Origin of the sequence: Burkholderia sp. ABCPW 111, from assembly GCF_000773065.1 — a bacterium.
In the GTDB taxonomy this organism is placed as follows: Bacteria; Pseudomonadota; Gammaproteobacteria; order Burkholderiales; family Burkholderiaceae; genus Burkholderia; species Burkholderia savannae.
The window spans coordinates 112,133-168,999 of sequence record NZ_JPWT01000121.1; the positions used below are offsets into that span (position 1 = coordinate 112,133).

Here is a 56,867-nt window from a genome sequence, read left to right on the forward strand (position 1 = left end):
AAGCGCCGGATCGCCGCGGGCGCGGGCGTGCCGGTGCAGGAAGTCAACCGGATGCTCAATCAGTACGACCAGATGCGCACGATGATGAAGAAGTTGAAGGGCGGCAACCTGCAGAAGATGATGCGCGGCATAAAGGGCATGATGCCCGGCCTGCGCTGATTCGCCGCGGCGCCGCGCGCGGGTATATGCTGTAGCACGTGGCGCCGCATTGTTTCATTCTTATTGGTACCCCAGACGAGACCGCTCGCCAGACCTCATGAATCGAGAAGAAGCCCTCCACATTTTCCAACACTCCGAAGAGATCGTCTCCGCCGACGAAGTCAACGCGTCGATCGGCAGGATGGCCGCGGAGATCCGCGGCCAGATCGGCGAGGAGTTTCCGCTCGTGCTGTCGGTGATGGGCGGTGCGGCGGTGTTCACCGGCATGCTGCTGCCGCACCTCGATTTCCCGCTCGAGTTCGACTACATCCACCTGACCCGCTACCGCAACACGACAAAGGGCAGCCCCGAGATGCATTGGCGTGTCGCGCCGCGCGAATCGGTGAAGGACCGCATCGTGCTCGTGCTCGACGACATCCTCGACGAAGGCGAAACGATGGCCGCGATCCGCGACCGCATCCTCGAGATGGGCGCGACGCGCTTCCTCTCCGCGGTGCTGTGCGAGAAGACGCTCACGAAGGCGAAGCCGCTGCATCCGGACTACTGCGGGTTCGCGGTGCCGGACCGCTACGTGTTCGGCTGCGGGATGGACGCGAAGGGCTACTGGCGCAACCTGCCGACGATCCGCGCGCTGACGGCGGACGTCTGACGCACGCGCGGCGGCGTCGAGCGCCGCCCCATCGGAAACAAAAAAGCGGCTCGCGCATCGTGCGCGAGCCGCTTTTCTTTATTAGGCGATCGATGGCGGCGCAAAGCGTCGGCCGATCGTCACGCCGGTTCGTCACAACTGGTGAACGAAGGTGCGGATGCCCGCCATCATCATCTCGACCGAAATCGCGACCAGCACGAGCCCCATCAGCCGCTCGAACGCAACCACCGTGCGCTCGCCGAGCCACTGCTGAATCCGCTCGGCGAGCACGAGCGTAACCGCGCAGACGAGCATCGTCACTGTCAGCGCGCCCGCCCATTCGAGCATCTTGCCCGGCGCCTGCGACGTGAGCAGCATCACCGTCGCGAGTGCCGACGGCCCGGCGAGCGCCGGAATCGCGAGCGGCACGATGAACGGCTCGCCGCCCGTGCGCGGATCGTTGCCGAGCGCGCCGTCCGGATGCGGGAAGATCATCCTGAGCGCGATCAGGAACAGCACGATCCCGCCGCCGATCCGCAGCGACAGGTCGGTCAGGCTCATCATCCGCAGGAAGCGGTCGCCGACGACCATGAAGAACAGCAGGATCACGAACGCGATCGCCACTTCGCGCAGGATGACCTTCACGCGCCGCTCGCGCGGCACGTCCCGCAGCGCGGCGATGACGAGCGGGATGTTGCCGAGCGGATCGGTGATGAGGACGAGAAGCACCGTCGCCGACAGGAAATTCGACTCCAACGCGCCTCCCTCTTCTCTTCGCTTCGTCGACGATCAGCGGCCAAGCGCCGCGCGGACCTTCTCGACGACCGTCGCCGCGGCCGAATCGGCGGGCAGCAGCGTCGCTTCGGCGTCGCGGCGGCCCTGGTACTCGATCTTGCCGTCCTTCAGGCCGCGCTCGCCGATCACGAGGCGGTGCGGCACACCGATCAGCTCCCAGTCGGCGAACATCACGCCCGGGCGCTCGCCGCGATCGTCGAGGATCACGTCGACGCCCGCCGCGGCCAGATCCGCGTAGAGCTTGTCGGCCGCTTCGCGCACCGCGTCGCTGCGATCATAGCCCATCGGGCAGAGCACGATCTCGAACGGCGCGATCGCCTCCGGCCAGATGATCCCCTTGTCGTCGAAATTCTGCTCGATCGCCGCGCCGAGAATCCGCGTGACGCCGATCCCGTAGCAGCCCATCACCATCGGCTGCGCCTTGCCCGATTCGTCGATGAACGTCGCGCCCATCGCATCCGAATACTTCGTGCCGAGCTGGAACACGTGGCCGACTTCGATGCCGCGGCAGATGTCGAGCGCGCCCTTGCCGTCCGGCGACGGATCGCCCGCCTTCACGTTGCGGATGTCGGCGATCACGGGCTCCGGCAGGTCGCGGCCCCAGTTCACGCCGGCGATGTGGTAATCGACCTCGTTCGCGCCGACGACGAAGTCGCTCATGTTCGCGACCGTGCGATCGGCGACCACGCGCACCGGCTTCTTCGTGCCGATCGGGCCGAGATAGCCGGGCGGCGTGCCGAACCACTCGACGATCTCCGCCTCGGTCGCGAAGCGATGGCCGGCCAAGCCCGGCAGCTTCGCCGCCTTGATCTCGTTCAGATCGTGGTCGCCGCGCAGCATCAGCAACCAGATCGTCGGCTCGGCACCGTCGTTGTCGGTCGCGAGCACGATCGACTTGATCGTGCGCTCGAGCGGAATGCCCATCAGCTCGGCGACCGCCTCGCACTTCGCCTTGCCGGGCGTCGCGACCTTCTGCATCGCCTCGGCGGGCGCCGCACGGCTAGCGAGCAGCGGCAGCGCCTCGGCCGCCTCGACGTTCGCCGCGAAGTCGGACGTCGGGCAGTAGGCGATCGCGTCCTCGCCGGTATCGGCGATCACGTGGAATTCGTGCGAGCCGCTGCCGCCGATCGAGCCGTTGTCGGCTGCGACCGGGCGGAACTCGAGGCCGATCCGCGTGAAGATCCGCACGTACGCGTCGTACATCTTCTTGTACGATTCCTTGAGGCCTTCGTGGTCCTTGTCGAACGAGTACGCATCCTTCATGATGAATTCGCGCCCGCGCATCACGCCGAAGCGCGGACGGATCTCGTCGCGGAACTTCGCCTGGATCTGGTAGAAGTTCACCGGCATCTGCCGGTAGCTCTTGATCTGGTTGCGCGCGATGTCGGTGATCACCTCTTCGTGCGTCGGCCCGATCACGAATTCGTTCTGCTTGCGATCCTTGAAGCGCAGCAGCTCCGGGCCATACTGCTCCCAGCGCCCCGACTCCTGCCACAGCTCGGCCGGCTGCACGGCGGGCATCAGCAGTTCGATCGCGCCCGCACGGTTCATCTCCTCGCGCACGATCGCCTCGACCTTGCGAATCGAGCGCAGGCCGACCGGCAGATAGTTGTAGATGCCACCGGCGACGCGGCGGATCATGCCTGCGCGCACCATCAGCTTGTGACTGACGATCTCGGCGTCGGCGGGTGCTTCCTTCAGGGTGCCGATAAAGAAACGGGAGGCTTTCATGCGAACGGTTCCATTAGCAGCGGCCAACGCGGGCCGCCCGAAAAAAGTCTAAGGGTGAATAAACGACTGCGCCTGACAGTGTGCGGCGCAGCTGACATAGCAGACAAATCGGGGACAGTGTAGTTGACGCGCCCCGCCCGGATTCGCTCCGTTCCGGTGCGCAACGCCCGTTATCTGTTTATAATCAAAGCAATTTTAAAGGATTCGAAGGTGGTTGTATGCTGGATCGTGAAGGCTTTCGCCCGAACGTCGGCATCATCCTCTTGAACGCGCGCAACGAAGTGTTTTGGGGCAAGCGGCTCCGCGAGCATTCCTGGCAGTTTCCGCAAGGGGGCATCAAGTACGGCGAGACCCCGATGCAGGCGATGTACCGGGAACTGCACGAGGAAACCGGGCTGCTGCCGGAACACGTCAAGATCATCGGCCGCACTCGCGACTGGTTGCGTTATGAGGTGCCAGACAAGTTCATCAAGCGCGAAGTGCGCGGTCATTATCGCGGCCAGAAGCAGATCTGGTTCCTGCTGCGAATGGTCGGGCGCGATTGCGACATCTGCCTGCGCGCGACGGATCATCCGGAGTTCGATGCGTGGCGCTGGAACGAATACTGGGTGCCACTCGACGCGGTGATCGAGTTCAAGCGGGATGTATATCAGTTGGCGTTGACCGAACTGTCGCGTTTCCTGCGCCGCCCGGCGCAGCGCCCCGACAAGTCGCGCGGTCCGCGCGCGACGCGCTATCCGCGCGTCGCGAACGGGCACGCGGCCGCGGAAACACCGGCAGCGATCGACGCGTCGGCAGTCTGTTCGGAAATCGAGCCGGGCGCGAGCACGCTCGACGAAAATCCTCCCCGCCTGATCTTGCGCGACTGACGCGCGGGCTCGTCCGGCGGGAATGAAAAACGCATGACCGGGCGCGGCATTGAAGGATGCCGCGCTTTTTTTACGAGGTATGCATATTGAAAGCGATTGCCCTTGCCGCCGCGTCGATTGCCGCGGCCGCCGCGCTGGCCGGCTGCGCCCACTCGAACACCCCGTCCAACAAGGACGACAGTGCGTTCACCTACTTGCTCGACCGTCAGCCGCAATGGGCTGAAAACAAGGTCGAGAAGCTGCCGCCGCTGCCGCAGACGAGCGATCTGCTGCCGTTCAACGTGTCGCAGAACACGCCGCTCAAGTTCCTCGTCGATTCGAAGTCGCTCGACGTCGGCACCGACGGCGTCGTCCGCTATGTCGTCGTCGTGACAAGCCCTGCCGGCGCGCGCAACGTCAACTACGAAGGCATTCGCTGCGATACGTATGAATGGCGCCAGTATGCGGGCCTGAACGCGGACCACGACGGCTGGGACCGCACGGTCGAAACCGATTGGCAGCGCATCGAGAACGGCGAGCTGAATGCGTACCATGCGGCGCTTTATCAGGACTTCTTCTGCGCGAACAAGATGCCGGCGGGCAAGCGCCAATCGATCGTCGAGAACATTCGCTACAACCGGACGACGCTCAATCAGATCCGTTGATCCTGTGATCCGCTAATTGGGTGCTGCCGGACACGCGACCGCCTGCTGGCGCCCCGGCAGGCGGGACGCGCGAATGCGCCGAAGATCGGCCGCGAAGCAGCGCCGCGACAGCGCGACAAACGCAAAAAAAGCCCGCACGTGCGGGCTTTTTCGTTTTGTTCGCTTTGTTCGTTCGGCTTCGCTCGACGCGCGGCGTCGTCAGACGACGACGAGGTTGTCCCGATGAATCAGCTCGGGCTCGAGCATGTAGCCGAGCACCGCTTCGATCTCGCCGCTCGGCTTGCGCTGGATCAGCTTCGTCTCGGCGCTGCTGTAATTCGTGATCCCGCGCGCAACTTCGCGCCCCGCATCGTCGACGCACGCGATCACTTCGCCGCGCGCGAACACGCCCTGCACCGCGACGACGCCGATCGGCAGCAGGCTCTTGCCGCCCGCCGTCAGCTTGTCGACGGCGCCCGCATCGATGACGACGTGGCCGCGCATCTGCAGGTGATCGGCCATCCATTGCTTGCGCGCCGCCATCCGCGCGGTGCGTGCGATCAGTTGCGTGCCGATCGCTTCGCCCGACGCGAGCCGCACGAGCACATCGCGCTCGCGGCCGCTCGCGATCACCGTGTTCGCTCCGCTATGCGCGGCGCGCTTCGCCGCGAGGATTTTCGTCAGCATGCCGCCACGGCCGATGCTCGAGCCCGCGCCGCCCGCCATCGCCTCCAGCTCGTGCGCGCCGGCGCTCGCCTCGGCGACGAGCGTCGCGCTCGGGTCCTTGCGCGGATCGGCGGTGAAGAGGCCCTGCTGGTCGGTCAGGATGATGAGCGCGTCGCCTTCGATCAGGTTCGCAACGAGCGCACCGAGCGTGTCGTTGTCGCCGAACTTGATCTCGTCGGTGACGACGGTGTCGTTCTCGTTGATGATCGGCACGACGCCGAGCCGCAGCAGCGTGAGGAGCGTCGAACGCGCGTTCAGATAGCGCTCGCGATCGGCAAGATCCGCGTGCGTGAGGAGAATCTGCGCTGTACGGATACCGTGCTCGGCAAAGCGGCTCTCGTACACCTGCGCGAGCCCCATCTGCCCGACGGCCGCGGCCGCCTGCAGTTCGTCGATTTCACGCGGCCGCTTGTTCCAGCCGAGGCGCTGCATCCCTTCCGCGATCGCACCTGAGCTCACGAGCACCACCTCCTTGCCCGCGCCGCGCAACGCGGCGATCTGGGCGGCCCATCGGCCGATGGCGTCGTGGTCGAGCCCGCGACCGTCGTTGGTGACGAGGCTCGAGCCGACCTTCACTACCAGGCGCTTCGAATCGGCGATGATCGAACGCATCGTGCGCTGTCTCCTGTGAATCCTGTGAATGATGCGCGATTGAATCTCTCACGCACCGAGCGAACCGCTCGGCGCGTTGCGGCGGCGAATATGCTTAGGGCGCGTCGGCTTCACGCTCGCGCGGCTCGCCCGCCGCGGGCGGTACGTCGCGAAAGCGCACGTCCGACGCCAGATCCTCGGCGAGCTCGGCGCGATGCGCATCCGAATGTTCGGCAAGATAGTCATAGATCGCGTAGACGAGGGCTTCGCAGCCTTGGCCGGTCAGCGCGGAGATCTCGAATACGGGGCCCGTCCAGCCGAAGCGCTCGACGAAATCGGCGACGCGCGCGCCGCGCTCGTCCTCCTGCACCATGTCGAGCTTGTTCAGGACGAGCCAGCGCGGTTTCTCGTACAGCGATTCGTCGTACTTGCGCAACTCGCCGACGATCGCCTTCGCCTCCGCAACGGGATCGACGTTTTCGTCGAACGGCGCGAGATCGACGAGATGCAACAGGAGACCCGTGCGCTGCAGATGCCGCAGGAACTGGTGACCGAGGCCCGCGCCCTCCGCCGCGCCTTCGATCAGGCCCGGAATGTCGGCAATCACGAAGCTCTTGCCCGGCCCGACGCGCACGACGCCGAGATTCGGCGCGAGCGTCGTGAACGGATAGTCGGCGATCTTCGGCTTTGCGTTCGACACCGACGAAATGAACGTCGACTTGCCGGCGTTGGGCATCCCGAGGAGGCCCACGTCCGCAAGCACCTTCAGCTCGAGCTTCAGCATGCGCCGCTCGCCCGGCTTGCCGTCCGTCTTCTGGCGCGGCGCGCGGTTCGTGCTCGACTTGAAATGCAGATTGCCGAGGCCGCCCGCGCCGCCCTTCGCAACGAGCACCTTCTGATCGTGCTCGGTCAGATCGGCGATCAGCTCGCCCGTATCCATGTCGTTGATCACGGTGCCGACGGGCATGCGCAGCGTGATGTCGTCGCCGCCCTTGCCGTAGCAATCCGAGCCGCGACCGTTCTCGCCGTTGCGCGCCAGGTGCTTCTTCGCGTACCGATAGTCGATCAGCGTATTGATGTTGCGATCCGCGATCACGTAGACACTGCCGCCGCGGCCGCCGTCGCCGCCGTCCGGCCCGCCGAACGGGACGAATTTCTCGCGGCGCATCGACGCGCTGCCATCGCCCCCGTCTCCGGCGATGACTTCGATTCGCGCTTCGTCAATGAACTTCATCCGTCACTCCGTTCAGTATGTGCTGCCATTCCCGCTATTGTGCCGCGCGGCGCAGCGCTTGACCAATCGGCCGAACGGCCGACGCGCGCGCCGGGTGCCCGCGCGCAAGACGCGCGCAAAATAAAAAAGGCCCCGCTGCTACCGCGGGGCCTTTTCTTGGCTACGAAGCCCGTCGCGCCTGAACTCAGGCAGCGGCCGGAACGACGACGACCGTATGCTTCTTGTCGGCGCCCTTCGTCGTGAACTTCACGTGGCCGTCGACCAGCGCGAAGAGCGTGTGGTCCTTGCCCATGCCGACGTTTTCGCCTGCGTGCATGCGCGTGCCGCGTTGACGCACGATGATGCCGCCCGCGTTGATCGCCTGGCCGCCATACACCTTGACGCCGAGACGCTTCGACTCGGAGTCGCGGCCGTTCCGGGACGAGCCGCCTGCTTTTTTGTGTGCCATCTGATTGCTCCTTTACCGAGGGAGGCGCTTACGCGTTGATCGCGTCGATGCGCAGCTCGGTGTAGTTCTGGCGGTGGCCGCCGTGCTTTTGGTAGTGCTTCCGGCGACGCATCTTGAAGATGGTGACCTTGGCATGACGACCGTGAGATACGACGGTAGCCTTGACGGAAGCCCCACTGACCAGCGGCGTACCGAACTTAATCGATTCGCCTTCGCCCACTGCGAGAACCTGGTCGAGCGTGATTTCTGCGTCAATGTCTGCCGGTATCTGTTCTACTTTCAGTTTTTCGCCAACGGCAACCTTGTACTGCTTGCCGCCGGTTTTTATGACCGCGTACATTGAGAACCTCACTCTGGATCCATTTTTCCGCACACCGTGCGCGGAAAACGCGTGATTATACATAGAGTTAGCGCTTCGGTCAAAGCCCATCCACGTCTTGCGCGCCTGATCGTGGCGCGGACATCGGCCGGACGGCCGAAAAACGCGCGATGAAGTCGCACGACGGCTCGGCTCAACGGCGATTCGCCTTATAATCCGCGGCACTACCCATTTCCATGATCATGTCGTCGACTGCCACCCCCTCCCTCAGCGCCGCCCACCTGCTCGCCCCGATCGCAAGCGATATGGAGCAGGTGAATCGCGTCATCCGGCAAAGCCTCGCGTCCGACGTGCTGCTGATCAACCAGATCGCCGAGTACATCATCGGCGCGGGCGGCAAGCGGCTGCGGCCGGCGCTTCTTCTTCTCGTCGCCGGCGCGCTCGGCGAAAACACGAGCCAGAAGCACGTGCTCGCGGCCGTCGTCGAATTCATCCACACGGCGACGCTGCTGCACGACGACGTCGTCGACGAATCCGAGCTGCGGCGCGGCCGCAAGACCGCGAACGCACTGTTCGGCAATGCGGCGAGCGTGCTCGTGGGCGACTACCTGTACTCGCGCTCGTTCGAGATGATGGTGGGCGTGGGCAAGATGCGCGTGATGGAGATCCTGTCGGAGGCGACGACGATCATCTCCGAAGGCGAAGTGCTGCAACTGCTGAACATGCACGACGCCGACGTCGACGAAACCCGCTACATGCAGGTGATCCGCTACAAGACGGCGAAGCTGTTCGAGGCCGCCGCGCGGCTCGGCGCGGTGCTCGCGGGCGCCGACGCGCCGACGGAAGCCGCCGCCGCCGAATACGGCCGCCGCATCGGCACCGCGTTCCAGATCATGGACGACTGGCTCGACTACGCGGGCACTGCCGAGTCGATGGGCAAGAACGCCGGCGACGACCTGCGCGAAGGCAAGCCGACGCTGCCGCTCATCTATCTGATCGAGCGCGGCACGCCCGAGCAGTCGGCGCTCGCGCGCGAGGCGATCGAGCAGGGCGGCACCGACCGCTTCGACACGATCTTCGACGCAATCACGCGGTCGGGCGCGCTCGACCATACGCTCGAATGCGCTCGCCAGGAGGCCCACGCAGCAGCCGCAGCGATTTCTTCATTTCCCTCTTCCATTTTCAAAGAGAGCCTGCTAGAATTATGCTCTTACTCGACGTCACGTCAGTCTTGATCTAGACCGAAGCGACGAAGCAGTACGAATCGAGTCCAAATCGGGGTGTAGCTTAGCCTGGTAGAGCGCTACGTTCGGGACGTAGAGGCCGGAGGTTCGAATCCTCTCACCCCGACCAGATTTAGGGCCTTGATTTATAATGGAATCCCCATAGATCAAGGCCCGTCACTTCCCACATGTCACACGTGAGTGCTACACAAGCCAAGGAGCAAGGCATGTGTACACATCTGTTCAAGCGCGGTAGTCGTTACTACATCCGCCGCCGTATTCCCACCGATCTGGTGGGGCACTACAAGCGCAATGAGATTCAGCAGGCCCTAGGCACGAGCGACCCGGCAGAAGCCCGCGTCCGTTGCCGCCGCATCGGCGCGCAGCTTGACGAGGAATTCGCCCGCGTCCGCGCCGAGTCGGCAGATACTCCGCCGCCGCAGCGCATGACCGCCGCCGAGGTCGAGGCGTGGGAACGGTGGCAACAGCATAACGATGAAGCGGCGGCGCACTTCGCCTATAACGCGGAATGCGAGGCCGAAGAATTCGAGATGCTAAAGCGGGCTATCCGTGCCGTGCTGTCCGAGACAGGGGCGTTACCATATGCCGCTACCAGCGCCGCCCATGCTGGCGGGCCTGCTCCTGCTGCCGACGCTCCGCAAGGCGGGATGCCATTATCGCGACTCACTGAGAAATGGGCCGACGAGCGCAAGCCGGATGTACGCACGGTCAAGATAATGGAGCGCGTTACAGGCCGCTTCGAGGCGCTTGTCGGTAAGGTGCCGGTCCATCGCATCACACGCCGCCATGTCGTGAAGTTCAAGGACGAATTGCTGGCGTCGGGCCAATCCCCGGTCAACACGGACAAGCAGCTAGTCAACTTCGGGACACTGCTCAATTACGCAGTGAGCAACCTGCTGCTCGATCACAACCCCGCCAAGGGGGTGCGCGTTGGGGAACGCAAGAACGCCAAGGCTGCACGGCTCCCATTCGACCTAAAGGCCCTTCACGCAATCTTCGGCAGTCCCGTGTACTCAAGAGGGGCTCGGCCCGATGGCGGGGCGGGGGAGGCCGCTTACTGGCTCCCGCTGCTCGCCCTGTTCACAGGTGCGCGTCTTGAGGAACTGGCGCAGCTACGTCCAGAGGATGTGTATCGGGAAACATACCGGGACGAGCACGACGCAGAGGCCGAATGCTGGGTACTCCGCATCACGAACGAGGGCGAATCACAGGGCGTCAAAAACGCTGGGAGTGTACGTCGATTCCCGGTACACCCGGAGATACTGGCGCGGGGCTTTATCGAGTTCATACAGGTACAGCGGGGCAAAACCCGCGTATTCCCGCTACAGCCCGACGCCTTCGGCGCGGAGGCCGGGAATTGGGGGAAGTGGTTCGGGAAGTACCTGCGGCGCGTCTGCAAGGTCACGGACAAGCGGATGGTGTTCCACTCGTTCCGCCACCTGTTCAAGGATTTGTGCCGCGAGGCCGGGATAACGGACGAGGTGTCAGACGCGCTGTCCGGCCATAGCAGCAGCAAGGTTTCCAGACGGTACGGAGGTCTGACGTACCCGCTGCGCCCGCTTGTGGACGCTGTGCGGCGCTACCGGGTGCCCGGTCTAGTACTGCCCGCGCATCCGCGTATGACCGACGCGCCACTGGCGCATCACACGATGCAGCCCGAGCGCTTGGCAGACAGGTAACCTTGCGACACAATGCACGACGGGCAGGGAACGTTCCCTGCCCCTTTCGGACCCGCCCCACCGCGCCGCGCTAGTACAAGAGCGAGCATCCATTGACATCGGGAACAAGGATTCCCGTGGGCTTACTCCCGTCATTGTGGAGACCCCATCCGTGTCTACAATCATTGAGCGCGCCGGTCGCGCTGGCAAGATCACCTACCAAGCTAAGATTCGCAAGGTAGGCTACCCACTTATGTCCCGGACCTTTCGAACCCGCGCCGAGGCCGTCGAATGGGCCAAGTCAGTCGAAGACGAAATCGACCGGCGCGAACGACGGCGCAACGCCGACGAGTCGATCCGGCGACTTTTCCTCGACGTGCCGCCTGATAAGCTGACGCTAGGAGACTTGCTCTGCCAATATCGGGACCGAATCACTCCGCATAAACGAAGTGCAGAGGCGGAGCGTTGGCGCATCGGCGGGCTGCTCAAGCACCCCTTGTCGTACTGCTCAGTTAGCAATCTCTCGACCGTGCAGGTAGCGGAGTGGCGCGACGACCGTCTGAAAGAAGTATCAGGCTCGACGGTCAACCGGGACATGAATCTCTTGGGCCACGTCATCGAAATAGCGCGCAGTGAATGGGGTGTCAAACTCGATGACAACCCCTTTCAACGCACACGCCGCCCGAAGCACAATCCGCCGCGTGAGCGACGGCTATCCAAGGGCGAGGAGGCGCGGCTACTGAACGCATGCCCTGTCGAGAATCCGTACCTGCGGCCCGCTATTACCCTCGCCGTTGAGACCGGCATGCGCCTCGGTGAGATAACCGGGCTGGAATGGTCTCGAATCAACTTGACAGGCCGAGCGATCCATCTAACTAAGACAAAGACCGGCGTATCGCGAGGCGTTGCGCTGTCGATGCGGGCTGTCGAAACTCTGGCGCGCATCCGCGAACAGCAGGCGCGGGAGGGAAGCGGCGATCAGCGCGAAATTCAGCCTCGGGTATTTCCCGGCGTCACCCCCGAAGCATTGAAGCGTTCATTCATCCGCGCAGTCGCTCGGGCCAAGATTGTCGATCTGCACTTCCACGATCTGCGGCACGAAGCAGTCAGCCGCATGTTCGAAAAGGGGTTGCCTGCGATGGAGGTCGCAACGGTATCCGGGCACCAAACGCTACAGCTTCTCAGACGGTACACCCACCTGCAACTTGGCGACCTTGCCCGCAAGCTGGACAAACCTCGGCCCGACGACGGAGCGATGGTATGACTGACAGACCGGACTGGCTCCGCCGCGCTACCGAGCGCGCAGTGCAAAAGCGCGATTTCACAAAGACAGCTACCGGGCCATACGATGACGACTTACCGTTTGATGTATGGCTAGGAGAGCCGCAACGGCTGCCGGGCGACGCATGGCCTTCACGACGCCCGGACAACCAGCAGGAGTAACGGAGGCTCACGCGAGCGCGTGACGGCCCGTGGCGGCATCCAGCACCGCGCCGAGCGCAGTCCGCTCGCGCTCGTGCGCAGCGTCGATTTCAGAATAGGGGACGCTCAGTTCCTGAAACACTCGGACGAGCCGAGGAATCCAGTAGGTGCGGTCCCTCGTCGGTGTCGTGCAAACCAGCCGCAGCGTGCGCTCAGTGCCGAGCGCGTGTTCAAGTTCGAGCACATCGCCCGAGACATATCGGAACCCGCGCTCGACCAGCGCAGCAATCACATACAGCGCGCCGTTATCGGGCTTGCCGTCAAAGCGAGACAGGGGAATGGTGAGGGAGACTTGCTGCGAGGGCTGATGCGACATGGTGCGGTCCTTACGTGAGTGGTGGACCCGCGCCCATCGCCAAATGGGTGAGCGGGCACGTAGCGGGGTTGGCGAACCGGTCACGTAAGCACCCGGCAGACCTCACGGTCTCCCCACCACGGCCCGCCCGTTGAAACGGCGCGCAATGGCGTAGCGCAATGCCGATCCTGTCGGCTGCGCGCTCACATGATACAGGTCGCCAAACCCGGTCGCGGTTGTTTGCGCGACGAATGAAGTTTACGATTTGCTGTATACGCCCGTCAACCTCTTGCCGTGCGAATCCCTGCACGGACAGCCAGCGAGCCAATGAAAGACCCTATCAACGATGTTTACGACGAAGCCCGCCTAGCCAATGCAGGTATCACCCTGCTCAGCATCGCGGCGATTCTATGGACAGCCTCCGCATGGTCCTTCCTGCCCTTCGGCGGCTACTGTGTGTCCGTCGTCGTGGTATGGGCGGTGCGATGGGTCATCGTTCTCAATGTCCGCCGCCATTACATGCTGCGGTCGTTACTGGCGTACCACGAAGCGATGCAGGACGACGCCGAGGGCCAACCTGCACAGACGGCAAAGAGCAAATAGATACCGCGCTCGCATACGCACTGTCCATCGGCGCGGCAGCATCACGGGCACGTAGCCCGCGACACTGCCCGCCTGCTCAATGCAACTGGTAGTCCGCGATCTTGCTGCTCGATCCGGTCGAGAAGAACCCATTGGTCCCGCCGCCGAGGCCGGTACTGAACCCGTAGGTGTTCGCGCCGACGCCGTAGTTCGACGGTGCCTCGTACGAGAAGGTGTTCGGGCCGAATAGCGTTGCTCCTGACGAGTAGCCCTGCGTGTTGCCGATGCCGCCCGTCGAGCCGGTGCCCACGTCCGACTTCGGGCCTGTATTCGACGCGAGGTTCAGCGAACCCATCGCGCCGTTCGCCGCACCGAGCCATGCCTGCGACATAACGCTGTTCGCGAACTGCCCTGCGCGCAGCGGAGACTGCACGAGCGGCGCGACGTTGATGTTGTAGTCGATGGCCGCGAAGGTCTGTCCCTCGTCCAGCGACATTATCTTGTTCGACACGAGGCCCGCACGCTGTTGCAGCATGTCGTACGTCTGGTACTGCGTGTTCTGATCGGTCGTCGTCTGCGCACGCGCAGCAGTCAACGCCATCGTGTTCTGAAGCATCCGCGCCGTCGAGCCGCCCACGCCCGCCGCAGCAGCCGCAGCGCGGACCGCGCCAAGCTGCTCGGCAGAGCGAAGCTGCGACTCCAAGCTGCCGCGAGTCGCCTGATCCTGAAGCCGCAGGATGTTCGTCGTGATCGCGTCCTCGGCCTTGCCGCCCGCTTCCAGCTTCGACTGGTTGCTGATGCTGCGAGTGAGGTTCGACAACGACGCCTGCGCGACGGCGAAGCCGTTGTTGGCGGCGCGCACCGCGTTGGCTGCGTCGGCGTTCGCTTGGTTGATCGTGTTCTGCGAATACGTGTTCGCGTTGTCGATGATCCCTTGCGCGTCGTCCGCAGCCTTCTGCGCGTACGCAGACAGCCACGTATTCATGAAGCCAGCGATGCCGCCAGCCAGTGCTGCCCAACCATTAGCACCCATGGTTGAACCCCCGCGAACGGAAGCCACGAACACGATAAGACATCATAAAATGCACTCCTTAGTAATTTTCAGGATGTTGAAGAGTTCGGTGCAGCCAGCGCAAGCTGGTCGGCAAGGTCAGCGGCCAGCCGTAGGGCCTCGGGCAACGTCTGCGGGACGGCGAACTGCGGTGCCGCCGCCTGCTTCTCCAACTCCTGCCAGCGGTCAACCAGTCGGGCTGTGAATTCGGGGGGAAAGCTGCGCCACAATCACGTAACTGTCGCGCTGGTTGACATGGTAGATAGTGGTCGGCTTGCCGCCTCCGGGCAGCGGTTCCTGCGTCGCAGTAACCGACACCAGCCCGCGCTTCGCAAGGCGGTCGATGGTGACTCTCACGTTGTCATGCCGGGATTCGACCAGTTCCGCAATCTCCCGGCTGGTCATGGTGAGCGGCTTCGCCGCGACTGCCCCGCTCATAGCGCCGCCGGGTTGATGTCCCACACGCGGACTACGCGGGCAGAAGGAAGCCCGCTTATTTTTTAGGCAACGAAGGGTAATTATTAAATGGGGACACCTCGATAGCCCGCATGGCTGGACGCCCAAAATTTAGGCAATCTCTCGGAAACCCTTGTCGCGCCGTGATCGCCTTATAAGCTCCCGTAGTTGCTACGGCGTCATGCGATGGTCTCCGAGATTCTCCCGACTCAGTACGGGACGCATTGCGCGTCGTCAATTGCATCGAGATTCAGCCGGATGTACCGGGGCTGTCGCCTAAGTTCCGCGACATGCACGACAACGCTGGCTGTAGGTCGCGCTCGCCGTGCTCGCGCCGCACCTGTCTCTAGCTTCGCCAATACCGCCTTACACGCCCCGGATTGCAGCCTCTTGGGAAGATTCGGCAACCCCGTCCGTCTGACTTCAGCCATGCGGTCGTGGAAAGCGATTTCACTCTCGCTCAGTTCCTCATTCGGAACGCACCTGTACCGCTCACGGGCGATAAATGATTCACCCCGGATAGGGGCATACGCCAGACCGTCGCCATAGCTCCGGCAAACCTCGCCAAGCGACAATCCCTCGAACCTCGCCCGTGCTCGAATAGTGCGGTCTCGGTCCAAGTTGTATCCACTCGGCTCCCGCGCATTGCTCGCAATCGCTCGCTGCCCTGGTCGCCGTCTAACGCCTTTCGTCATACCCCTCCTTGATTTGTGATTTCGGACTACTCTCGGGCCGCGCCTGCGCGCTCTCTCGCCCGCAATCGCGGGCCGTCGCCAGAAACTTCGCCTACAGGCCAATCGCGCCGGATTCGAGTGCTGCATCCTCATCGAATTGCTTCTTGCGGCCCGCACGCTGGCGCGTGGCCCATGTCGGCAGACTTCCGGTAGTCGCCTCGACGGCACGGCGGTACGCCGCCGCTCCGTTGCTGCTCTGCCGCGCAAGATATTCCGCCTCGGCTATGTTGTGCTCCAGCGGGTGTACTGTGTACTTCATACAGCCTCCGATTAATGGTCTTGTCACCTACGCGACCGAAATAGCCATGTGTTTCTTCGCCCCACTTCCTGACAGCCAGACGAATAGGGCTGAAATAGGTATGTGTGTTAAGTCGCCTAGTCAACCGAAATTGAAAAGGGCCAGTCTGGTTGCTGCTCGGCTGGTTACTGCTCGGCGCGCTCTTTCGATACCGCCGCAATCGTCGCACGCGAGCACTCTAGGTTGGTTTGAATCCACTGCCACGGCATGCCCTTGTCGAGCGCCTGACGGATCGCTGCGCGCTTTACGGTATCCACGGCACGGCCCCTGTACGCCCCTGCGGCTTTGGCCTTAGCGATCCCCTCAGCCTGACGGCGGCGGCGGTCTACGTAGTCTTTCCGGGCGATTGCCGCCAGCATGTCGAGCAACATGCCGTTGATCGCGTCCAGCATACGCCCTGTGAACTCATCCGCCGTAGCCGACGATAGCGCGCCATGAGAGGTTGGCAGGTCGAGCGCAACAACGCGCACACCCCGCGCAGCAATGTCCGTGCGTAGTTTCTGCCAGTCCGCCTCATTCAGCCGGGACAGCCGGTCCACTTGTTCCAGCAACAGCACGTCCCCCGGTTCGCAGTCATCCAATAGCCGGAACAGTTCAGGGCGTTGCAGGCTGGCCCCGCTCTCGTTCTCCCAATACCACGCCGCCACCTTGACGCTGCGATCCTTAGCGAACGCCTGTAGTGCGCCCTTGGCCCGCTTCGCGTCCTGCTCGTCTGTAGACGCCCGCATGTAGGCCCGAATGTGCATGTTGCCGCTCCGGTACAGTTGGAATGGTTAAACAGTACCGGTACCGATAGGGTTAGTCAAGAGCAATTTACAGTACTGGATTCAGGCGGTCGCTTAAGGTATGCCCTAATGGTACTGGTACACCGCACCCGCCGTTGACCCCGCCTCCACCGGAAAGACCGCCAATCGCAACAGCAGGATTGCGGCCCCGGCTTACTATAGCCTCGCTAACGGCCTTCTTCTGACAGTCCTGCGCGGGACTACGGCGGCGGTCCCGGTACGCCACGGCGGCGGAAAATGCCCGCGTGCGCCGCGTCCTGCCAATTCGCGACGCGTTCGCCAAAGGGCCATATGGGGCATAGGGAGGGCGCACGGCGGCGCGCTGAGCCTGCGAAAAATTGCAGCAAATTTTGGTCCGTCCTGCTACACTACATCGTCAAACCTGTAGCACGAAACCGTGACTAAGTGATTGATTTTTAATGGGTAAACGAGGTTCGAATCCTCTCACCCCGACCAGATTTGCAAAAAACCGCGCACACGATGCGCGGTTTTTTTTTGCGCGACGGCGAGCGTCGCGCTGCGGCACCTACGGCGCGGCGCCGTACACGATCCGATCGCGCCCCTCTGCTATAGTCTTTTCCATTCCTGTCATTCACCGACTCTCCGACGCGTGGACCAAATTCCCTTATGGGCGCAAATCAGCGCCGTCTTCCTGCTTCTTCTCTGCTCCAGCTTCTTCTCCATTTCTGAAACCGCGATGATGGCGCTCAATCGCCATCGGCTCAAACATCTCGCGAGCCGCGGCGCGCTCGGCGCGAAAACGACGCAGGGGCTCCTCGCGCGAACCGATCAGTTGCTGAGCGTGATCCTGATCGGCAACAACCTGTTCAACACGATCATCCCGGTGCTGACGACGTCGATCGCGCTGCACACGTTCGGCCACAACAACTTCGTGCTGTCGATTGCGACCGGCATCGTCGCGTTCCTCATCATCGTGTTCGCGGAGATCACGCCGAAGATCGTCGGCGCAACGTTCCCCGAACGGATCGCGCTGCCGGCGAGCGTCGTGATCGCGCCGCTGATGCGCGTGATGATGCCTGTCGTGTGGTTCGTCAACACGCTGTCGGGATCGATCCTCGCCACGCTGCGGATCAACACGAAAGCGGGCCGCGACCAGCGGCTGTCGACCGAGGAGCTGCGCTCGCTCGTGCTCGAGTCGGGCAGCTTCATGCCGACCAAGCACCGCAGCATCCTGCTCAATCTGTTCGATCTCGAGAACATCACTGTCGACGACGTGATGATTCCGCGCCGCCAGATCGAGGCGCTCAACATCCTCGCGCCGCTCGACGACGTGCTGCATCAGCTCGAAACCTGCTATCACAACCGGCTCGTCGTCTACGAAGGCGACATCGACCGCGTGCTCGGCGTGCTGCACGTGCGCAAGACGCTCGCCGCGTTCCACAATCAGGATTTCGATCGCGAAACGCTGCGCGGGCTGCTCGCGGAACCGTACTACGTGCCGTCGGGCACGCCCGTGTTCCAGCAGTTGCAATTCTTCCAGGAGAGCCGGCAGCGTACGGCGCTCGTCGTCAACGAATACGGCGAGCTGCAGGGGCTCGTCACGCCGGAGGACATCATCGAGGAGCTGATCGGCGAATTCACGACGACGATGCCGCGAAGCGAAAACTCGAAGAGCGGCTGGGACGCGAACGGCGAATGCATCGTCGCGGGCAGCATGCCGCTGCGCGAGCTGAACCGCTGGCTGCATCTGAGCCTGCCGACCACGGGCCCCAAGACGCTCAATGGCCTGATCCTCGAAATGCTCGAGGAAATTCCCGAAGGCGACGTGTGTCTGAAGATCGACGACGTGATGATCGAAGTGCTGCGCACCGACGACCAGGGCGTGCGCACGGTCAAGCTGTTCAAGCCGCGCACGCAGCGCGGCGGGCGCGCGTCGAACGCCTGACGGCGCGCCGCGGTTGGCCGATCGGCCGACTGGCGGCCGCCCTGCCCGACGCGCGATGATCGCTCCATCGTGTCGAGCAGGCGGCCGCGAGGCCGAATCCGATGTCCGCAACGCCCCCCAACCCTTCCTTTTCTTCCGCGTGGCCCGCAGCGGCGCTCCCACCCGCGGCGTCCGCCCCGCCTCGGGCTCGCACCGCCGAGCTCGCCGACGACGCGCCCGCGGTAGGTGTCGTCGCCGACATGCTGCGCGCGGCGCACGAACGCGATGCGTCCGACATTCACGTCGAGCCGGGCGAATCCGGCTGGCGCGTGCGCCTGCGCATCGACGGCGTGCTGCACGAGTTCGCGCGCCCGCCCGCCCATCTGCGCGACGCATGCGTGACGCGCATCAAGGTGCTCGCGCGAATGGACATCGCCGAGCGCCGCGTGCCGCAGGACGGCCGCCTGCGGCTCACGCTCGCGCCGGGGCGAGCGGGCGACTACCGGGTCAGCTCGCTGCCGACGCTGCATGGCGAAAAGCTCGTGCTGCGGCGCCTCGAAACGCTGCCCGACAATCTGTCGCTCGCCAAGCTCGGCTTCGACGCCGCTCAGGCACGCAACGTCGAGGCGGCGATCGGCGCGCCGCACGGCCTCGTCCTCGTCACGGGACCGACGGGTAGCGGCAAGACGCTGTCGCTCTACTGCTTCCTGCAAATGCTGAACGACGTGTCGCGCAACGTCTGCACGGTCGAAGATCCGGCCGAAATCGAGCTCGACGGAATCAATCAGGTCGGCGTGCGCGAGAAAGCGGGCTTGACCTTCGCGGTCGCGCTGCGTGCGTTCCTGCGCCAGGACCCGGACGTCATCATGGTTGGCGAGATACGCGATGCGGAAACCGCCGACGTCGCGCTGAAAGCCGCGCAGACGGGGCATCTCGTGTTGTCCACGCTGCATACGAACGACGCGCCCGCGGCGGTGGCCCGACTGCTCGACATCGGCGTCGCGCCGTACAACCTCGCCGCCGCGCTGCGGCTCGTGACCGCGCAGCGGCTTGTGCGGCGACTCTGTCCTGCGTGCCGTACGCCGTCCGGCGCGCCGCTCGACGCTCTGCGTGCGGCGGGCCTCGACGCCGCTACGCTCCACGCCGGCTGGCGTCCCTATGAGGCGGCGGGCTGCGCCGCGTGCCATGGCATCGGTTATCGGGGGCGCATCGGCGTTCATCAAGTCATGCCGCTGTCCGACGCGCAACGCGACCTGATCGTCGCGCGCGCGAGCAGCGCCGAGCTCGCGCGGCAAGCGCGCACCGAAGGCATGACGAGTCTGCGCGACGCGGCGCTCGCCCGCGTGCGCGACGGCACGTCGAGCCTGGACGAGGCGCTCGGCACGACGGAGGCGGCATGAGCACGCGCAATCCGCCCCCACCGATCGAGGCGCGATATCGCTGGGCGGGCGTGACGACCGACGGCGCGCGGCGGCGCGGCACACTGATCGCCGTCAGTCCGTTCGCTGCCCGTGCGGCGCTCAAAGGCACGGGCGTCACGGTGCTGCATCTCGAAGCGCGCGGCACGGCGCCGCAGCCCGCCGTGCGGGCGAGCGAAGTCACGCGTTTCGCGCGGCAGCTCGCCGACCTCCTGCGCGCGGGGCTCGCACTCGCGCCGTCGCTCGACTTGCTCGCGCAAGCGATGCAGCGAAGCGAAATGCCACGCATCGCGGCTGGCCTTGCGCGCGAGATCGTTGCGGGACGACAGTTCTCCGCCGCGCTGCGCCGCTACCCGCGCCAGTTCGATCCCCTCTTCTGCCAACTGGTCGCGGTCGGCGAGACGGCGGGGGCGCTCGCGGCCGTCCTTGCACGACTCGCCGACGATCGCGAGCGCGCGGCCGCGCAATATGCGCGAGTCCGGGGCGCGCTCGCTTATCCCGTCGCCGTGCTGCTGTTCGCGCTTGCGATCACCGCAGCGCTGCTGATCTGGGTCGTGCCGACGTTCGAGCAGATCTTCTCGGGCTTCGGCGCCGCACTGCCGGCGCCGACCCGCTTCATTCTGGCGCTGTCGGCTGGCGTGACACGCTGGAGCGCGCCCGTCGCCGCGTTCGCACTGCTCGCCGGCCTCGCCTTGCGCCACGCAGCTCGCCGTTCCGCGGCCGCGCGCCTTGCACTCGCGCAGGCGCTGCTGCGCGCGCCGTTCGCCGGACCGCTCATGCGCACGCTCGCCGCAGCCCGGTGGAGCCGCGCGCTCGGCACGCTGCTCGCCGCCGGCACGCCCCTCACCGACGCTTTCGCCGCGTTGTCGAACGCAACCGGCAATGCACGCTTCGATCTCGCGACAGCCGGCATCGCCGCGCGCTTGCAGCACGGCGAACGGCTCGCCCGCGCAATGCGCGCCGAAAGGTGCTTCCCGGACGACATCGTCCAGCCGATCGCCGTCGCCGAGGAATCGGGCACGCTGGATACGATGCTCATCGACGTCGCGGCGCTCTGCGATCGCCGCATCGACGAACAGATCGGCGTGCTTGCGAACATGTGCGAACCCGTCGTGATCGTCGTGCTCGGCGCGCTGATCGGCGCACTCGTGGTCGCGATGTACTTGCCGATCGTCCAGCTCGGCAACGTGGTGTAGCATCGCAGCCGAATCCGACTCCATTTGCAATGCCAACCGCCCCGATGACGCCCAATCCGTTCCTTCCCGATCCGGCCGCGCACGCGGCCGCCGGGCCGCTCGCCGCGTTCGCGGCGCTCCCCACGGGCATGCAGCTTGCGTTCGCGATCGTGCTCGGCCTCGTCGTCGGCAGCTTCATCAACGTCGTCGTTCATCGGCTGCCGATCATGATGAAGCGCGCGTGGCTCGCGGAGATCGCCGAAGCGACGGGCGAGCCGCACGCCGACGACGGCCTGCCGGCGCGCTACAACCTCTGGGCGCCGCGCAGCGCATGCCCGCACTGCGGCCACGTGCTGCGCGCATGGGAAAACGTGCCGGTCCTGAGCTACATCGCATTGCGCGGCCGCTGCGGCCGCTGCCATGCGCCGATCGGCGCGCGCTATCCGCTCATCGAGCTCGCGAGCGGCGCGCTCGCCGCCGGTTCGCTCTTGCTCTTCGGCCCGAGCGTCGCTGCGCTCGCCGCGTTCGGCCTGTGCGCGGCGCTTCTCGCAATGAGCGCGATCGACATGCAGACCGGCTTTCTGCCCGATTCGCTGACGCTGCCGCTGCTGTGGGCCGGGCTTTGCGTCAATCTGTGGGAGACGTTCGCGAGCCTGCGCACCGCGGTGATCGGCGCGATCGCCGGCTATCTGTTTCTCTGGTGCATCCTGTGGCTCTTCAAGTTGCTGCGCGGCATTGAAGGGATCGGTTACGGCGACCTGAAACTCCTCGCCGCGCTCGGCGCATGGCTCGGCTGGGAAGCGCTGCCCCAAATCGTGCTGATCGCCGCGGTCGCGGGCGCCGCCGTCGGCCTCGTCGCGACCTGGCGCGGCCGCATGCGCTTCGAGGAACCGCTGCCGTTCGGTCCATTCCTCGCGGCGGGCGGTGCGGCGACCCTCTTTTTCGGCACGCCGTTCTATCTGCTGCTCGGAGGCTGACCTATGTTCTCGGTGGGATTGACGGGCGGAATCGGCAGCGGGAAGACAACCGTCGCGAATCTGTTCGGCGAGCTCGGCGCATCGATCGTCGACACCGATCTGATCGCGCACCGCATCACCGCGCCGCGCGGCCTCGCGATGCCGCTCATCGCCCGCGAGTTCGGCGCCGCGTTCGTCGCGGCCGACGGCTCGCTCGATCGCACGAAGATGCGCGAGCTGATCTTCAGCGACGAATCCGCGCGCAAGCGGCTCGAGGCGATCACTCATCCGCTGATCCGCGAAGAAACCGAGCGCGAAGCGAGCGCCGCGCAAGGCGCGTACGTCGTTTTCGTCGTGCCGCTGCTCGTCGAATCGGGCGCGTGGAAGGCACGCGTCGACCGCGTGCTCGTCGTCGATTGCAACGTCGAGACGCAAATCGCGCGCGTGATCCGCCGCAACGGCTTCAGCCGCGAGCAGGTGGAGGCGATCGTCGCGCGCCAGGCGCCGCGCGACGCACGTCTCGCCGCCGCCGACGACGTGATCGTCAACGACGGCGCGTCGCACGACGAGCTCGCAGCCGAGGTCGCCGCACTGCACCAACGCTATCTCGCACACGCGGCCAGCGCGCAGAAGTGACGAACTTGCGGTGCATATGTTGCGTCCGCTGCATGAAATCGCCGCGTGCGCCATACGCCCCGAAAAATGGCGCGATTGCGAGGGTAGACAGTGGGCATTAGAATGTCCCTGCAATTTTGGTCACCCACCGCGAGAGGCGAGCGCGCTTGATTCTTTACGAGTATCCGTTCAACGAGCGAATCCGCACGCTGTTGCGTCTCGAAGATTTGTTCGAACGCTTCACGTTCTTCGTGGCTCAAGAGGACGCGAGAGAGCATCATGTCGCGCTGACGACGCTGTTCGAAATCTCCGAAGTCGCGGGCCGCGCAGATCTGAAATCGGATCTGATGAAGGAGCTCGAACGCCAGCGGCAGACGCTCGCGCCGTTTCGCGGCAATCCAGGCATCGAGCAGAACGCGCTGGAAGCCGTGCTCGGCGAAATCGAGCAGACGCTTGCGAACCTCGCGCAGATGCAGGGCAAGACCGGCCAGCATCTGATCGACAACGAATGGCTCGCCAGCATCCGCAGCCGCGCGGTCATCCCCGGCGGCACCTGCAAGTTCGATCTCCCTTCGTACTACGCGTGGCAGCAGTGGCCCGCCGAGCAGCGCCGCCAGGACATCGCCAAGTGGGCGATGCCGCTCCTGCCGCTGCGCGACGCCGCGATGATCGTGCTGCGCCTCGCGCGCGAATCCGGGCAGGCGTCGAAGGTGATGGCGATGCAGGGCAGCTATCAGCAGATGCTGTCCGGACGCACCTACCAGCTGATGCAGGTGCGCGTCTCTCCCGAGCTGCGCGTGATTCCCGAGGCGAGCGCGAACAAATACATGCTATGGGTGCGCTTCACCGCGCAGGACGGCGATGTCCGGCCGCGCGCGGTCGACATCGACGTGCCGTTCCAGCTCACGCTCTGCAACCTGTAACTGCGGCCTCGCGCCGCATCGATCATCCGTATGGCTACCGTCGTGAAATGCCCGTCCTGCGGCAAGGAAGTGCGCTGGACGCCCGAAAACCGCTTTCGCCCGTTCTGTTCCGCCCGCTGCAAGCAGCTCGATCTCGGCGCCTGGGCAGCCGAGAAGTATCGAATCGGCGGAACCGATGACGAAGCGCCGTCCGACGACGACGCGGGCCATCGGGAAGACGGCGGCCGCAACTGACCGTCCGCCGCGCCAAGCGGCCCCGACGCGGCTCGTGCCGCGAATCGCCGCCCTGAAAAAGTCCGGCCGACTAAATAGGGTAATAGGAAAGCTGCGGAACCGAGGTTCCGCGCACGTTTATTGCGGCGTCTCGCCGTGCTCGCGCGCGAGCAGTTCGAGCACGGGCAGCGCGGCGGGCAACAGCGGCTCGACGTCGACGGGCAGATGCTGCCAGACGAACGCCTGCCCTTCGCGGCTGTGCGGCTCGCCCGTCCACCCCGTGACCTTGCAGAAGTGCAGGCGAACGTACGCGTGCGGATAGTCGTGCTCGAGCGTATGCCAGCGATGACACTCGGTCACGGCGATGCCGAGCTCCTCGTGCAGCTCGCGCGCAAGCGCCTCTTCGACACTCTCGCCAGCCTCGAGCTTGCCGCCCGGAAACTCCCAATAGCCCTCGTAAGGCTTGCCGGGCAGCCGCTGCGCGAGCAGGTAGCGGCCGTCAGGCTGCACCAGCACGCCGACCGCGACTTCGGTCACCTTGCGGCCGACGCCCGCAGGCGCCGCGTCGTTCGTCACTTCGCTACTCATACTTTCTCCTTGCGGCCCGCGCGATCGCGCGCGAACTGCCATGCGACCCGGCCGGAGCGCGAGCCGCGCTCGAGCGCCCAGACGAGCGCGTCGCCGCGCGCCGCCTCGATCTCGGCGTCGTCGCAGCCGAAATGCTTGAGCCAATGGCCGACGATCGTCAGATAGTCGTCCTGCTTGAACGGATAGAAACTGACCCAAAGGCCGAAACGCTCCGACAGCGAGATCTTCTCCTCGACGACCTCGCCCGGATGGATCTCGCCGTCCGGCAGATGCTTGTACGTCTCGTTGTCGCTCATGTACTCGGGCAGCAGATGGCGGCGGTTCGACGTCGCGTAGATCAGCACGTTGTCGGACTGCGCGGCGACCGATCCGTCGAGCGCGACCTTGAGCGCCTTGTAACCCGATTCGCCCTCCTCGAACGACAGATCGTCGCAGAACACGATGAAGCGCTCGGGACGCGCGGCGATCAGCTCGACGATGTCGCCCAGATCGTGCAGATCTTCCTTGTCGACTTCGATGAGCCGCAGCCCGTCCGCCGCGTACGCGTTCAGGCACGCCTTGATCAGCGACGACTTGCCGGTGCCGCGCGCGCCCGTCAGCAGCACGTTGTTCGCGGGCTTTCCGATCACGAACTGGCGCGTGTTCTGCTCGATCAGCGCCTTTTGGCGCTCGATGTTCTGCAGATCGTCGAGCAAGATCGTCGAACGCGCGACGACGGGCTGCAGATAGCCGCGCCCCTGGCGCTTGCGCCAACGGAAAGCGAGCGCTGCCGTCCAGTCGACGGCGGCAGCCGCCGGCGGAAGAATCGCTTCGAGGCGCTCAAGCAACGCCTCGGCGCGGTTGAGAAACTGCTCGAGTGGGTCCATGATGTCGCGCCCCCGTGTGGCTTACGAACGATAGTCGGCGTTGATGCTCACGTATTCGTGCGACAAATCGCAAGTCCAGATCGTCGCCTGCGCGTCGCCGCGGCCGAGCAGCACGCGGATCGCGATCTCGCTCTGCTTCATCACGCGCTGGCCGTCCTCTTCCAGATACGCGGGATTGCGGCCGCCCGCCTTCGCGACGAGCACGTCGTCGAGATAGAGATCGATCTTGCCGACGTCGAGATCCGCGACGCCCGCGTAGCCGATCGCCGCGAGAATCCGGCCGAGGTTCGGGTCCGACGCGTAGAACGCCGTCTTCACGAGCGGCGAGTGGCCGATCGCGTACGCGATCTGGCGGCACTCGGCCACGCTCTTGCCGCCCTCGACCGTCACCGTCATGAACTTCGTCGCGCCTTCGCCGTCACGCACGATGAGCTGCGCGAGCGTCTGCGCAACAGCGGTCACCGCGTCGCGCAGCGCCGCGTACGCGGGCGAATCGGTCGACGCGATCTCGGGCAGGCCCGCCTTGCCCGACGCGATCAGGATGAACGAGTCATTCGTCGACGTGTCGCCGTCGATCGTGATGCAGTTGAACGAGCGATCGGCCACTTCCTTCACGAGCGCGTCGAGCACCGGCTGCGCGACCTTCGCGTCGAACGCGAGGAAGCCGAGCATCGTCGCCATGTTCGGCTTGATCATCCCTGCGCCCTTGCTGATGCCCGTCAGCGTGATCGTGTGGCCGTCGATCGTCACCTGGCGCGACGCCGCCTTCGGCAGCGTGTCGGTCGTCATGATCGCCTGCGCGGCGTCGTACCAGTTCGCCGCCGCGCGGCTCGCGAGCGCGGCGGGCAAGCCGGCCTTCAGGCGCTCGATCGGCAGCGGCTCGAGGATCACGCCCGTCGAGAACGGCAGCACCTGCTCGGGCGCGATGCCCGCGAGGCGCGCGAGCTCCGTGCAGGTCTCGCGAGCATGCGCGAGGCCCGGCTCGCCCGTGCCCGCGTTCGCGTTGCCCGTGTTGACGACGAGCGCGCGAATGCCCGCGCCGCCCGCGCGCACCTTCGCCAGATGCTCGCGGCAGACCGTCACGGGCGCCGCGCAGAAGCGGTTCTCGGTGAACACGCCCGACACGGCCGCGCCTTCGTCGACGGAAACGACGAGCACGTCCTTGCGGTTCGGCTTGCGAATGTTCGCCTCCGCCCAGCCGAGCGTCACGCCGGCGACGGGATGCAATTGCGCGGGATCGATCGAGGGAAAATTGACAGCCATCTGAAGCACCTGCCCCGAAGGAAAATGCCGGCATTCGAGCCGGCATCGATTGGATTGAAGAACCGGCGGCCGCTCACGCGCCGCCGCGCATCACACCTCGAAAAACCTTGCGCACAGACGACGCGGCGCGCTCATCGCGCGCCGCCTTCGATCACGTCAGTTCAGCTTGCCGTGACAGTGCTTGTACTTCTTGCCGCTGCCGCAGGGGCACGGATCGTTGCGGCCGACCCGCGGCACTTCGCCCGCCGGGCCGCTATGGCTCATCGCGTGGCCGACCATTTCGGCCGTCGCATCCGCGACCGCCGCGCCGCCCGCCGCAGCCGCGGCGAAATCGGCGTGCTGGAATTCGACGTTCTCGAGATGGCCGCCCTGCTCCTCGATCTGCTCGGCCGCTTCCTCGAGCTGCTCGGGCGACTGGATCTGCACGTTCATCACGATCCGTGTGACTTCCTGCTTCACGGCGTCGAGCATCGCCGCGAACAGCTCGAACGCCTCGCGCTTGTACTCCTGCTTCGGGTTCTTCTGCGCGTAGCCGCGCAGGTGGATGCCCTGGCGCAGGTGGTCAAGCGCCGCAAGGTGCTCGCGCCAGAGGCGGTCGAGCGTCTGCAGCATGATCGAGCGCTCGAACGCGCTGAACGACTCGCGGCCGACGAGCGCGACCTTCGCTTCGTAGTGTTCGTCGGCGGCCGTCGTGACCGCGTCGACGATCTCGTCCGCGTTGATCGACGACGACTCGTTCACCATTTCCTGGATCGCGAGATCGAGCTGCCAGTCGTTGCGCAGCGCCTCTTCGAGCTCGGGGAGTTGCCACTGCTCTTCGATGCTGCCCGCCGGCACGAACGGGCGGACCACTTCCGACATCACGCCGTGCCGCATCGCGCCGATCGTCTCGGCGATGTCGTGCGCCTCGAGCAATTCGTTGCGCTGCTGATAGATCACCTTGCGCTGATCGTTCGACACGTCGTCGTATTCGAGCAGCTGCTTGCGGATGTCGAAGTTGCGCGCCTCGACCTTGCGCTGCGCCGATTCGATCGAACGCGTGACGATGCCCGCTTCGATCGCCTCGCCTTCCGGCATCTTCAGGCGATCCATGATCGCGCGCACGCGGTCGCCCGCGAAGATGCGCAGGAGCGGATCTTCAAGCGACAGGTAGAAGCGCGACGAGCCCGGATCGCCCTGGCGGCCCGCGCGGCCGCGCAGCTGGTTGTCGATCCGGCGCGATTCGTGCCGCTCGGTGCCGATGATGTGCAGGCCGCCCGCCGCCTTCACCTGCTCGTGCAGCGTTTCCCACTCGTCGTGCAGCTTCTGAATCCGGCGCGTCTTGTCGTCGGCCGGAATCGATTCGTCGGCCTCGATGAACGCCGCCTGCTTTTCGGCATTGCCGCCTAGCACGATGTCGGTGCCGCGGCCCGCCATGTTGGTCGCGATCGTGATGCGCTGCGGACGCCCGGCCTCGGCGACGATCGCCGCTTCGCGCGCGTGCTGCTTCGCGTTGAGCACCTCGTGCGGCAGGCCCGCCTGCTTGAGCAGATGCGACAGCAGCTCCGAGTTTTCGATCGACGTCGTGCCGACGAGCACCGGCTGGCCGCGCTCATGGCATTCGCGGATGTCGCGGATCACCGCGTCGTAGCGCTCCTTCGCGGTCTTGTAGATCTGATCCTGCTTGTCGATCCGCTTCGGCGGCCGGTTGGTCGGGATCACGACGGTCTCGAGGCCGTAGATCTCGTTGAACTCGTACGCTTCGGTGTCCGCCGTGCCCGTCATGCCGGCGAGCTTCGCGTACATCCGGAAATAGTTCTGGAACGTGATCGACGCGAGCGTCTGGTTCTCGCTCTGGATCTTCACGTGCTCCTTCGCCTCCACCGCCTGATGCAGGCCGTCGGACCAACGGCGGCCCGGCATCAGGCGGCCCGTGAATTCGTCGACGATGATCACTTCGCCGTTCTGCACGACGTAGTGCTGGTCGCGATGGAACAGCGTATGCGCGCGCAGCGCCGCGTACACGTGGTGCATCAGCGTGATGTTCTGCGGCGCGTAGAGGCTCTCGCCGTCGCCGATCAAGCCCCATTCGGCGAGCATCCGCTCGGCCTTCTCGTGTCCCGACTCGGTCAGGAACACCTGGCGGCCCTTCTCGTCGAGCGTGTAGTCGCCCGGCTTCTCGACGCCCGTGCCGTCCGCCTTCTCCTCGCCGATCTGACGCTCGAGGAGCGGCGGCATCGCGTTCATCCGCACGTACAGCTCGGTGTGATCCTCCGCCTGGCCCGAGATGATGAGCGGCGTACGCGCCTCGTCGATCAGGATCGAGTCCACTTCGTCGACGACCGCGAAGTTCAGCGGCCGCTGCACGCGCGCGTCGGTCTCGTAGACCATGTTGTCGCGCAGGTAGTCGAAGCCGAATTCGTTGTTCGTGCCGTACGTGATGTCGGCCGCGTACGCCGCCTGCTTCTGGTCGTGCTCCATCCCCGACAGGTTGATGCCGACGGACAGCCCGAGGAAGTTGTAGAGCCGGCCCATCCACTCCGCGTCGCGCTGCGCGAGATAGTCGTTGACCGTCACGACGTGCACGCCGCGGCCCGCGAGCGCGTTCAGATACGCGGCGAGCGTCGCGACGAGCGTCTTGCCTTCGCCCGTGCGCATTTCGGCGATCTTGCCGTAGTGCAGCACCATCCCGCCGATCAGCTGCACGTCGAAGTGGCGCATCTTCAGCACGCGGCGGCTCGCTTCGCGGCACACGGCGAACGCGTCGGGCAGGAGTTTGTCGAGCGACTCGCCGGCCGAGATGCGCTGACGAAACTCCCCTGTCTTGCCGCGCAACTGGTCGTCCGTCAGCTTTTCGATCTGCGTTTCGAGCGCATTGATCGCCGCGACGGTCTTTTGGTATTGCTTGACGAGCCGCTGGTTGCGGCTGCCAAAAATTTTCTGAAGAAAACCGGTTGTCATCGGATCGGGTGTGCGTCGGTGCAACGGCCCCGGAGCGGTGAACGCCCTCCCCGGCGCGCCGAGCCTCGGCGGCTTAGCGTAGAAGTGAATTCAAACGTCGAATTTTAGCACGCGCTCCAGGGCGCGCCGGTGTCGGCGGCGGCGGCCGCCATGGGGCGCGCCTCGGCCGGGCGGGAACGCGAAAAGCGACCGCCATCCGACAGTCGGCGGTCGGCGGTCGGCGGTCGGCGGTCGGCGGTCGGCGGTCGGCGGTCGGCGGTCGGCGGTCGGCGGTCGGCGGTCGGCAAACACGATACCCGCGGCCGCCGAACGACATCGCGGTACAATCGGCGCATCGCTCCACCATCCGGTCGCCCGTCATGCGCCCAGCCACGCGGCGCAGCCGACTGCCCTCATGAACCGACCGCCGAAGCAATTATTTCGTCCGAACGACTGGTCGCGGCCGCAAGCGGCCGCCGACGTCCTCAAGCGCACCGACGCGTTCGCCGCGTTGCGCGCGGGCGTCGAGCAGGTCGCGGCGCTGAAGCGGGATCTGGCCGCGTTGCTTCCCGATTATCTGGCGAACCACGTCGAGCCCGGCTTCATCAAGGACGGCGCGCTCACGCTGTTCGCCGCGCACAACGCGCTCGCCGCTCGGCTGCGGCAGGTCGAACCGCGGCTTCTGTCGGAACTACAGGCGCGCGGATGGGCAGCGGCCGCCCTAAAGGTGCGCGTGCGCCCGCAGCCCGCGCCGGAGCCGCCGCGCGTCAAGCAGGCTCGGATGTCGGCGGCCGGCACCGACGCGCTGCGCCAACTCGCCGACACGCTCGAGCCGTCGCCGCTGCAAAGCGCGCTCGCGCGCATGGCCGCACGCCACGCGAAAGCGCCGCGCTGACCGATTCGCGGCGCACGGCCCCCATCCCACGCCCGGCATAAAAACCCCGGAGCCGATTGCCGGCCGCACCGCCGCCGTCCGCGAGCCCCGATGCGCGGCCCATTGACGCATCGCGCGGCGCCTCGCCCATCTCGCGGCAACCCCGCAGCCGCGATCGAGCCGCCCCGAGACGCGCAACGAACGTCCACACGGCCACAAGCGAAACGCCACGAGACACTCGACGCCATGAAAAAAGCGGCCCGCAGGCCGCTTTTTTGCAGTCGCGCGTCCGGGACGCGCTCGCATCGATGCATCACGCGAACGCTGTCTGGGCGTCGAAGCCGAAGCCCGTCGGCGCCGCCTTCGGATCGTCGAACGTGACGATCTCGTAAGCGTCCTCGTGCGCGAGCAGCTCGCGCAGCAGCGCGTTGTTCAGCCCATGGCCCGACTTGTACGCGGTGTATGACGCGAGAAGCGGATGGCCGACCACATACAGATCGCCGATCGCGTCGAGCATCTTGTGCTTCACGAATTCGTCGTCGTAACGCAGCCCGTCGTTGTTCAGAATCCGGTACTCGTCGAGCACGATCGCGTTGTCCATGCTGCCGCCGCGCGCGAGCCCGAGCTCGCGCATCATCTCGACTTCGTGCGCGAAGCCGAACGTGCGCGCGCGCGCGATCTCGCGCACGTACGATGTGTTCGCGAAATCGACCTCGAGCTCCTGGCCCGTCTTGTCGACGGCCGGATGACGGAAGTCGATCGTGAACTTGAGCTTGAAGCCGAAGTACGGATCGAGGCGCGCGAACTTGTCGCCGTCGCGGATCTCGACGGGCTTCGTCACCTTGATGAACTTCTTCGCCGCGTTCTGCTCTTCGATGCCGGCCGACTGGATCAGGAACACGAACGAAGCCGCGCTGCCGTCCATGATCGGAATTTCCTCGGCCGTCACGTCGACGTAGAGGTTGTCGATGCCGAGGCCCGCGCACGCCGACATCAGGTGCTCGACCGTCGACACGCGCGCGCCGTCCTTCTGCAGCACGGACGCAAGCCGCGTATCGCCGATCGACAGCGCCGAAGCCGGAATGTCGACGGGCGTCGGCAGATCGACGCGCGAGAACACGATGCCCGTATCGGGCGCCGCGGGGCGAAGCGTCAGTTCGACCTTGCGGCCCGAGTGCAGGCCGATGCCGACGGTCTTGACGATCGATTTGATGGTGCGCTGCTTCAACATGGTCAAAGTCTTCTTGATTGAAGATATCAATCAGGAGTTTTATTCGATAGGCGAGATTATAACGTAAATCCCCATTTCGCGTCGTGATGATCGACGTTTCAAAGTGTTTCGACGCATTACCCTGCGCAAATGCGAGACGGGCCGACGCCCGGAACGGAGGCGTTCCCGGTCGTCGGCCCGTGTTACAACCGCGTGTCGGGCGCGTCGCGGCGTTGCCGAAAGACAACGCCGCACGCGCCTTTCAACGCGTCAAACTCGCCAGCACGCTGGCCGCATCGCTCACTTCGAACTTGCCCGGCGCTTCGACGAAGAGCGTCTTGACCACGCCGTCGTCGACCACCATCGCATAGCGCCGGGAACGAATTCCCATGCCACGCGCGGACAAGTCCTGCGTCAGTCCCAGTGCATGAGTGAAAGCCGCGCTGCCGTCCGCCATCATGCGCACCTTGCCCGCGGTGTGCAGATCGCGTCCCCAAGCGCCCATCACGAATGCGTCGTTGACGGCAACGCACCAGATCTCATCGACGCCCGCCGAGCGCAACGGCTCGGCATGCGCGACGTAGCCCGGCACATGCTGCGCCGAGCAGGTCGGCGTGAACGCGCCCGGCAATCCGAAGATCACCACGCGCTTGCCCGCCGCCTGCTCGCGCACGCCAAAGGCGTTCGGCCCCAGCGTGCAGCCCGCGCGCGCGTCGTCGAGATACTCGAAGAGTTGCGTGTCGGGCAGCGTGTCGCCCACTTGAATCATGCCTGGTCCTTCATAGCGATACGATCGTTCGCAACAGACGACACGGCCCAGCCCGGCCTCGCACAAGCGAAGCGGGCGACTTTCCCGGCCCGGCGTCGCGAGCGACGCGGCCTGTCGTCAGCCGTTTCATCCGTCACGTCGGCTCGTGCCGCGCCAAACCGCGCGGCGCGAAGCCTCGCGCGTCAGTCGGCCTGCTTGCGCAGGAATGCCGGAATGTCGTACGTGTCGACACCCTTCTCCTGCAGCGCCTGCACGTGCGACGCAGCCGTCTCGCGCGAATTGCGCCACACGGCCGGCGTGTCGAACGCGCCGTAGTCGCTCGTGCTCACGTGATGCGAAGCCGCGTAGCCGTGCGACGCCGCGTTGACCGGCTGGTTGTCCGTACCCGTGCGCAGAAGCGTCATCGGTGCGGACTGCTGCTTCTTCGCCGCGCGGCCGAGGCCCGTCGCGACGACCGTCACGCGCAGCGCGTCGCCCATCGCGTCGTCGTACACCGCGCCGAAGATCACGGTCGCGTCGTCGGCCGCGTAGCTCTTGATCGTGTTCATCACTTCGCGCGTTTCCGACAGACGCAGCGAGCGGCTCGACGTGATGTTGACGAGCACGCCGCGCGCGCCCGACAGATCGACGCCTTCGAGCAGCGGGCTCGCGACCGCCTGCTCGGCCGCAAGACGCGCGCGATCGACGCCGGCGACCGTCGCCGTGCCCATCATCGCCTTGCCCTGCTCGCCCATCACCGTCTTCACGTCTTCGAAGTCGACGTTCACGAGGCCGTCGACGTTGATGATCTCGGCAATGCCCGCGACCGCGTTGTTGAGCACGTCGTCAGCACACTGGAAGCACTTGTCCATCTCGGCGTCGTCGCCCATCACCTCGAACAGCTTGTCGTTCAGAACGACGATCAGCGAGTCGACGTGATCCTCCAGTTGCTGCGAACCTGCTTCCGCGACGCGCATCCGCTTGCCGCCTTCGAATTCGAACGGCTTGCTGACGACGCCGACGGTCAGAATGCCCATCTCCTTCGCGATCTGCGCGACGACGGGCGCCGCGCCCGTGCCGGTGCCGCCGCCCATGCCGGCCGTGATGAACACCATGTGCGCGCCGCGCAGCGCGTCGGCGATCCGCTCGCGCGCTTCCTCGGCCGCCGCACGGCCCATCTCCGGCTTCGCGCCGGCGCCGAGGCCGGTGTTGCCGAGCTGGATCACGGACGGTGCACGCGAGCGCGACAGCGCCTGCGCGTCGGTGTTCATCACGACGAAATCGACGCCCTGAACACCCTTGTTGATCATGTGCTGCACCGCGTTGCCACCTGCGCCGCCGACGCCGATCACCTTGATGATCGTGCCGTTGGTTTCGGTTTCCAGCATTTCGAATTCCATTATTGCCTCCGTCAAGAAAAGAACCGCTACTCGGCCGTTATTCGGCGGAAGATCGGGCAACCCTCCGTCGCGCGCCGGCCGCCGGCACCGGCGCGAATGTCGAAATCGTCAGAAGTTGCTGAGGAACCACTCCTTCATCCGCGAGAAGATCTGCCCCGCGGAACCGGATTGCACGGCGACCTTGCGCCCGCGCATCCGTTGAGCGCTGCCCTCGACGAGAAGACCCATCGCCGTCGAATAGCGCGGATTGCGCACGACGTCCGAGAGCCCGCCCGCGTATTCCGGCGCGCCGATGCGCACCGGCTTCAGAAAAATGTCTTCGCCCAGCTCGACCATGCCGGGCATCATCGCAGCCCCGCCCGTGAGCACGACACCGGAACTGAGTAACTCTTCGTAACCGGACTCGCGCACGACCTGCTGCACGAGCGAGAACAGCTCTTCGACGCGCGGCTCGACGACGGCCGCGAGCGCCTGTCGCGACAGCGTGCGCGGGCCGCGTTCGCCCAGGCCAGGCACCTCCACCATCTCGTCCGGATCGGCGAGCGCCTGCTTCGCGATCCCGTAGCCGACCTTGATGTCTTCCGCATCGGGCGTCGGCGTGCGCAGCGCCATCGCGATGTCGCTCGTGATCTGGTCGCCCGCGATCGGAATCACCGCCGTGTGGCGGATCGCGCCTTCCGCGAAGATCGCGATGTCGGTCGTGCCGCCGCCGATGTCGACGAGCACGACGCCGAGATCCTTCTCGTCTTCCGTCAGCACCGCGAGCGACGACGCGAGCGGCTGCAGGATCAGGTCGTTCACTTCGAGCCCGCAGCGGCGCACGCACTTCACGATGTTCTGCGCGGCGCTCACCGCGCCCGTCACGATGTGCACTTTCACCTCGAGGCGGATGCCGCTCATGCCGATCGGCTCGCGCACGTCCTCCTGGCCGTCGATGATGAATTCCTGCGTGAGGATGTGCAGCACCTGCTGGTCGGTCGGGATGTTGATCGCCTTCGCGGTTTCGATCACGCGCGCGACGTCGGTCTGCGTGACTTCCTTTTCCTTGATCGCGACCATCCCGCTCGAGTTGAAGCTGCGGATGTGGCTGCCGGCGATGCCCGTGAAGACGTTGGTGATCTTGCAGTCGGCCATCAGCTCGGCTTCCTCGAGCGCGCGCTGAATCGATTGGACGGTGGCCTCGATGTTCACCACCACGCCTTTCTTCAGCCCCTTCGACTCGCTCTGGCCGAGGCCGATGACCTCATAGTGGCCCTCGCCCTTCAGCTCCGCGACGACGGCCACCACCTTCGACGTGCCGATGTCGAGGGCAACCAGCAGATCCTTGTAGTCTTTGCTCATAGAGTGCTCTTGCGTGTGATGTCGTGTTACTTCTTGCCCTTGTCGGTGTCGGTCAGGAACCGCATGCCCGCCGCGCGGATCGCGAATCCGTTCGGATAGCGCAGATCCGCGTACTCGATGTCGCTGCCCCAGCGCTGCGTGACGGACGGCCACGCGGCGACGAGGCGCTGAACGCGGTCGGGCAGCGAATCGCCGTTGCGCTCCCGGCCGAGCTCGACCTGCATGCCGTTCGACAGCTTCACCGTCCATGCGTAGCGCGGCGACAGCGTCACTTCCTCCGGCGTCGCGCGGATCGGCGCAAACCATTTCGCGAAATCGCGATAGCGCGCGACGACTTCCTTCGCGCTGCCTTCGGGGCCGTCGAACGACGGCAGTTCCTCGTCGAGCTCGCCCTGATTCGCGGTGAAGAGCTCGCCGTCGACACTCACGAGCTGGTCGTTGCCCCAGGTCCCGAGCGGCTTGTATTCCTCGAGCGTCACGGCGAGCGCGTTCGGCCACACCCGGCGCACGCTCGCGTGGCGCACCCACGGCATCTGCTCGAACGCGACCCGCGCGGTATCGAGATCGACGGTGAAGAAGTTGCCCTTCAGCCGCCCGACGACGCCCGCGCGCACGATCGGCGCGTTGATGTGCTCGGTGTCGCCGTCGATCCGGATTTCGCGCAGTGCGAATGCCGGGCGCTGGATCAGCCAGTAGCAGCCGGCCGCCGCCAACACGAGCAGCAGCAGCGCGTACAACGCGCTGGCGGCAAGGTTGAGTTGGCGAACGTTATTCCACATGGTTCAAGTCCGGTCCTGCATCAATCGAGCGTGAGCGAAAGCACCTTCACCACCAGCTCCGAGTAGCTGATGCCGACCGCGCGCGCCGCCTTCGGCGGCAGCGAGTGATCGGTCATCCCCGGCGCGGTGTTCACTTCCAGGAAATACGGGTTGCCCGCGGCGTCGAGCATGAAGTCCGCGCGGCCCCAGTCCGTGCAGCCGAGCACGTCGAACGCGCGGCGCGCGAGGCGCTTGAACTGCGCTTCCTGCGCGGCGTCGAGGCCGCACGGAATCAGGTATTGCGTGTCGTTCGCGATGTACTTCGCGTGATAGTCGTAGAACTCGCCCGCGGGCACGATCTTGATGAGCGGCAGATCGAGATCCGCGGCGATGCACGCGGTGTACTCGCCGCCGCCTTCGATGCTCTTCTCGACGATCACGATCTTGTCGTGCTTCGCCGCTTCTTCCAGTGCGGCGGGCAACGCATCGGCGCTTTTCACCTTTTCGACCGCGACGCTCGATCCCTCGCTCGCCGGCTTCACGAAGAGCGGCACGCCGAGCTTCGCGACGATGTCCTGCGCGCGCGCCGCGTAATCGTCGCCGCGCAGCACCGTCTCGAACGGCGGCGTCGGGATGCCCGTCTGCTGCCAGACGAGCTTCGTGCGGAACTTGTCGAGCCCGAGCGCCGAGCCGAGCACGCCGCTGCCCGTGTAGCGGATGCCGTAGAAATCGAGCGCGCCCTGGATCTGGCCGTTCTCGCCGTAGCCGCCGTGCAGCGCGTTGAACGCGCGCTCGAAGCCTTCGTCCTTGAGCGCCGCGAGCGGCCGCTCCGCCGGATCGAACGGATGCGCGTCGATGCCCGCGTCGCGCAAGCCCTGCAGCACCAGCCGGCCGGAGTTCAGCGACACCTCGCGCTCGGCGGATTCCCCGCCGAGCAGCACCGCCACCTTGCCGAAACGTTTCGGATCGATCCCGCTCATGTCATCCCTTCTGTTGCGTGTCTTGCGCGAGCTTGCCCGGCACCCCGCCGATCGAGCCCGCACCCATCGTGATCACCACGTCGCCCGCGAGCGCGACCTTCGCGAGCGCGTCCGGCACCTCGTCGACCGTCGCGACGAACACCGGATCGACCTTGCCCGCCGCGCGCAGCGCGCGCGACAGCGCCTCGCCGTTCGCGGTCGCGATCGGCGCCTCGCCCGCCGCGTACACCTCGGTCAGCACGAGCGCGTCGACGGTCGACAGCACGTTGACGAAATCGTCGAAGCAGTCGCGCGTGCGCGTATAGCGATGCGGCTGGAACGCGAGCACGAGCCGGCGGCCCGGGAACGCGCCGCGCGCGGCCGCGATCGTCGCCGCCATCTCGACCGGATGGTGGCCGTAGTCGTCGATCAGCGTGTACGCGCCGCCGCCCGCGACCGCGATCTCGCCGTAGCGCTGGAAGCGCCGGCCGACGCCGTTGAATTCCTCGAGCGCCTGCTGGATCGCCGCATCGGCCACGTCGAGATCGGTCGCGATCGCGATCGCGGCGAGCGCGTTCTGCACGTTGTGCAGGCCGGGCATGTTCAGCACGACGGGCAGCGGCTCGCGCCCTTCGCGCAGCACCGTGAAGTGCATCCGGCCGTCGCGCGCCTCGACGTTCTCCGCGCGCACCTGCGCATCCGCCGCGAAGCCGTAGCGCACGACGGGCTTCGAGATCAGCGGCACGATCTGCCGCACGTTCGCGTCGTCGATGCACACGACCGCGCTGCCGTAGAACGGCAGCCGCTGCGTGAATTCGATGAACGCCTGCTTGAGCCGCGCGAAGTCGTGGCCGTAGGTATCCATGTGATCGGCGTCGATGTTCGTGATGACCTCGATCACCGGATACAGGTTCAGGAACGACGCGTCCGATTCGTCGGCTTCCGCGACGATGAAGTCGCCCGTGCCGAGCCGCGCGTTCGCGCCGGCGCTCGTGAGGCGCCCGCCGATCACGAACGTCGGATCGAGCCCGCCTGCCGCGAGCACGCTCGCGACGAGGCTCGTCGTCGTGGTCTTGCCGTGCGTGCCGGCGATCGCGATCCCCTGCTTCAGGCGCATCAGCTCCGCGAGCATCACCGCGCGCGGCACGATCGGCACACGCAAATGGCGAGCGGCGAGCACTTCGGGGTTGTCCGAGCGCACCGCGGTCGACACGACCACCGCGTTCGCGCCTTCGATGTTCGCCGCATCGTGGCCGATCGACACGCGCGCGCCGAGCGCCTCGAGGCGTTCGGTCACCGCGTTGCGCGCGAGATCGGAGCCGCTCACCTGATAGCCCAGGTTCACGAGCACTTCGGCGATGCCGCTCATGCCCGCGCCGCCGATCCCGACGAAATGAATGTGTTTGACGATGTGTTTCATTGCTTTCCTTCCAGGTTCGCGCCCGCCACCGCCGCGCACACGCGCGCGACTTCGTCGGTGGCGTCCGGCTTCGCGAGCGAGCGCGAACGTTCGGCCATCGCCGCGAGCGATTCCCGCGACTGGCCGCGCAACCAGTCGGCGAGCAGCTCGGCCGACAGGTCGCGTTGTTGCACGAGCACCGCCGCACCTTGCTCGGCAAGGAACTCGGCGTTGGTCGTCTGATGATCGTCGACCGCGTGCGGGAACGGCACGAACAGCGCCGCCACCCCGACCGCCGCGATCTCCGCGACCGTCATCGCGCCCGAGCGGCAGATCACGAGATCCGCATTCGCGTAGGCGGACGCCATGTCGTCGATGAACGGCACGAGCGCGACGTCGCTGCCGCACGCGAGGCCCGCGGTTTCGTAGTTCTCCTTCAGCGTATCGATGTGCTTCGCGCCCGCCTGATGCACGACTTGCGGCCGCTCGTTCGGCGCGAGGAGCGCGAGCGCGCGCGGCACGACTTCGTTCAGCGCGGCCGCGCCCAGGCTGCCGCCGACGACGAGCAGCTTCAGTTTCCCGCTGCGCGCCGCGTAGCGCGCCTGGGGCGGTTCCGTGCGCGCAAGTTCCGCGCGAATCGGGTTGCCCGTCCATTCGGCGCCCGGCAGCGCGCCCGGAAACGCGACAAGCACGCGCTTCGCGAGCTTCGCGAGCACCTTGTTCGTCAGGCCCGCGATCGAATTCTGTTCGTGCAGCACGAGCGGACGGCCCGTCAGCACGGTCATCAGCCCCGCCGGGAACGTGATGTAGCCGCCCATGCCGAGCACGACGTCGGGCTTCACGCGGCGCAGCGCCTGCAGGCTCTGCGCGCACGCGCGCAGCAGATTGAGCGGCAGCGCGAGCTTCGTCTTCAGGCCCTTGCCGCGCAGCCCGCCGAAGCGCACATACTCCATCGGGATGCCGTGCTTCGGCACGAGCGTCGCTTCCATGCCGGCCGGATTGCCGAGCCACACGACGCGCCAGCCCTGCGCCTCCATCCGATGCGCGACCGCGAGCCCCGGGAACACGTGGCCCCCGGTGCCGCCGGCCATCACCATCAGCGTGCGCCGAGAGGTCATACCTTGCCTCCGCGCATCAGCACCCGATTTTCATAATCGACGCGCAGCAATACCGCGAGCGCGACGCAGTTGAGCAGAATGCCCGAGCCGCCGTAGCTCACGAGCGGCAGCGTGAGCCCCTTGGTCGGCAAAAGGCCGAGATTCACGCCCATGTTGATGAACGCCTGCGCGCCGAACCAGATGCCGACGCCCTTCGCCATCAACCCTGCGAACGTGCGATCGAGCGCGAGCGCCTGGCGGCCGATCTCGAATGCGCGGCGCACGATCCAGTAGAACAGCAGGATCACGACGAGCACGCCGACGAAGCCGAGCTCCTCGCCGATCACCGCCAGAATGAAGTCGGTGTGCGCTTCCGGCAGGTAGTTGAGCTTTTCGACGCTGCCGCCCAGGCCGACGCCGAACCATTCGCCGCGCCCGAACGCGATCAGCGAATGCGTGAGCTGATACGCCTTGCCTTGCGCGTAGCGCTCGTCCCACGGATCGAGGTACGCGAAAATCCGCTCGCGCCGCCACGGCGACAGCCACACGAGCATCGTGAAGGTGCCGACCGCCGTCGCGACAAGGCCGCCGAACAGCTTGCCGTTCACGCCGCCGAGGAACAGCACGCCCATCGCGATCGCGGCGATCACCATGAACGCGCCCATGTCCGGCTCGAGCAGCAGCAGCGCGCCGACGAGGCCGACCGCGCACGCCATCGGCAGGAAGCCCTTCGCGAAGCTCTGCATGTACTCCTGCTTGCGCACCGTGTAGTTCGCCGCGTAGATCGTCACCGCGAGCTTCATGATTTCCGACGGCTGCATGTTCGTGATGCCGAGCGGAATCCAGCGGCGCGCGCCGTTCACGCCCTTGCCGACGTGCGGAATCAGCACGATCACGAGGCCGACGAGCGCGATCAGGAAGAGATGCGGCGCGTACTTGTCCCATGTCGACACCGGCACGCGGAACGCGATCACCGCCGCGACGAACGCGACGACGAGCGACACGCAGTGGCGCAGCAGGAACGCGTAATCGTGATACGACGCGTATTTCGGCGAATCCGGCATCGCGATCGACGCCGAATACACCATCACGACGCCAAGGCCGAGGAGCGCGATCGACACCCATAGCAACGAGTAATCGAAATCGAGCATCCGCGAGCGGGTCGGGCGCGCGCCGTTGACGACGCTCGCGAGCCCGCCCGCCGCCGCGCGCGCGCCCGAGGCCGCCCGCGCGGCGGTGCGCGGCGCGCCGCCGCCGCCCGCGTCGCGCGTGCCGTTGAAGCGGGAAACGAGGCGATCGGACCAGCTCATAGCGTCGTTCCTTTTTCCAAGGCGATGTCTTCCACCGCGCCGTGGAACACCTCGGCCCGATGCGCGTAATTCCGGAACATGTCGAGGCTCGCGCACGCGGGCGACAGCAGCACCGCGTCGCCCGGCTGCGCGAGCGCGCTCGCCGCGCGCACCGCGGCGTCGAGCGTCGCGTGATCGGCAAGCGGCACGCCTGTATCGGCGAGTGCCGCGCGAAGCGCGGGCGCGTCGCGACCGATCAGCATCACCGCCCGGCACCACCGCTCGACGGGCGCCGCGAGCGGCTCGAAATCCTGGCCCTTGCCGTCGCCGCCCGCGATCAGCACCGCGCGCTGCGCGAGGCCGTCGAGCGCCGCGACCGTCGCGCCGACGTTCGTGCCCTTGCTGTCGTCGACGTAATCGACGCCGTCGAGCGTCGCGATCACTTCGACGCGGTGCGGCTCGCCGCGGTATTCGCGCAGGCCGTGCAAAAGCGGCGCGGCCGGCAGGTCGATCGCGCGCGCAAGCGCGTATGCGGCGAGCGCGTTCGCCGCGTTGTGCAGCCCGCGGATGCGCAACGCGTCGGCGGGCATCAGGCGCTTCAGCGCGATGTCGGGCGGGTTCGCCGCTTCCTGCTTGCGGCGGCGCGACGGCGCGGCGGGCGCATCGGCCGCGTCGCGATCGACCGCCTCGACGAGCCAGGCGATCCCGTTCTCGCGCAGCAGCCCGTAATCGCCGTCGGCGGCCGGCTCGTTCAGGCCGAACGTGATCGCGCGCGGCGCGTCGGCCGCCGCCGCGAGCGGCGCGAACTTCATCACTTCGGCGTCGTCGCGGTTGAGCACGCGCGCCGTGCGCGGCCCGAAGATCCGCCCTTTCGCGGCCGCGTACGCGGCGAAGCCGCCGTGCCAGTCGAGGTGGTCCTGCGTGATGTTGAGGATCGTCGCGGCGTCGGGCGCGAACGTGTGCGCGGTTTCGAGCTGGAAGCTCGACAGCTCGAGCACCCACACGTCCGGCAGCGCGGCCGCGTCGATCGCCTCGGTCAGCTTGTCGAGCATCGCCGGGCTGATGTTGCCCGCAACCGCGACCTTCTTGCCCGCGCGCTCGCACAACAGGCCCGCGAGGCTCGTCGTCGTGGTCTTGCCGTTCGTGCCGGTGATCGCGATCACCTTCGGCGCGTAACCGTTCGCGCCGAGCGTGCCGAGCGCCTGCGCGAAGAATTCGAGCTCGCCCCACACGGGAATGCCCCGCTCGCGCGCGGCGGCGAGAAGCGGCGCGAGATCGCCGGCGAGCGGCGACAGCCCGGGGCTCAGCGCGACGAGCTCGATCCCGCCGTCGATGAGCGCCGGCGAAAACGCGCCGCCGACAAATTCGGCGTCGATCCCGGCGGCCGTCAACGCGGCAAGGTTGGGCGGCGCCTCGCGCGTATCGGCGACGCGCAGCCGGCACCCATGCCTCGCGCACCACCGCGCGATCGCGAGGCCCGATTCGCCGAGCCCCAGCACGAGCACCATCGGCCGCCGCCGATCTCCGAACATCTCGCCAAACATCCTTACCTTCCCTTTACCGCAGCTTGAGGGTGGACAAACCGAACAGGCACAACATCAACGTGATGATCCAGAAGCGCACCACCACTTGCGTTTCCTTCCAGCCCGACAACTCGAAATGGTGATGCAGCGGCGCCATCTTGAAGATGCGCCGCCCCTCGCCGTAACGCTTTTTCGTGTACTTGAACCACGTGACCTGCAGCATCACGGACAGCGTCTCCGCGACGAAGATGCCGCCCATGATGAACAGCACGATTTCCTGCCGGACGATCACGGCGACCGTGCCGAGCGCGCCGCCCAACGCGAGCGCGCCGACGTCGCCCATGAACACCTGCGCCGGGTGCGTGTTGTACCAAAGGAACGCGAGCCCGGCGCCGCCCATCGCCGAGCAGAAGATCAGCAGCTCGCCCGCGCCCGGAATATGCGGAAACAGCAGATATTTCGAATAGACGGCGCTGCCCATCACGTACGCGAACACGCCGAGCGACGCGCCGACGAGCACCACCGGCATGATCACGAGGCCGTCGAGCCCGTCGGTCAGGTTCACCGCGTTGCTCGCGCCGACGATCACGAAATAGGTGAGCGCGATGAAGCCCCAGACGCCGAGCGGATAGCTGATCGACTTCAGGAACGGCAACATCAGGTCGGCGCGCGCGGGCAGCCCCATCGACAAGCCGCTCCGCACCCACGCCATGAACAGGTCGAACACGCGCACATTGCTCGCCTCGGACACGCTGAACGCGAGATAGACGGCCGCGAACAGGCCGATCACCGATTGCCAGAAATACTTTTCGCGCGACGACATGCCGCGCGGGTCCTTGTAGACGACCTTGCGATAATCGTCGACCCAGCCGATCACGCCGAAGCCGAACGTGACGAGCATCACGATCCAGATGAAGCGGTTCGTCAGATCGCCCCAGAGCAACGTCGCGACCGCGATGCCGATCAGGATCAGCACGCCGCCCATCGTCGGCGTGCCGGATTTCACGAGGTGCGTCTGCGGGCCGTCCTTGCGCACCGCCTGGCCGACCTTCATCTGCGTGAGCTTGCGAATCACCCACGGGCCGCAGACGAGACCGATCACGAGCGCCGTGATGGTGGCCATCACCGCCCGGAACGTCAGATACGTGAACAAGCGCAAAAAGCTTGCGTCACCTTGCAGCCATTGCGCCAACGCCAGCAGCATGCTTACTTCCTTCCTCAGTGTGCGCCGGGCGCTGCGCCCGGCGCGGTTTCGTTCGCGAGCGCGCCGACGACGCGCTCCATCTTCATGAACCGCGAGCCCTTCACGAGGAGCGTCGCGTGCGCGCCGAAGCTCGCGGCGAGCAGCGCGGCGGTCAGCGCCGCCGCGTCGTCGAAGTGGCGCGCGGCCCCGCCGTACGCCTCGCACGCGGGCAGCGTGGCCGCGCCGAGCGCGAAAAGCGCGTCGATCCCGCGCTCGCGCGCATAGCCGCCGATCTCGCGATGAAACGCCGGCCCATCGTCGCCGACTTCGCCCATCTCGCCGATCACGAGCACGCGCGGCGCCGATTGCGCGGCGAGCACGTCGATCGCGGCGCGCATCGAATCGGGGTTCGCGTTGTAGGTGTCGTCGATCACCGTCGCGCCCGCGAGCGAGCCGATGGTCGCGCGCGTCACCTGCAGCCGCCCCTTCACGGGCACGAACGCCTCGAGCCCCGCTTTGATCGCCGCGGGCGGCACGCCGGCCGCGAGCGCCGCCGCCGCCGCGGCGAGCGCGTTGCGCGCGTTGTGCTCGCCGAGCGCGTTGAGCTGCACGTCGACGCGGCCGCCGGGCGTCGCGATCGCGAGCCGGCTGCCGTCGAGCGCGCCCGTCACCGCGGCGGGCGTGTCGCGCCCGGCGCCGTGCAGCGCGAAGTCGACGATCCGGTTGCCGGTCGCCGCGACGCGCCAGATGCCCGCGTACGCGTCGTCGGCCGGAAACACCGCGACGCCGTCCGGGCCGAGTGCGTGGATGACGGCCGCGTGCTCGAGCGCGACCGCCTCGACCGTCGCCATGAATTCCTGATGCTCGCGCTGCGCGTTGTTCACGAGCGCGACCGTCGGCGCGGCAATGCGCGCGAGCGTCTCCGTCTCGCCCGGATGATTCATCCCAAGCTCGACGACCGCGAGCCGGTGCGCGGCGGTGAGGCGCAGCAGCGTGAGCGGCAGGCCGACGTCGTTGTTGAAGTTGCCCGAGGTCGCAAGGCGCGCGTCATCGCCAACCGCCGCCGCGAAGATCGACGCGATCATCTCCTTCACGGTCGTCTTGCCGTTGCTGCCCGTGACCGCGACGAGCGGCATCGAAAAGCGCATCCGCCAACCGTGCGCGAGCGCGCCGAGCGCGGCGCGCGTATCGGCAACCTTCAGCGCGGGCAGGTTCCATTCGGCCGGGCTGCGCGATACGATCGCGGCGCTCGCGCCGCGCGCGGCCACGTCGCCGACGAAATCGTGCGCGTCGAAGCGCTCGCCCTTCAGCGCGACGAACAGATCGCCCGGCCCCGCCGTGCGGCTGTCCGTCGACACCCGCTCGAACGACGCGCGCTCGTCGCCGAGCACCGTCGCGCCGGGAATCATCGCCGCGGCTTCGCGCAAGGTCAGCATCGTCATTCGCCGCCTCCGCGAGTCTGCGTCGTGCGCGCGGCGAGCGCGAGGCGCGCATGATCCTGATCGGAGAACGTGCGCTTCTTGCCCATGATTTCCTGCGTCGCCTCGTGCCCCTTGCCGGCCAGCAGCACGACGTCCTCGCGCGCGGCGCCGCGCACCGCCTGCAGGATCGCGCTCGCGCGGTCCTCGATGCGGCGCGCCTTCGCGGCGTCCTGCATGCCGGCGGCGATCTGGTCGATGATCGTCTGCGGATTCTCGCTGCGCGGGTTGTCGCTCGTCACGACGACCTTGTCCGCGAGCCGCTCGGCGATCGCGCCCATCAGCGGGCGCTTGGTCGCGTCGCGGTCGCCGCCGCAGCCGAACATGCAGACGAGCTCGCCGCCGCGCGCTTGCGCGATCGGGCGCAGCGCGTCGAGCGTCTTCTCGAGCGCGTCCGGCGTGTGCGCGTAGTCGACGACGACGAGTGGCTCGTCGTTCTGAAGCCGCCCGCCGAGCCGCTGCATCCGCCCGTTGACCGATTCGAGCTTCTGGATTTCCGCGAGCGCCGCGTCGAGCGGCACGTCGGCCACGAGCAGCGTGCCGAGCACCGCGAGCAGATTGCTCACGTTGAACGCGCCGAGCGTGCCGACCTCGACGTCCGCTTCGCCCCACGACGAGCTCAGATGAAATGCGGTGCCCGTCGCGGTCGCGCGCACGTTCGTCGCGACGAGCTCGCGATCGGCGTCCGCCGCTCGCGGCCGCGCGCCGATCCCGTACGCGATCGTCCGCACGCGGCCGGCGAGATTCGCGAGCAGGCGGCGGCCGGCCGGATCGTCGCGATTGACGATCGCGACGCGCAGCCCGCGCCACGCGAAGAGCTTCGTCTTCGCCGCCTCGTAAGCCTCGAACGTGCGGTGGTAATCGAGGTGATCCTGCGTCAGGTTCGTGAACACCGCGACGTCGAACGCGGTGCCGTTCACGCGCCCCTGGTGCAGCGCGTGCGACGACACTTCCATCGCAATGGCCTGCGCGCCCGCGCCGCGCAGCTGCGCGAGGCTGCGCTGCAGTTGCGGCGCGTCCGGCGTCGTGAAGCCCGTGTGCACGAGCTGTCCGGGCATCCCGCTGCCGAGCGTGCCGATCACCGCGCACGGCTCGCGCAACGCGGTGAGCGCGGTCGCGATCCATTGCGTGCACGACGTCTTGCCGTTCGTGCCCGTCACGCCGACCGTGAACAGCGCATCGCTCGGATCGCCGTACCAGCCGCTCGCGATGTCGCCCGCGAGCTCGTCGAGCGCGGGCACGGCGAGCGACGTCGCGGGGTCGAGACCTTCGGCCGAGAACCCTTCCGGCTGATACAGCACGGCCGCCGCGCCGCGCGCGAGCGCGTCGGCAATGAACGGACGATTGTCCGCGCCGTCGACCGCATAGGCGACGAATATGTCGCCTGCTTGCAGGCTGCGCGTGTCGGCATGCAATTGCGCGCCGGACGCGGCATGCGCGCGCAGCCACGCGAGCGCGGCTGCGATCTGTTGGTGCGCCGGATGAGAACTGCGCGCGGCGCTCATCGAACTACTCCAGGACGGTTGTGTGTCGTGCTCGACACGATCATGTGCTTCGCCGGCGCGTTCGCGGCCAGCTTCTGCGGGGCGGCTGAGTTCGCCATATCGTCCGACACGACAAGCTGCTTGACCGGCATGTTGGGCGGCACGTTCAGCGCGCGCAGCGTGTCGCCGACGATCGCGGAGAACACGGGGCCTGACACCTGGCCGCCGAAGTGGCCGCCCATCGTAGGCTCGTCGACCGACACCGCGACGACGATGCGCGGATTCGGCATCGGCGCCATCCCGACGAACGACGCACGATACTTCTTGTGATCATAGCCGCGGCCGACCTGCTTGTAAGCGGTGCCGCTCTTGCCGCCGACGCGGTAGCCCGGCACCGCCGCGTTCGGCGACGTGCCCTGCGGCGACACGACGGATTCGAGCATCGTGCGCACTTCGCGCGCGGTCGTCGGCGAGAAGATGCGCGGCCCGGTCGCCGGCTGCGCGTCGCTCGTCTTGAAGATCGTAACGGGCATCAGCTCGCCGTCGTGCGCGATCGCGGTGTACGCGCGCGCGAGCTGGAACAGCGACACCGACAGGCCGTAGCCGTACGACATCGTCGCCTGCTCGATCCGCCGCCAGTTCTTCCACGGACGCAGCCGGCCCGCCGCCGCGCCGGGGAACCCGACCTTCGGCGCCTGCCCGAGCCCGATGCCCGCATACATATTCCACATTTCCTCGGGCTTCATCGTCATCGCGATCTTCGTCGCGCCGATGTTGCTCGATTTCTGGATCACGCCGCCCACCGTCAGCGTGCCGAAACCCGAATCGTCGGTGATCGGCGCGCCGTCGAGCACGAAGTGGCCGTTGCCCGTGTCGACGAGCGTGTTCGGCGTCACGCGATGCAGATCGAGCGCGAGCGACACCGTGAACGGCTTCATGATCGAGCCCGGCTCGAACACGTCGGTCAGCACGCGGTTGCGCAACTGCTCGCCCGTCAGGTGCGAGCGATCGTTCGGGTTGTACGTCGGATAATTGACGAGCGACAGCACCTCGCCCGTCTGCACGTCGATCACCATCGCCGCGCCCGCCTTCGCGTGAAACTTCTCGACGGCCGCCTTCAGATTCGTATACGTGATGTACTGGATCTTGCTGTCGATCGACAGATCGACGTCGTCGCCGTTGTGCGGCGGCACCTGCGCGTCGACGTCCTCGACGATGTGCCCGACGCGGTCCTTGATCACGTGGCGGCTGCCCGGCGTGCCGACGAGCATCTTCTGGTCGGCGAGCTCGACGCCCTCCTGCCCTTCGTCCTCGACGTTCGTGAAGCCGATCAGGTGCGCGGTGATCTCGCCTTCCGGATAGAAGCGCTTGTACTCGGCACGCTGATAGATGCCGGGAATGTCGAGCTTCGCGACCTGGTCGGCGACGTCGAGCGGCACCTGGCGCTTCACGTAGACGAAAGTCTTGTCCTCCGACAGCTTCGTCTTCAGCTCCTTCGCCGTCATCCCGAGCAGCTTGCCGAGCGCGTCGAGCTTGTCCGCGCCGAGATCGTCGGGCACGTCGGCGGGAATCGCCCAGATCGCGCGCACGGGCAGGCTCGTCGCCAGCACGAGGCCGTTGCGATCGAGGATCTTGCCGCGCGTCGCCGGCAATTCGAGCGTGCGCTGATAGCGGCTTTCGCCCTGTTTCTGATAGAACGCGTTGCCGGGCCCCTGAATCCAGAACGCGCGGATCGCGAGCGCGACGAACGCCATGAACAGCATGAACACGACGAGCTTCGAGCGCCACATCGGCAGATGGACCGACAGCACCGGGCTCGATGCGAACTTCACGCCTTGCGTGCGCTTCGACGCGGGCTTCATCGCGCGCCCCCCTGCGACGCGGCGGACGCCGGCAGCGGCGCGTCGACGGCCTTCGCCGCGCCGGGCGCGAGCGTCAGGTACTGCGTGCGCCCCGTCGTGATCGACTGCATCTTCAGCGAGCTCGTCGCGAGCTGCTCGATGCGCGACGTCTTCGACAGCGCGCTCTGCTGATACTGAAGCTGCGCGTAGTCCTGCTGAAGCTGATGCTCCTGCGATTGCGCGCGCTGCAATTGAATGAAGATCTGCCGCTGCTGGTTGGTCGAATTGACGACCGACAGCGCGCATCCCATCACGATGATCAGCAGGAAGATGTTGAGGCGGCTCATGGCGCGACGCGCTCCGCGATGCGCATCACCGCCGAACGGGCACGCGGATTGGCCACGACTTCCGCGTCGCTCGGAAACTTCCGGCCGAGCAGCTTGAGCGGCGGGCTGGGCAGATCGACGGCGCGGATCGGCAGGCGGCGGTCGACCGCAGGCGCGCTGGCGTGCGTCTGCATGAATCGCTTGACGATCCGGTCCTCGAGCGAATGAAAGCTGATGACCACCAGCCGCCCCCCTTGCTCCAACAACGACAGTGCTGCCTCTAGAACGACTTGCAGGTCCGCAAGCTCTTGATTGACGTGAATCCGTATAGCTTGAAAGGTGCGGGTTGCCGGGTCCTTGCCCTTCTCACGGGTCTTGACGACGTGACCCACGATTTCGGCAAGCTCGCCCGTGCTGTCGAGAGGCCCGAGACGGCCGGACTCTGCCCGGCGAGCAACAATCGCCTTTGCAATCTGAAAAGCAAACCGTTCTTCCCCATAATCTCGTATCACCTCCGTCAATTCCTGCACCGACGCCCGCGCGAGCCACTCGGCCGCCGACTCGCCGCGCGTCGGGTCCATCCGCATGTCGAGCGGGCCGTTCGCGCGGAAACTGAAACCCCGCTGCGGATCATCCACCTGCGGCGACGACACGCCCAGGTCCAGCAACACGCCCGACACCCGCCCCACTCCGCGCGCGTCGAGCGCACCCTTCAGCGCCGCGAAGCTGTCGTGGACGATCTCGAAGCGCGCGTCCTCGATGCCCTTCGCCGTCTCGATCGCGCGCGGGTCCTTGTCGAACGCAATCAGCCGCCCCGCTTCGCCCAAGCGCGCGAGCACCGCGCGGCTATGGCCGCCGCGTCCGAACGTGCCGTCGACGTACACGCCGTCGGGCCGCGTCACGAGCGCATCGACCGCTTCGTCCAACAGCACCGTGCGATGCTGCAATTCGTTTCCCATCGCGGGCGTCTCCGTCACCGCAATCAGAACGTGAAATTCTTCAGCGCTTCGGGCATGCCCTGCGCCATCGCCGCCTGCTCCTTCGCGATGTAGGTCTGCGCGTCCCACAGCTCGAAGTGACTTCCCATTCCCAGCAACATGACTTCCTTTTCCAACCCGGCCGCCATCCGCAGCTCGGGAGACACCAGAATCCGGCCCGCGCTGTCGAGATCGACGTCCATCGCGTTGCCGAGAAAAATACGGCGCCACCAATGCGCATCCATCGGCAGCGCGGCGATCTTCGCGCGGAACACTTCCCATTCGGGGCGCGGAAACAGCAACAGGCAGCCGTCCGGGTGCTTGGTCACAGTCACCCGTCCTTCTGCCTGTCCTTGCAGCGCTTCGCGATAGCGAGACGGCACCGACATCCGCCCTTTCGCATCGAGCGTCAGCGCCGACGCCCCTTGGAACACTTTTCCGCTCTCCCGATCAGGGCACCGAAGTACCCGCCCAATGCTGAGAATCTAGCCGGAAAAGCCCGGCAAATCACACAAAAATACACTTTCTCACACTGTCTCCCACTTTAGAGGAAGGCCTATGGGCGGTCAAGGGAGGCTCCCGTTTTTTTGACGAATTTTGTTAGTCAGAACAAGGACTTACGCTCGCCTCCTCAAGCTGGCCCTCAAACCAAAAAACGTTATAAATGAATGGGCTAGTGCATCTTGTGAAAGTGGTACATGAGAAGCACGCCCCAGGTGGGCGCGACAGCAGGTATTTCGGCGGGGGAAAAGGCGCGGGAAAAGAGGCGGGTTTCCGTCGTCGGCCGGGACGCCGCGCATGCGGCCGTCCCGACGTATGTCTCACAGATAGTATGCAGTGCTTGTCATGACTTTCGACGCGGCGCGCATCAGCATCCGCGCCGGCATCGGCAGTTCGATGCCGCCCGCGTCGGTCGCCGTCTTGCCGTGCTTGACCTCGTCGGCGCGCATCTGCTCGACGATCGCGCGCGATTCGACATCGGCCGCCGGCAGCGCCGACAGATGGCTGTCCAGATGGCTCTCGACCTGCCGCTCCGTCTCGGCCATGAAGCCGAGGCTCACCTTGTCGCCGAGACGCCCGGCGACGACGCCGATCGCGAGCGCGCCCGCATACCACAGCGGATTCAGCAGGCTCGGCCGCGAATCGAGCTGCTTCAGGCGGTGCGCGGTCCACGCGAGGTGATCCTCCTCCTCGCGCCCCGCATGCTCGAACATCTCCTTTAACTCGGACGACGACGTCGTGAGCTTCTGCGCCTGATAGAGCGCCTGCGCGCAGACCTCGCCGACGTGATTCACCCGCATCAGCCCCGCCGCGTGCTTGCGCTCGGCGGCAGTGAGCTCGGCGGGCGCCGCGGCATCAGGCGCGGGCACCGGCCGGCTCATCCGGCTCACGCCCGTGATCGAGCGCAGGCCCCGGTCAAATTCACTGATCAGTTCGTCAAACACCATCGCGTTTCTCCGTGCGGGCATATTGCACGCAGTAAGGAATTCGTAACAATTTTATTGCGGCTACCTAGCACGGTAGCGCCGGAAAATAGCGGTTAACCCGTGATTTTAACCATTGTTGCGTAAAGGAAACATGGGAGACGCGTGTACCGCTCTTTCGCTTTGTCCCAAAAAGTCCTTTTGCTACATTACGAGCGGCTTCATTCGAAGTTCGCGCGGGTATCGCCATCAAAAACAAACATCGGCCCCGCCACAATAAATTTGTCATCCTTGGAGATCTTTTAATGAAAAAGTCGCTTCTCGCGCTCGTCGCGCTGAGCGCGTTCGCTGGCGCCGCTCATGCGCAAAGCAGCGTGACGCTGTACGGCATCATCGACGAAGGCTTCAACATCAACACCAACGCTGGTGGCAAGCACCTGTACAACCTGTCGAGCGGCGTCATGCAGGGTAGCCGCTGGGGCCTGCGCGGCACGGAAGACCTCGGCGGCGGCCTGAAGGCTGTGTTCGTCCTCGAAAACGGCTTCGACGTGAACTCCGGCAAGTTCGGTCAGGGCGGCCTCGAATTCGGCCGTCAGGCTTACGTCGGCCTGTCGAGCGGCTTCGGCACCGTCACGGTCGGCCGCCAGTACGACTCCGTCGTCGACTTCGTCGGTCCGCTGGAAGCGGGCGATCAGTGGGGCGGCTACATCGCCGCTCACCCGGGCGACCTCGACAACTTCAACAACGCGTACCGCGTGAACAACGCAGTCAAGTTCACGAGCGCGAACTACGGCGGCTTCACGTTCGGCGGCCTGTACAGCTTCGGCGGCGTCGCCGGCGACTTCAGCCGCAACCAGACCTGGTCGCTCGGCGCAGGCTACACGAACGGCCCGCTCGTGCTGGGCGTCGGCTACTTGAACGCGCGCACGCCGGCGACGGCTGGCGGCCTGTTCGGCAACAACACGACGACGAGCACGCCGGCTGCCGTGACGACCCCGGTCTACGCAGGCTACGCATCGGCTCACACGTACCAGGTGATCGGTGCGGGCGGCGCCTACTCGTTCGGCGCGGCGACGGTCGGCGTCACGTACTCGAACATCAAGTTCATGAATTTCGCGAGCACGGCATTCCCGAGCCAGACCGCGACGTTCAACAACGCGGAAGTCAACTTCAAGTATCAGTTGACCCCGGCGCTCCTCGCCGGCGCGGCGTATGACTACACGCAAGGCAGCAAGATCGCCGGCGCGTCGGCAGCCAAGTATCACCAGGGCTCGGTCGGCGTCGACTACTTCCTGTCGAAGCGCACCGACGTCTACGCAATCGGCGTGTATCAGCACGCTTCGGGCAACGTGATCGAAGCCGACGGCAACACGGTCGGCCCGGCAACCGCCGCGATCAACGGCCTGACGCCGTCGTCGAACCGCAACCAGTTCGCGGCGCGCGTGGGCATCCGCCACAAGTTCTAATAAGCGGGTAACACTCGGTAGTAACTTAAAAGGCGCCTTCGGGCGCCTTTTTTATTGATGCGGGTTCGGCCTGCGACAGGTTGGCGCTTTTTTGCTGGGTCGAAGAGATGTCGGGCGGCGCAGGAAGGTAAGCGCACGCACCGCAACGATAGCCTGGCTTCCGAGTTGCCGGCCGCGAAATGTGCGGAAGCGGCGAACCGGCGTGCAAGGAGGGGCAGCAACGCTACGGCCTCCGGGGGCGGTGCCGGAACGGCTGCGCGAGCACGGTTGCGGGATTGCGTTCATTCATCCGGCCTTGCACGATCGCGTTCCGCCATGCGTCAGCGAGAATCGAAGCCGTTCGCGCCGGAATGTCGCATCAAGGAAACCGTTCGCATTTGCGCGGGCATGAACCGCCACACGTCGACATTCAATGCAAAACGCCCGATGCGGCGCACCGGGCGTTATGGCGATCAACTTCTGCCGACCTGTTCCGGAACTCGACGTTGATGCGACCGTGAGAAACAGCGCGGCGGTTCGAAAGCAAGCGTCCCGGGAAGCGAACGCCTCGATTCGGAAACGAGCGGACGGCAGCCGCCGCAGGCCCGCCGCGTCAAGCCGGGCGACGCCGCCGCCCATTCTGAGCGCGGCGGGGCGATGCCCGTTACGCCTTGCCGTCGCGCAACTCGCGCCGCAGGATCTTGCCGACGTTGGTCTTCGGCAGATCGGCGCGGAATTCGACGTACTTCGGCCGCTTGTAGCCAGTGAGCCGATCCTTGCAGTAGGCGATCAGATCCTTGTCGGTGAGCGCCGGGTCCTTCTTGACGACGAACAGCTTCACCGCCTCGCCCGAGTGCTCGTCGGGCACGCCGACGGCCGCGACTTCGAACACGCCCGGGTGCGACGCGACCACGTCCTCGACCTCGTTCGGATAGACGTTGAAGCCCGACACGAGAATCATGTCCTTCTTGCGGTCGACGATCTTCACGTAGCCGCGTTCGTCCATCACGCCGACGTCGCCCGTCTTGAAGAAACCGTCCGGCATCATGACCTTCGCGGTTTCGTCCGGGCGATTCCAGTAGCCCGCCATCACCTGCGGACCGCGAATGCAGATCTCGCCCGGCTGGCCCAGCGGCACGTCGTCACCCGCGTCGTCGCGGATTGCGATCTCGGTCGACGGTAGCGGCAAGCCGATCGTGCCGCTATATTCGGTGGCGGTGACCGGGTTGCAGGTCGCGACAGGCGAGGTTTCGGACAAGCCGTAGCCTTCGACGATCGGCGTCTTCGTCTTGTCGTACCAGCGCTTCGCGACGCTTTCCTGAATCGCCATCCCGCCGCCGTTGGCGACCGCGAGCTTCGAGAAATCGAGCTGCTCGAAATCCGGATGGTTCAGCAGCGCGTTGTACAGCGTGTTGACGGCCGGAATCGTGATGATCTGGTAGCCCTTCAACTCCTTGATCATGCCGGCGATGTCGCGCGGATTCGGGATCAAAATCCCCGTGCCGCCCGTGCGCAGCGTCAGCAGCCCGCAGACAGTCAGCGCGAACACGTGATAGAGCGGCAGCGCGATCACGGTGATGAACTGCTTCACTTCCGGGCGCTTCGCATGCGCCGGCTCATGCCATGCCTGCGCCTGCAGCACGTTCGACACGATGTTGCGATGAAGCAGCGTCGCGCCCTTCGCGACGCCCGTCGTGCCGCCCGTGTACTGGAGGAACGCGACGTCGTCGGGCGCAGGCTTCGCCTGCTTGAAGGACTGCCGGCCGCCCGCGGCGAGCGCCGCATTGAATCGCGTGTACGACGGCAGGCTCCATGCCGGCACCATCTTCTTCACGCGGCGCACGACGTAATTGACGAGGACGCCCTTCACGCCGAGCAGGTCGCCCATCGCGGCGACAACGACGTGCTTGACCGACGTCTTCGCGATCACCGCCTGCAGCGTCGTCGCGAAGTTCTCGAGGATCACGATCGCCTCGGCGCCGCTGTCCTTCAATTGGTGCTCGAGTTCGCGCGGCGTATAGAGCGGATTGACGTTGACGACCGTATAGCCCGCGCGCAGCACCGCGGCGATCGCCACCGGGTACTGCAGCACGTTCGGCATCATGATCGCGACCCGCGCGCCGCGCGACAGGCCGCGCGACTGAAGCCACGCGCCGAGCTTGCGCGACAGCACGTCCAGCTCGCCGTACGTGATCGCCTTGCCCATGCAGATGAACGCCTTCTGGTCCCGATAAAGACTAAAGCTCTCGTCGAGCAGATCGGGGACGGACGAATACGGGGACGCGTCAATTTCGGCCGGGACACCGAGCGGATACGATTTCAGCCAAATTTTGTCCATGCGGCGCGTCTCCTCACTGATTTTCGAATGGTCGTGCTAAAAATTGGCATCGTAACGGGTCGGCCCGGTCCAGACAACCGGGTTAGACACTCCTTTCCAACTTGCGTAAAGATGCCGGAACGTTCGCTGCCGAATCGCGTCATCCGCGCTCGACCTCGACCAGACAGTCGTAGAACGTCGCGCCGCGGCCCAGATCGGTCAGCGCCTGGCTCGTCACCTGATTTGCGTTGCGGCCGTCCGGCGCAAGCTTCTTCCACCAGATCGACAGGCCGACGACGAGCCCTTCCCGCGCCCGGTCGGTCACGCGAGCCTTCGCGCGCAGCGAACCGCGATCGTTGAAGATACGCACCGGGTCGCCGTCGGCAATGCCGCGATGCTCGGCGTCGGCCGGATGGATGTCGAGGTGCGGCTCGCCCTCCGTCGCGCGCAGGCTCGCGACATTGACGAACGTGCTGTTCAGGAAATGGCGGGCGGGCGGCGAGATCATCGCGAGCGGATAGCGGGCAGCCAGTTCGGGCGCGCCGTCCGCGGATTCGTAAGGCGGCAGGTAGTCCGGCAATGGATCAAGGCCCATTTCTGCGAGGCGCTCGCTGTAGAACTCGCACTTCCCGGACGGCGTCCGAAAGCCGCCGTTTGCGAATGGCGCTTCGGCGAGCTTCAGCTTGAGCCAACCTGCCTGCTTGAGCGTGTCCCAATCGCTCTGCAGCGACGAATCGTTCCAGCGCAGCGACAGGCGAGCGAGCGTTTCGTCGTCGTCGTGGAGCGCCGGCTCGTCGAGCCCCATGCTGCGCGCGATGCCGCGAAATATCTCCGTGTTCGGGCGCGCCTCGCCGATCGGCGGGATCGACGGCAAGTTCGCCATCACATAGGTGTGACCATATGATTTGTGAACGTCGAGATGCTCGAGCTGCGTCGTCGCCGGCAACAGAAGATCTGCGTAGTCGGCGGTATCTGTCTTGAAATGCTCGAGAACGACGGTGAACAGGTCCTCTCGTGCAAAGCCGGCGGCGACCTTCTCCGAGTCGGGAGCAACGGCGACCGGATTCGAGTTGTAGACGATGATCGCCTCCACCTTCGGCCCGAAATCCTGATCGCCGGGATGCAGCAACGCGTCGCCAATTGCATTCATATTGATCGAACGCGGCAGCTTGTTCGGCCAATCCGGCAGCAAGTCAGGGCGCGCCAGAGCAGCGGAGTCGACTGGCGCCCATTCGGACGAGGACAGGAGCAGCCCGCCTGCGCGATCACGCCACGCCCCCGTGAGCGCGGGCAAACAGGCGATCGCGCGGACCGCGTTGCCGCCGCCGCGCACGCGCTGCATGCCGTAATTGAGACGAATCGAGGCCTTGCGCGTGCGTCCGTAAAGGCGCGCCAGCTCGACGATTTCCTCGACCGTCACGCCGCAGATCCCGGCTACGCGCTCGGGCGAATAATTCAGCGCGCGCACTTTCAGCGCATCGAAACCGAGCGTGTAATCGCGGATGTAGTCCTGATCGATGAGGCCTTCGTCGATCAACACGTGCATGATGCCAAGCGCAAGCGCACCATCCGTCCCCGGCTTCAACGCGATGTGTTGATGACATTTTTCCGCCGTCAACGAGCGGTACGGATCGATGGCGATCAGGCGCGCACCACGACGCTTGGCTTCTTGCGCGCGCGTCCAGAAATGCAGATTGGAGGCGATCGGATTTGCCCCCCAGATCAAGATGAGGTCGCTCTCCTCGTAGAATTCGAAATGCATCCCGACGCTCGCGCCGTACGTGTAGCGCAGCCCCGCGGCGCCGGCCGCCGAGCAGATCGTTCTTTCGAGGCGCGACGCACCGAGTTTGTTGAAGAAACGTTGAGCAATGCTTTCGCCCTGGATAAGCCCCATCGTTCCCGCATAGCTGTAGGGAACAATGGCTTCGGGGGCCCGGCGGGCGATTTCCGATAGCCTCTGCGCCACCAGGTTGTTCGCTTCGTCCCAACTGATCGGCTCGAATCGCCCCGCCCCTTTCCGGCCGATTCGCTTGAGGGGCACCGTGAGCCGCTCGGGGTGATGAACACGATCTGCATATCGGCTCACCTTGGTGCAGAGAACGCCTTGAGTTGGCGGATGATCGGGGTCGCCGGCGACCTTGACGGCTCTACCGTTCTCGACCGTGACGCGGATTGCGCACGTGTCGGGACAATCGTGCGGACAGACTGCTCGAGCGAATTGTGGGGGGATATTCATGCTCTGTTGCGCAAAATTTTTATTGGTTC

General features: G+C 65.8%; 52 protein-coding genes and 1 tRNA gene (1 of these 53 cut by a window edge). 18 read left to right on the forward strand and 35 right to left on the reverse strand.

Annotated features, from left to right (window positions below; translation table 11 throughout):
• Together ffh and X946_RS27160 are read left to right on the forward strand one after the other, a co-directional pair.
• Positions 1-159: the 3' portion of a signal recognition particle protein gene (ffh, locus tag X946_RS27155; RefSeq protein ID WP_038754395.1), read on the forward strand. 1,209 nt of this gene lie to the left of the window's left edge; only the last 159 of its 1,368 coding nucleotides appear in the window; its start codon lies beyond the left edge, outside the window; the stop codon is at positions 157-159.
• Positions 160-256: 97 nt separating this feature from the next.
• A complete protein-coding gene (locus X946_RS27160) occupies positions 257-808 on the forward strand; it encodes a hypoxanthine-guanine phosphoribosyltransferase (protein WP_038754398.1) in 552 nt (183 codons plus the stop codon).
• A 132-nt stretch (positions 809-940) separates the two neighbouring features.
• Here the strand turns inward: X946_RS27160 and X946_RS27165 are convergent, their stop codons facing one another.
• Entirely contained in the window at positions 941-1,543 is a 603-nt protein-coding gene (locus X946_RS27165; protein ID WP_038754400.1) for a MarC family protein, read from the reverse strand.
• 33 nt (positions 1,544-1,576) lie between these two features.
• Positions 1,577-3,313: a proline--tRNA ligase gene (locus tag X946_RS27170; protein ID WP_038754403.1), complete on the reverse strand. Its 1,737-nt coding sequence runs from the start codon at positions 3,311-3,313 to the stop codon at positions 1,577-1,579.
• A gap of 218 nt (positions 3,314-3,531) precedes the next feature.
• Between X946_RS27170 and X946_RS27175 the strand changes: the two genes are divergently transcribed.
• Both X946_RS27175 and X946_RS27180 read left to right on the forward strand, forming a co-directional pair.
• Positions 3,532-4,182 (forward strand): RNA pyrophosphohydrolase, encoded by a 651-nt coding sequence (locus X946_RS27175; RefSeq protein ID WP_038754405.1) that lies wholly within the window; start codon positions 3,532-3,534, stop codon positions 4,180-4,182.
• A gap of 86 nt (positions 4,183-4,268) precedes the next feature.
• Positions 4,269-4,826 carry a CNP1-like family protein gene (locus X946_RS27180; protein ID WP_059670746.1) on the forward strand — a complete coding sequence of 186 codons (558 nt, stop codon included), beginning with the start codon at positions 4,269-4,271 and terminating at the stop codon, positions 4,824-4,826.
• A gap of 198 nt (positions 4,827-5,024) precedes the next feature.
• Here the strand turns inward: X946_RS27180 and proB are convergent, their stop codons facing one another.
• From proB to rplU, 4 genes are all read right to left on the reverse strand, one after another.
• Positions 5,025-6,143, reverse strand: a complete 1,119-nt coding sequence (gene proB, locus X946_RS27185; protein WP_038754411.1) for a glutamate 5-kinase — start codon at positions 6,141-6,143, stop codon at positions 5,025-5,027.
• A gap of 94 nt (positions 6,144-6,237) precedes the next feature.
• Positions 6,238-7,356, reverse strand: coding sequence for an Obg family GTPase CgtA (cgtA, locus tag X946_RS27190; RefSeq protein WP_038754415.1), 1,119 nt, complete (start codon positions 7,354-7,356; stop codon positions 6,238-6,240).
• A gap of 184 nt (positions 7,357-7,540) precedes the next feature.
• Positions 7,541-7,804 carry a 50S ribosomal protein L27 gene (gene rpmA, locus X946_RS27195; RefSeq protein WP_006025185.1) on the reverse strand — a complete coding sequence of 88 codons (264 nt, stop codon included), beginning with the start codon at positions 7,802-7,804 and terminating at the stop codon, positions 7,541-7,543.
• Positions 7,805-7,832: 28 nt separating this feature from the next.
• Positions 7,833-8,144: a 50S ribosomal protein L21 gene (rplU, locus tag X946_RS27200; protein ID WP_006025184.1), complete on the reverse strand. Its 312-nt coding sequence runs from the start codon at positions 8,142-8,144 to the stop codon at positions 7,833-7,835.
• Positions 8,145-8,365: 221 nt separating this feature from the next.
• Here rplU and X946_RS27205 point away from each other — a divergent pair, with 221 nt between their 5' ends.
• The 4 genes from X946_RS27205 to X946_RS27220 all read left to right on the forward strand — a co-directional run bounded on the left by X946_RS27205 (position 8,366) and on the right by X946_RS27220 (position 12,289).
• A complete protein-coding gene (locus tag X946_RS27205) occupies positions 8,366-9,358 on the forward strand; it encodes a polyprenyl synthetase family protein (protein WP_038754544.1) in 993 nt (330 codons plus the stop codon).
• Between the two features lie 41 nt (positions 9,359-9,399).
• Positions 9,400-9,476 (forward strand) — tRNA-Pro (locus tag X946_RS27210).
• 97 nt (positions 9,477-9,573) lie between these two features.
• Positions 9,574-11,046, forward strand: coding sequence for a site-specific integrase (locus X946_RS27215; RefSeq protein ID WP_152611850.1), 1,473 nt, complete (start codon positions 9,574-9,576; stop codon positions 11,044-11,046).
• A 151-nt stretch (positions 11,047-11,197) separates the two neighbouring features.
• A complete protein-coding gene (locus X946_RS27220; protein WP_081990078.1) occupies positions 11,198-12,289 on the forward strand; it encodes an integrase in 1,092 nt (363 codons plus the stop codon).
• 186 nt (positions 12,290-12,475) lie between these two features.
• Here X946_RS27220 and X946_RS27225 read toward each other — a convergent pair whose 3' ends face one another.
• Positions 12,476-12,823, reverse strand: coding sequence for a hypothetical protein (locus X946_RS27225; protein WP_038754418.1), 348 nt, complete (start codon positions 12,821-12,823; stop codon positions 12,476-12,478).
• Between the two features lie 306 nt (positions 12,824-13,129).
• Here X946_RS27225 and X946_RS27230 point away from each other — a divergent pair, with 306 nt between their 5' ends.
• Positions 13,130-13,405, forward strand: coding sequence for a hypothetical protein (locus X946_RS27230; protein WP_038754421.1), 276 nt, complete (start codon positions 13,130-13,132; stop codon positions 13,403-13,405).
• Positions 13,406-13,481: 76 nt separating this feature from the next.
• On the opposite strand, the gene X946_RS29645 is transcribed toward X946_RS27230, so the two are convergent.
• The 4 genes from X946_RS29645 to X946_RS27250 all read right to left on the reverse strand — a co-directional run bounded on the left by X946_RS29645 (position 13,482) and on the right by X946_RS27250 (position 16,669).
• Positions 13,482-14,417 (reverse strand): virion core protein, T7 gp14 family, encoded by a 936-nt coding sequence (locus X946_RS29645; protein ID WP_442854598.1) that lies wholly within the window; start codon positions 14,415-14,417, stop codon positions 13,482-13,484.
• A gap of 204 nt (positions 14,418-14,621) precedes the next feature.
• Positions 14,622-14,873 (reverse strand): Rha family transcriptional regulator, encoded by a 252-nt coding sequence (locus tag X946_RS36455; RefSeq protein WP_052145203.1) that lies wholly within the window; start codon positions 14,871-14,873, stop codon positions 14,622-14,624.
• 804 nt (positions 14,874-15,677) lie between these two features.
• Entirely contained in the window at positions 15,678-15,884 is a 207-nt protein-coding gene (locus X946_RS27245) for a hypothetical protein (RefSeq protein WP_038754424.1), read from the reverse strand.
• Between the two features lie 164 nt (positions 15,885-16,048).
• Positions 16,049-16,669 (reverse strand): recombinase family protein, encoded by a 621-nt coding sequence (locus X946_RS27250; protein ID WP_038754427.1) that lies wholly within the window; start codon positions 16,667-16,669, stop codon positions 16,049-16,051.
• A 736-nt stretch (positions 16,670-17,405) separates the two neighbouring features.
• Here X946_RS27250 and X946_RS27255 point away from each other — a divergent pair.
• The 7 genes from X946_RS27255 to X946_RS27285 all read left to right on the forward strand — a co-directional run bounded on the left by X946_RS27255 (position 17,406) and on the right by X946_RS27285 (position 23,914).
• Positions 17,406-18,614, forward strand: coding sequence for an HlyC/CorC family transporter (locus X946_RS27255; protein WP_231752040.1), 1,209 nt, complete (start codon positions 17,406-17,408; stop codon positions 18,612-18,614).
• Between the two features lie 101 nt (positions 18,615-18,715).
• Entirely contained in the window at positions 18,716-19,993 is a 1,278-nt protein-coding gene (locus X946_RS27260) for a GspE/PulE family protein (protein WP_038754432.1), read from the forward strand.
• Positions 19,990-21,207 (forward strand): type II secretion system F family protein, encoded by a 1,218-nt coding sequence (locus X946_RS27265; protein WP_038754435.1) that lies wholly within the window; start codon positions 19,990-19,992, stop codon positions 21,205-21,207. Before X946_RS27260 ends, X946_RS27265 begins: the two co-directional genes overlap by 4 nt.
• A 44-nt stretch (positions 21,208-21,251) precedes the next feature.
• On the forward strand, positions 21,252-22,163 hold the full coding sequence (locus X946_RS27270; RefSeq protein ID WP_038754438.1) for a prepilin peptidase: 912 nt from the start codon (positions 21,252-21,254) through the stop codon (positions 22,161-22,163).
• A gap of 3 nt (positions 22,164-22,166) precedes the next feature.
• Entirely contained in the window at positions 22,167-22,778 is a 612-nt protein-coding gene (coaE, locus tag X946_RS27275; RefSeq protein WP_038754441.1) for a dephospho-CoA kinase, read from the forward strand.
• Between the two features lie 146 nt (positions 22,779-22,924).
• Positions 22,925-23,680: a cell division protein ZapD gene (gene zapD / locus X946_RS27280; RefSeq protein WP_038754444.1), complete on the forward strand. Its 756-nt coding sequence runs from the start codon at positions 22,925-22,927 to the stop codon at positions 23,678-23,680.
• A 30-nt stretch (positions 23,681-23,710) separates the two neighbouring features.
• Positions 23,711-23,914, forward strand: a complete 204-nt coding sequence (locus X946_RS27285) for a DNA gyrase inhibitor YacG (RefSeq protein WP_038754446.1) — start codon at positions 23,711-23,713, stop codon at positions 23,912-23,914.
• A gap of 117 nt (positions 23,915-24,031) precedes the next feature.
• Here X946_RS27285 and X946_RS27290 read toward each other — a convergent pair whose 3' ends face one another.
• The 4 genes from X946_RS27290 to secA all read right to left on the reverse strand — a co-directional run bounded on the left by X946_RS27290 (position 24,032) and on the right by secA (position 29,550).
• Positions 24,032-24,481 carry an NUDIX domain-containing protein gene (locus X946_RS27290; protein ID WP_038754449.1) on the reverse strand — a complete coding sequence of 150 codons (450 nt, stop codon included), beginning with the start codon at positions 24,479-24,481 and terminating at the stop codon, positions 24,032-24,034.
• Positions 24,478-25,347 carry an ATP-binding protein gene (locus tag X946_RS27295; RefSeq protein WP_038754452.1) on the reverse strand — a complete coding sequence of 290 codons (870 nt, stop codon included), beginning with the start codon at positions 25,345-25,347 and terminating at the stop codon, positions 24,478-24,480. Before X946_RS27295 ends, X946_RS27290 begins: the two co-directional genes overlap by 4 nt.
• Positions 25,348-25,368: 21 nt before the next feature.
• Positions 25,369-26,610, reverse strand: coding sequence for a bifunctional glutamate N-acetyltransferase/amino-acid acetyltransferase ArgJ (gene argJ, locus X946_RS27300; RefSeq protein ID WP_038754455.1), 1,242 nt, complete (start codon positions 26,608-26,610; stop codon positions 25,369-25,371).
• A 156-nt stretch (positions 26,611-26,766) separates the two neighbouring features.
• Positions 26,767-29,550 (reverse strand): preprotein translocase subunit SecA, encoded by a 2,784-nt coding sequence (gene secA, locus X946_RS27305; protein ID WP_038754458.1) that lies wholly within the window; start codon positions 29,548-29,550, stop codon positions 26,767-26,769.
• 394 nt (positions 29,551-29,944) lie between these two features.
• Here secA and X946_RS27310 point away from each other — a divergent pair, with 394 nt between their 5' ends.
• Entirely contained in the window at positions 29,945-30,424 is a 480-nt protein-coding gene (locus X946_RS27310; RefSeq protein WP_038754461.1) for a DUF721 domain-containing protein, read from the forward strand.
• Between the two features lie 292 nt (positions 30,425-30,716).
• On the opposite strand, the gene lpxC is transcribed toward X946_RS27310, so the two are convergent.
• From lpxC to coq7, 18 genes are all read right to left on the reverse strand, one after another.
• Positions 30,717-31,634, reverse strand: a complete 918-nt coding sequence (gene lpxC / locus X946_RS27315; RefSeq protein ID WP_009888790.1) for a UDP-3-O-acyl-N-acetylglucosamine deacetylase — start codon at positions 31,632-31,634, stop codon at positions 30,717-30,719.
• Between the two features lie 241 nt (positions 31,635-31,875).
• Entirely contained in the window at positions 31,876-32,382 is a 507-nt protein-coding gene (locus X946_RS27320; protein ID WP_038754464.1) for a peroxiredoxin, read from the reverse strand.
• A gap of 182 nt (positions 32,383-32,564) precedes the next feature.
• Positions 32,565-33,761: a cell division protein FtsZ gene (ftsZ, locus tag X946_RS27325; RefSeq protein ID WP_038754467.1), complete on the reverse strand. Its 1,197-nt coding sequence runs from the start codon at positions 33,759-33,761 to the stop codon at positions 32,565-32,567.
• Positions 33,762-33,869: 108 nt separating this feature from the next.
• Complete coding sequence (gene ftsA, locus X946_RS27330; RefSeq protein WP_006025154.1) at positions 33,870-35,102, reverse strand: cell division protein FtsA; 1,233 nt, start codon at positions 35,100-35,102, stop codon at positions 33,870-33,872.
• Positions 35,103-35,128: 26 nt separating this feature from the next.
• Positions 35,129-35,881 carry a cell division protein FtsQ/DivIB gene (locus X946_RS27335; protein ID WP_038754469.1) on the reverse strand — a complete coding sequence of 251 codons (753 nt, stop codon included), beginning with the start codon at positions 35,879-35,881 and terminating at the stop codon, positions 35,129-35,131.
• 20 nt (positions 35,882-35,901) lie between these two features.
• Entirely contained in the window at positions 35,902-36,840 is a 939-nt protein-coding gene (locus X946_RS27340) for a D-alanine--D-alanine ligase (RefSeq protein ID WP_038754472.1), read from the reverse strand.
• Between the two features lies 1 nt (position 36,841).
• On the reverse strand, positions 36,842-38,239 hold the full coding sequence (murC, locus tag X946_RS27345; protein ID WP_038754475.1) for a UDP-N-acetylmuramate--L-alanine ligase: 1,398 nt from the start codon (positions 38,237-38,239) through the stop codon (positions 36,842-36,844).
• Complete coding sequence (gene murG / locus X946_RS27350; protein ID WP_038754478.1) at positions 38,236-39,336, reverse strand: undecaprenyldiphospho-muramoylpentapeptide beta-N-acetylglucosaminyltransferase; 1,101 nt, start codon at positions 39,334-39,336, stop codon at positions 38,236-38,238. The genes murC and murG overlap by 4 nt, the downstream gene beginning before the upstream one ends.
• Complete coding sequence (gene ftsW / locus X946_RS27355) at positions 39,333-40,625, reverse strand: putative lipid II flippase FtsW (protein WP_038754480.1); 1,293 nt, start codon at positions 40,623-40,625, stop codon at positions 39,333-39,335. Before ftsW ends, murG begins: the two co-directional genes overlap by 4 nt.
• Positions 40,622-42,136: a UDP-N-acetylmuramoyl-L-alanine--D-glutamate ligase gene (gene murD, locus X946_RS27360; RefSeq protein WP_038754556.1), complete on the reverse strand. Its 1,515-nt coding sequence runs from the start codon at positions 42,134-42,136 to the stop codon at positions 40,622-40,624. The genes ftsW and murD overlap by 4 nt, the downstream gene beginning before the upstream one ends.
• Before the next feature lie 25 nt (positions 42,137-42,161).
• On the reverse strand, positions 42,162-43,331 hold the full coding sequence (mraY, locus tag X946_RS27365; RefSeq protein ID WP_006025147.1) for a phospho-N-acetylmuramoyl-pentapeptide-transferase: 1,170 nt from the start codon (positions 43,329-43,331) through the stop codon (positions 42,162-42,164).
• A gap of 14 nt (positions 43,332-43,345) precedes the next feature.
• Positions 43,346-44,752 carry a UDP-N-acetylmuramoyl-tripeptide--D-alanyl-D-alanine ligase gene (locus X946_RS27370; RefSeq protein ID WP_038754485.1) on the reverse strand — a complete coding sequence of 469 codons (1,407 nt, stop codon included), beginning with the start codon at positions 44,750-44,752 and terminating at the stop codon, positions 43,346-43,348.
• Positions 44,749-46,293, reverse strand: a complete 1,545-nt coding sequence (locus X946_RS27375; protein WP_038754487.1) for a UDP-N-acetylmuramoyl-L-alanyl-D-glutamate--2,6-diaminopimelate ligase — start codon at positions 46,291-46,293, stop codon at positions 44,749-44,751. Before X946_RS27375 ends, X946_RS27370 begins: the two co-directional genes overlap by 4 nt.
• Entirely contained in the window at positions 46,290-48,134 is a 1,845-nt protein-coding gene (locus tag X946_RS27380; RefSeq protein WP_038754490.1) for a peptidoglycan D,D-transpeptidase FtsI family protein, read from the reverse strand. Before X946_RS27380 ends, X946_RS27375 begins: the two co-directional genes overlap by 4 nt.
• Positions 48,131-48,460 (reverse strand): cell division protein FtsL, encoded by a 330-nt coding sequence (ftsL, locus tag X946_RS27385; protein ID WP_038754492.1) that lies wholly within the window; start codon positions 48,458-48,460, stop codon positions 48,131-48,133. Before ftsL ends, X946_RS27380 begins: the two co-directional genes overlap by 4 nt.
• Positions 48,457-49,398 carry a 16S rRNA (cytosine(1402)-N(4))-methyltransferase RsmH gene (gene rsmH / locus X946_RS27390; protein WP_038754495.1) on the reverse strand — a complete coding sequence of 314 codons (942 nt, stop codon included), beginning with the start codon at positions 49,396-49,398 and terminating at the stop codon, positions 48,457-48,459. The genes ftsL and rsmH overlap by 4 nt, the downstream gene beginning before the upstream one ends.
• A 23-nt stretch (positions 49,399-49,421) precedes the next feature.
• Complete coding sequence (gene mraZ / locus X946_RS27395) at positions 49,422-49,850, reverse strand: division/cell wall cluster transcriptional repressor MraZ (RefSeq protein WP_038754498.1); 429 nt, start codon at positions 49,848-49,850, stop codon at positions 49,422-49,424.
• Positions 49,851-50,237: 387 nt separating this feature from the next.
• Positions 50,238-50,864 carry a 2-polyprenyl-3-methyl-6-methoxy-1,4-benzoquinone monooxygenase gene (gene coq7, locus X946_RS27400; RefSeq protein ID WP_038754501.1) on the reverse strand — a complete coding sequence of 209 codons (627 nt, stop codon included), beginning with the start codon at positions 50,862-50,864 and terminating at the stop codon, positions 50,238-50,240.
• A 281-nt stretch (positions 50,865-51,145) separates the two neighbouring features.
• On the opposite strand from coq7, the gene X946_RS27405 reads away from it, so the two are divergent.
• Positions 51,146-52,306 carry a porin gene (locus X946_RS27405; protein ID WP_038754504.1) on the forward strand — a complete coding sequence of 387 codons (1,161 nt, stop codon included), beginning with the start codon at positions 51,146-51,148 and terminating at the stop codon, positions 52,304-52,306.
• A 643-nt stretch (positions 52,307-52,949) separates the two neighbouring features.
• Here X946_RS27405 and X946_RS27410 read toward each other — a convergent pair.
• Together X946_RS27410 and X946_RS27415 are read right to left on the reverse strand one after the other, a co-directional pair.
• Entirely contained in the window at positions 52,950-54,623 is a 1,674-nt protein-coding gene (locus tag X946_RS27410) for a long-chain fatty acid--CoA ligase (protein ID WP_038754507.1), read from the reverse strand.
• 139 nt (positions 54,624-54,762) lie between these two features.
• Positions 54,763-56,838 (reverse strand): molybdopterin-containing oxidoreductase family protein, encoded by a 2,076-nt coding sequence (locus tag X946_RS27415; protein ID WP_038754510.1) that lies wholly within the window; start codon positions 56,836-56,838, stop codon positions 54,763-54,765.
• Between the last annotated feature and the right edge of the window lie 29 nt (positions 56,839-56,867).

Coding starts and splice junctions, on each gene's coding strand:
- X946_RS27285 (WP_038754446.1), top strand. CDS start 23,711: ATGGCTACCGTCGTGAAATGCCCGTCCTGCGGCAAGGAAGTGCGCTGG.
- X946_RS27260 (WP_038754432.1), top strand. CDS start 18,716: ATGTCCGCAACGCCCCCCAACCCTTCCTTTTCTTCCGCGTGGCCCGCA.
- X946_RS27290 (WP_038754449.1), bottom strand. CDS start 24,481: ATGAGTAGCGAAGTGACGAACGACGCGGCGCCTGCGGGCGTCGGCCGC.
- X946_RS27295 (WP_038754452.1), bottom strand. CDS start 25,347: ATGGACCCACTCGAGCAGTTTCTCAACCGCGCCGAGGCGTTGCTTGAG.
- X946_RS27245 (WP_038754424.1), bottom strand. CDS start 15,884: ATGAAGTACACAGTACACCCGCTGGAGCACAACATAGCCGAGGCGGAA.
- murG (WP_038754478.1), bottom strand. CDS start 39,336: ATGACCTCTCGGCGCACGCTGATGGTGATGGCCGGCGGCACCGGGGGC.
- X946_RS27205 (WP_038754544.1), top strand. CDS start 8,366: ATGTCGTCGACTGCCACCCCCTCCCTCAGCGCCGCCCACCTGCTCGCC.
- ftsZ (WP_038754467.1), bottom strand. CDS start 33,761: ATGGAATTCGAAATGCTGGAAACCGAAACCAACGGCACGATCATCAAG.
- X946_RS27160 (WP_038754398.1), top strand. CDS start 257: ATGAATCGAGAAGAAGCCCTCCACATTTTCCAACACTCCGAAGAGATC.
- X946_RS27230 (WP_038754421.1), top strand. CDS start 13,130: ATGAAAGACCCTATCAACGATGTTTACGACGAAGCCCGCCTAGCCAAT.
- X946_RS27250 (WP_038754427.1), bottom strand. CDS start 16,669: ATGCACATTCGGGCCTACATGCGGGCGTCTACAGACGAGCAGGACGCG.
- ftsA (WP_006025154.1), bottom strand. CDS start 35,102: ATGAGCAAAGACTACAAGGATCTGCTGGTTGCCCTCGACATCGGCACG.
- X946_RS27320 (WP_038754464.1), bottom strand. CDS start 32,382: ATGATTCAAGTGGGCGACACGCTGCCCGACACGCAACTCTTCGAGTAT.
- X946_RS27375 (WP_038754487.1), bottom strand. CDS start 46,293: ATGAGCGCCGCGCGCAGTTCTCATCCGGCGCACCAACAGATCGCAGCC.
- rpmA (WP_006025185.1), bottom strand. CDS start 7,804: ATGGCACACAAAAAAGCAGGCGGCTCGTCCCGGAACGGCCGCGACTCC.
- X946_RS27405 (WP_038754504.1), top strand. CDS start 51,146: ATGAAAAAGTCGCTTCTCGCGCTCGTCGCGCTGAGCGCGTTCGCTGGC.
- X946_RS27270 (WP_038754438.1), top strand. CDS start 21,252: ATGACGCCCAATCCGTTCCTTCCCGATCCGGCCGCGCACGCGGCCGCC.
- X946_RS27335 (WP_038754469.1), bottom strand. CDS start 35,881: ATGTGGAATAACGTTCGCCAACTCAACCTTGCCGCCAGCGCGTTGTAC.
- rplU (WP_006025184.1), bottom strand. CDS start 8,144: ATGTACGCGGTCATAAAAACCGGCGGCAAGCAGTACAAGGTTGCCGTT.
- X946_RS27175 (WP_038754405.1), top strand. CDS start 3,532: ATGCTGGATCGTGAAGGCTTTCGCCCGAACGTCGGCATCATCCTCTTG.
- X946_RS27415 (WP_038754510.1), bottom strand. CDS start 56,838: ATGAATATCCCCCCACAATTCGCTCGAGCAGTCTGTCCGCACGATTGT.
- X946_RS27310 (WP_038754461.1), top strand. CDS start 29,945: ATGAACCGACCGCCGAAGCAATTATTTCGTCCGAACGACTGGTCGCGG.
- murD (WP_038754556.1), bottom strand. CDS start 42,136: ATGTTCGGAGATCGGCGGCGGCCGATGGTGCTCGTGCTGGGGCTCGGC.
- proB (WP_038754411.1), bottom strand. CDS start 6,143: ATGCGTTCGATCATCGCCGATTCGAAGCGCCTGGTAGTGAAGGTCGGC.
- argJ (WP_038754455.1), bottom strand. CDS start 26,610: ATGGCTGTCAATTTTCCCTCGATCGATCCCGCGCAATTGCATCCCGTC.
- coq7 (WP_038754501.1), bottom strand. CDS start 50,864: ATGGTGTTTGACGAACTGATCAGTGAATTTGACCGGGGCCTGCGCTCG.
- coaE (WP_038754441.1), top strand. CDS start 22,167: ATGTTCTCGGTGGGATTGACGGGCGGAATCGGCAGCGGGAAGACAACC.
- murC (WP_038754475.1), bottom strand. CDS start 38,239: ATGAAACACATCGTCAAACACATTCATTTCGTCGGGATCGGCGGCGCG.
- X946_RS27340 (WP_038754472.1), bottom strand. CDS start 36,840: ATGAGCGGGATCGATCCGAAACGTTTCGGCAAGGTGGCGGTGCTGCTC.
- secA (WP_038754458.1), bottom strand. CDS start 29,550: ATGACAACCGGTTTTCTTCAGAAAATTTTTGGCAGCCGCAACCAGCGG.
- X946_RS27265 (WP_038754435.1), top strand. CDS start 19,990: ATGAGCACGCGCAATCCGCCCCCACCGATCGAGGCGCGATATCGCTGG.
- ftsL (WP_038754492.1), bottom strand. CDS start 48,460: ATGAGCCGCCTCAACATCTTCCTGCTGATCATCGTGATGGGATGCGCG.
- X946_RS27410 (WP_038754507.1), bottom strand. CDS start 54,623: ATGGACAAAATTTGGCTGAAATCGTATCCGCTCGGTGTCCCGGCCGAA.
- ftsW (WP_038754480.1), bottom strand. CDS start 40,625: ATGAGCTGGTCCGATCGCCTCGTTTCCCGCTTCAACGGCACGCGCGAC.
- rsmH (WP_038754495.1), bottom strand. CDS start 49,398: ATGGGAAACGAATTGCAGCATCGCACGGTGCTGTTGGACGAAGCGGTC.
- X946_RS29645 (WP_442854598.1), bottom strand. CDS start 14,417: ATGGGTGCTAATGGTTGGGCAGCACTGGCTGGCGGCATCGCTGGCTTC.
- X946_RS27380 (WP_038754490.1), bottom strand. CDS start 48,134: ATGAAGCCCGCGTCGAAGCGCACGCAAGGCGTGAAGTTCGCATCGAGC.
- cgtA (WP_038754415.1), bottom strand. CDS start 7,356: ATGAAGTTCATTGACGAAGCGCGAATCGAAGTCATCGCCGGAGACGGG.
- mraY (WP_006025147.1), bottom strand. CDS start 43,331: ATGCTGCTGGCGTTGGCGCAATGGCTGCAAGGTGACGCAAGCTTTTTG.
- X946_RS27370 (WP_038754485.1), bottom strand. CDS start 44,752: ATGACGATGCTGACCTTGCGCGAAGCCGCGGCGATGATTCCCGGCGCG.
- lpxC (WP_009888790.1), bottom strand. CDS start 31,634: ATGTTGAAGCAGCGCACCATCAAATCGATCGTCAAGACCGTCGGCATC.
- X946_RS27255 (WP_231752040.1), top strand. CDS start 17,406: ATGATGGCGCTCAATCGCCATCGGCTCAAACATCTCGCGAGCCGCGGC.
- X946_RS27225 (WP_038754418.1), bottom strand. CDS start 12,823: ATGTCGCATCAGCCCTCGCAGCAAGTCTCCCTCACCATTCCCCTGTCT.
- X946_RS27215 (WP_152611850.1), top strand. CDS start 9,574: ATGTGTACACATCTGTTCAAGCGCGGTAGTCGTTACTACATCCGCCGC.
- X946_RS36455 (WP_052145203.1), bottom strand. CDS start 14,873: ATGAGCGGGGCAGTCGCGGCGAAGCCGCTCACCATGACCAGCCGGGAG.
- X946_RS27170 (WP_038754403.1), bottom strand. CDS start 3,313: ATGAAAGCCTCCCGTTTCTTTATCGGCACCCTGAAGGAAGCACCCGCC.